General features: G+C 70.6%; 51 protein-coding genes, 2 pseudogenes and 1 riboswitch (1 of these 54 only partly in view). Of the genes and pseudogenes, 42 read left to right on the top strand and 11 right to left on the bottom strand.

Annotation, left to right across the window (positions count from 1 at the left end; translation table 11 throughout):
- Positions 1-556: the end of a CobW family GTP-binding protein gene (locus ACFVT1_RS36085; protein ID WP_389803650.1), read on the top strand. 578 nt of this gene lie to the left of the window's left edge; the window shows 556 of its 1,134 coding nt (coding positions 579-1,134); its start codon lies beyond the left edge, outside the window; the stop codon is at positions 554-556.
- 43 nt (positions 557-599) lie between these two features.
- On the opposite strand, the gene ACFVT1_RS36080 is transcribed toward ACFVT1_RS36085, so the two are convergent.
- Positions 600-3,053 (bottom strand): DNA topoisomerase (ATP-hydrolyzing) subunit A, encoded by a 2,454-nt coding sequence (locus ACFVT1_RS36080; RefSeq protein ID WP_389803647.1) that lies wholly within the window; start codon positions 3,051-3,053, stop codon positions 600-602.
- 280 nt (positions 3,054-3,333) lie between these two features.
- Here ACFVT1_RS36080 and ACFVT1_RS36075 point away from each other — a divergent pair, with 280 nt between their 5' ends.
- The 4 genes from ACFVT1_RS36075 to ACFVT1_RS36060 all read left to right on the top strand — a co-directional run bounded on the left by ACFVT1_RS36075 (position 3,334) and on the right by ACFVT1_RS36060 (position 8,531).
- Positions 3,334-4,707, top strand: coding sequence for a pitrilysin family protein (locus tag ACFVT1_RS36075; RefSeq protein WP_362203587.1), 1,374 nt, complete (start codon positions 3,334-3,336; stop codon positions 4,705-4,707).
- A gap of 26 nt (positions 4,708-4,733) precedes the next feature.
- Entirely contained in the window at positions 4,734-6,116 is a 1,383-nt protein-coding gene (locus tag ACFVT1_RS36070; protein ID WP_389803692.1) for a M16 family metallopeptidase, read from the top strand.
- 356 nt (positions 6,117-6,472) lie between these two features.
- A riboswitch (cyclic di-AMP (ydaO/yuaA leader) is annotated at positions 6,473-6,639 on the top strand.
- A 13-nt stretch (positions 6,640-6,652) separates the two neighbouring features.
- Positions 6,653-7,459: a M23 family metallopeptidase gene (locus ACFVT1_RS36065; RefSeq protein ID WP_389803644.1), complete on the top strand. Its 807-nt coding sequence runs from the start codon at positions 6,653-6,655 to the stop codon at positions 7,457-7,459.
- A gap of 355 nt (positions 7,460-7,814) precedes the next feature.
- Complete coding sequence (locus ACFVT1_RS36060) at positions 7,815-8,531, top strand: GntR family transcriptional regulator (RefSeq protein WP_389803641.1); 717 nt, start codon at positions 7,815-7,817, stop codon at positions 8,529-8,531.
- A gap of 200 nt (positions 8,532-8,731) precedes the next feature.
- Here the strand turns inward: ACFVT1_RS36060 and ACFVT1_RS36055 are convergent, their stop codons facing one another.
- Positions 8,732-9,013, bottom strand: a complete 282-nt coding sequence (locus ACFVT1_RS36055; protein WP_266749172.1) for an HPr family phosphocarrier protein — start codon at positions 9,011-9,013, stop codon at positions 8,732-8,734.
- Positions 9,014-9,186: 173 nt separating this feature from the next.
- Between ACFVT1_RS36055 and ACFVT1_RS36050 the strand changes: the two genes are divergently transcribed.
- From ACFVT1_RS36050 to ACFVT1_RS36030, 5 genes are all read left to right on the top strand, one after another.
- Positions 9,187-12,165 carry a GNAT family N-acetyltransferase gene (locus ACFVT1_RS36050; protein WP_389803638.1) on the top strand — a complete coding sequence of 993 codons (2,979 nt, stop codon included), beginning with the start codon at positions 9,187-9,189 and terminating at the stop codon, positions 12,163-12,165.
- A 140-nt stretch (positions 12,166-12,305) separates the two neighbouring features.
- Positions 12,306-12,902 (top strand): DUF5998 family protein, encoded by a 597-nt coding sequence (locus tag ACFVT1_RS36045; RefSeq protein ID WP_389803636.1) that lies wholly within the window; start codon positions 12,306-12,308, stop codon positions 12,900-12,902.
- Positions 12,902-14,089, top strand: a complete 1,188-nt coding sequence (locus ACFVT1_RS36040; RefSeq protein ID WP_389803633.1) for an alkaline phosphatase family protein — start codon at positions 12,902-12,904, stop codon at positions 14,087-14,089. Before ACFVT1_RS36045 ends, ACFVT1_RS36040 begins: the two co-directional genes overlap by 1 nt.
- A 65-nt stretch (positions 14,090-14,154) precedes the next feature.
- Complete coding sequence (locus ACFVT1_RS36035) at positions 14,155-14,805, top strand: thymidine kinase (RefSeq protein WP_389803631.1); 651 nt, start codon at positions 14,155-14,157, stop codon at positions 14,803-14,805.
- A 30-nt stretch (positions 14,806-14,835) separates the two neighbouring features.
- Positions 14,836-15,090 carry a hypothetical protein gene (locus ACFVT1_RS36030; RefSeq protein WP_389803629.1) on the top strand — a complete coding sequence of 85 codons (255 nt, stop codon included), beginning with the start codon at positions 14,836-14,838 and terminating at the stop codon, positions 15,088-15,090.
- Here the strand turns inward: ACFVT1_RS36030 and ACFVT1_RS36025 are convergent.
- Positions 15,063-15,239: pseudogene (locus tag ACFVT1_RS36025) on the bottom strand (transposase); the annotation flags it as partial. The gene ACFVT1_RS36030 and the pseudogene ACFVT1_RS36025 sit on opposite strands and share 28 nt — an antisense overlap.
- A gap of 467 nt (positions 15,240-15,706) precedes the next feature.
- Between ACFVT1_RS36025 and ACFVT1_RS36020 the strand changes: the two are divergent.
- From ACFVT1_RS36020 to ACFVT1_RS35965, 12 genes and pseudogenes are all read left to right on the top strand, one after another.
- On the top strand, positions 15,707-16,387 hold the full coding sequence (locus tag ACFVT1_RS36020; protein ID WP_389803626.1) for a cupredoxin family copper-binding protein: 681 nt from the start codon (positions 15,707-15,709) through the stop codon (positions 16,385-16,387).
- Complete coding sequence (locus ACFVT1_RS36015; protein WP_389803623.1) at positions 16,384-17,334, top strand: metallophosphoesterase family protein; 951 nt, start codon at positions 16,384-16,386, stop codon at positions 17,332-17,334. Before ACFVT1_RS36020 ends, ACFVT1_RS36015 begins: the two co-directional genes overlap by 4 nt.
- Positions 17,331-17,675, top strand: a complete 345-nt coding sequence (locus tag ACFVT1_RS36010; RefSeq protein WP_389803620.1) for a hypothetical protein — start codon at positions 17,331-17,333, stop codon at positions 17,673-17,675. Before ACFVT1_RS36015 ends, ACFVT1_RS36010 begins: the two co-directional genes overlap by 4 nt.
- A 618-nt stretch (positions 17,676-18,293) precedes the next feature.
- On the top strand, positions 18,294-19,793 hold the full coding sequence (locus ACFVT1_RS36005; protein WP_389803617.1) for a hypothetical protein: 1,500 nt from the start codon (positions 18,294-18,296) through the stop codon (positions 19,791-19,793).
- A complete protein-coding gene (locus ACFVT1_RS36000; protein WP_389803614.1) occupies positions 19,790-20,164 on the top strand; it encodes a hypothetical protein in 375 nt (124 codons plus the stop codon). The genes ACFVT1_RS36005 and ACFVT1_RS36000 overlap by 4 nt, the downstream gene beginning before the upstream one ends.
- Positions 20,152-21,762 carry a hypothetical protein gene (locus tag ACFVT1_RS35995; protein ID WP_389803611.1) on the top strand — a complete coding sequence of 537 codons (1,611 nt, stop codon included), beginning with the start codon at positions 20,152-20,154 and terminating at the stop codon, positions 21,760-21,762. Before ACFVT1_RS36000 ends, ACFVT1_RS35995 begins: the two co-directional genes overlap by 13 nt.
- A complete protein-coding gene (locus ACFVT1_RS35990) occupies positions 21,759-22,178 on the top strand; it encodes a hypothetical protein (RefSeq protein WP_389803608.1) in 420 nt (139 codons plus the stop codon). The genes ACFVT1_RS35995 and ACFVT1_RS35990 overlap by 4 nt, the downstream gene beginning before the upstream one ends.
- Positions 22,175-22,588 carry a hypothetical protein gene (locus ACFVT1_RS35985; RefSeq protein WP_389803605.1) on the top strand — a complete coding sequence of 138 codons (414 nt, stop codon included), beginning with the start codon at positions 22,175-22,177 and terminating at the stop codon, positions 22,586-22,588. Before ACFVT1_RS35990 ends, ACFVT1_RS35985 begins: the two co-directional genes overlap by 4 nt.
- Positions 22,585-23,805, top strand: coding sequence for an acyl-CoA dehydrogenase family protein (locus ACFVT1_RS35980; RefSeq protein WP_389803602.1), 1,221 nt, complete (start codon positions 22,585-22,587; stop codon positions 23,803-23,805). The genes ACFVT1_RS35985 and ACFVT1_RS35980 overlap by 4 nt, the downstream gene beginning before the upstream one ends.
- 680 nt (positions 23,806-24,485) lie before the next feature.
- Positions 24,486-25,064, top strand: coding sequence for a DUF6529 family protein (locus ACFVT1_RS35975; protein ID WP_389803599.1), 579 nt, complete (start codon positions 24,486-24,488; stop codon positions 25,062-25,064).
- A 94-nt stretch (positions 25,065-25,158) separates the two neighbouring features.
- Positions 25,159-25,416, top strand: a pseudogene (locus tag ACFVT1_RS35970) (thymidine kinase); the annotation flags it as partial.
- Between the two features lie 44 nt (positions 25,417-25,460).
- A complete protein-coding gene (locus tag ACFVT1_RS35965) occupies positions 25,461-26,345 on the top strand; it encodes a PaaX family transcriptional regulator C-terminal domain-containing protein (RefSeq protein ID WP_389803596.1) in 885 nt (294 codons plus the stop codon).
- A 42-nt stretch (positions 26,346-26,387) separates the two neighbouring features.
- Here the strand turns inward: ACFVT1_RS35965 and ACFVT1_RS35960 are convergent, their stop codons facing one another.
- Positions 26,388-27,173, bottom strand: a complete 786-nt coding sequence (locus ACFVT1_RS35960) for a VOC family protein (RefSeq protein WP_389803593.1) — start codon at positions 27,171-27,173, stop codon at positions 26,388-26,390.
- Positions 27,174-27,405: 232 nt separating this feature from the next.
- Here ACFVT1_RS35960 and ACFVT1_RS35955 point away from each other — a divergent pair, with 232 nt between their 5' ends.
- A complete protein-coding gene (locus tag ACFVT1_RS35955) occupies positions 27,406-28,242 on the top strand; it encodes a sulfurtransferase (protein ID WP_389803590.1) in 837 nt (278 codons plus the stop codon).
- Between the two features lie 169 nt (positions 28,243-28,411).
- Here ACFVT1_RS35955 and sepH read toward each other — a convergent pair whose 3' ends face one another.
- Positions 28,412-29,479 carry a septation protein SepH gene (gene sepH, locus ACFVT1_RS35950; protein ID WP_389803587.1) on the bottom strand — a complete coding sequence of 356 codons (1,068 nt, stop codon included), beginning with the start codon at positions 29,477-29,479 and terminating at the stop codon, positions 28,412-28,414.
- Positions 29,480-29,975: 496 nt separating this feature from the next.
- On the opposite strand from sepH, the gene ACFVT1_RS35945 reads away from it, so the two are divergent.
- A complete protein-coding gene (locus ACFVT1_RS35945; RefSeq protein ID WP_389803584.1) occupies positions 29,976-31,004 on the top strand; it encodes a hypothetical protein in 1,029 nt (342 codons plus the stop codon).
- A 13-nt stretch (positions 31,005-31,017) separates the two neighbouring features.
- Here the strand turns inward: ACFVT1_RS35945 and ACFVT1_RS35940 are convergent, their stop codons facing one another.
- Both ACFVT1_RS35940 and ACFVT1_RS35935 read right to left on the bottom strand, forming a co-directional pair.
- Positions 31,018-32,337, bottom strand: coding sequence for a D-arabinono-1,4-lactone oxidase (locus ACFVT1_RS35940; RefSeq protein ID WP_389803581.1), 1,320 nt, complete (start codon positions 32,335-32,337; stop codon positions 31,018-31,020).
- On the bottom strand, positions 32,297-33,541 hold the full coding sequence (locus ACFVT1_RS35935; protein WP_389803578.1) for an MFS transporter: 1,245 nt from the start codon (positions 33,539-33,541) through the stop codon (positions 32,297-32,299). The genes ACFVT1_RS35940 and ACFVT1_RS35935 overlap by 41 nt, the downstream gene beginning before the upstream one ends.
- A 153-nt stretch (positions 33,542-33,694) precedes the next feature.
- On the opposite strand from ACFVT1_RS35935, the gene ACFVT1_RS35930 reads away from it, so the two are divergent.
- On the top strand, positions 33,695-34,822 hold the full coding sequence (locus tag ACFVT1_RS35930) for a ferrochelatase (protein ID WP_389803575.1): 1,128 nt from the start codon (positions 33,695-33,697) through the stop codon (positions 34,820-34,822).
- A 54-nt stretch (positions 34,823-34,876) separates the two neighbouring features.
- On the top strand, positions 34,877-35,695 hold the full coding sequence (locus ACFVT1_RS35925) for an inositol monophosphatase family protein (protein WP_389803573.1): 819 nt from the start codon (positions 34,877-34,879) through the stop codon (positions 35,693-35,695).
- A gap of 76 nt (positions 35,696-35,771) precedes the next feature.
- Here the strand turns inward: ACFVT1_RS35925 and ACFVT1_RS35920 are convergent, their stop codons facing one another.
- A complete protein-coding gene (locus ACFVT1_RS35920) occupies positions 35,772-35,945 on the bottom strand; it encodes a hypothetical protein (protein ID WP_389803571.1) in 174 nt (57 codons plus the stop codon).
- Positions 35,946-36,321: 376 nt separating this feature from the next.
- Between ACFVT1_RS35920 and ACFVT1_RS35915 the strand changes: the two genes are divergently transcribed.
- The 4 genes from ACFVT1_RS35915 to ACFVT1_RS35900 all read left to right on the top strand — a co-directional run bounded on the left by ACFVT1_RS35915 (position 36,322) and on the right by ACFVT1_RS35900 (position 39,908).
- The gene (locus ACFVT1_RS35915; protein ID WP_389803568.1) at positions 36,322-36,975 is read left to right on the top strand and encodes a response regulator transcription factor; all 654 of its coding nucleotides are present in this window, start codon (positions 36,322-36,324) and stop codon (positions 36,973-36,975) included.
- A 6-nt stretch (positions 36,976-36,981) separates the two neighbouring features.
- Positions 36,982-38,217 (top strand): sensor histidine kinase, encoded by a 1,236-nt coding sequence (locus ACFVT1_RS35910; RefSeq protein ID WP_389803565.1) that lies wholly within the window; start codon positions 36,982-36,984, stop codon positions 38,215-38,217.
- 404 nt (positions 38,218-38,621) lie between these two features.
- Positions 38,622-38,918 (top strand): DUF4193 domain-containing protein, encoded by a 297-nt coding sequence (locus tag ACFVT1_RS35905; protein ID WP_003965732.1) that lies wholly within the window; start codon positions 38,622-38,624, stop codon positions 38,916-38,918.
- Between the two features lie 12 nt (positions 38,919-38,930).
- Entirely contained in the window at positions 38,931-39,908 is a 978-nt protein-coding gene (locus ACFVT1_RS35900; protein ID WP_389803562.1) for a hypothetical protein, read from the top strand.
- 227 nt (positions 39,909-40,135) lie between these two features.
- Here the strand turns inward: ACFVT1_RS35900 and ACFVT1_RS35895 are convergent, their stop codons facing one another.
- Positions 40,136-40,591 carry a DUF3093 domain-containing protein gene (locus tag ACFVT1_RS35895; protein ID WP_389803560.1) on the bottom strand — a complete coding sequence of 152 codons (456 nt, stop codon included), beginning with the start codon at positions 40,589-40,591 and terminating at the stop codon, positions 40,136-40,138.
- Between the two features lie 58 nt (positions 40,592-40,649).
- Between ACFVT1_RS35895 and ACFVT1_RS35890 the strand changes: the two genes are divergently transcribed.
- The 7 genes from ACFVT1_RS35890 (at position 40,650) to ACFVT1_RS35860 (ending at position 47,499) form a co-directional block, all read left to right on the top strand.
- Positions 40,650-41,234: a PaaI family thioesterase gene (locus ACFVT1_RS35890; protein WP_389803557.1), complete on the top strand. Its 585-nt coding sequence runs from the start codon at positions 40,650-40,652 to the stop codon at positions 41,232-41,234.
- Positions 41,234-41,767: a dUTP diphosphatase gene (gene dut / locus ACFVT1_RS35885; protein WP_362203692.1), complete on the top strand. Its 534-nt coding sequence runs from the start codon at positions 41,234-41,236 to the stop codon at positions 41,765-41,767. The genes ACFVT1_RS35890 and dut overlap by 1 nt, the downstream gene beginning before the upstream one ends.
- A 1-nt stretch (position 41,768) precedes the next feature.
- Complete coding sequence (locus tag ACFVT1_RS35880) at positions 41,769-42,542, top strand: DUF3710 domain-containing protein (RefSeq protein WP_389803554.1); 774 nt, start codon at positions 41,769-41,771, stop codon at positions 42,540-42,542.
- A 397-nt stretch (positions 42,543-42,939) separates the two neighbouring features.
- Positions 42,940-43,029, top strand: a complete 90-nt coding sequence (gene kdpF, locus ACFVT1_RS35875) for a K(+)-transporting ATPase subunit F (RefSeq protein WP_037777601.1) — start codon at positions 42,940-42,942, stop codon at positions 43,027-43,029.
- A gap of 7 nt (positions 43,030-43,036) precedes the next feature.
- On the top strand, positions 43,037-44,701 hold the full coding sequence (gene kdpA, locus ACFVT1_RS35870; RefSeq protein ID WP_389803551.1) for a potassium-transporting ATPase subunit KdpA: 1,665 nt from the start codon (positions 43,037-43,039) through the stop codon (positions 44,699-44,701).
- Positions 44,698-46,824 (top strand): potassium-transporting ATPase subunit KdpB, encoded by a 2,127-nt coding sequence (kdpB, locus tag ACFVT1_RS35865; protein ID WP_389803548.1) that lies wholly within the window; start codon positions 44,698-44,700, stop codon positions 46,822-46,824. Before kdpA ends, kdpB begins: the two co-directional genes overlap by 4 nt.
- A gap of 6 nt (positions 46,825-46,830) precedes the next feature.
- Complete coding sequence (locus ACFVT1_RS35860) at positions 46,831-47,499, top strand: potassium-transporting ATPase subunit C (protein WP_389803545.1); 669 nt, start codon at positions 46,831-46,833, stop codon at positions 47,497-47,499.
- Between the two features lie 68 nt (positions 47,500-47,567).
- On the opposite strand, the gene ACFVT1_RS35855 is transcribed toward ACFVT1_RS35860, so the two are convergent.
- Together ACFVT1_RS35855 and ACFVT1_RS35850 are read right to left on the bottom strand one after the other, a co-directional pair.
- A complete protein-coding gene (locus ACFVT1_RS35855; RefSeq protein WP_389803542.1) occupies positions 47,568-48,992 on the bottom strand; it encodes a M1 family metallopeptidase in 1,425 nt (474 codons plus the stop codon).
- Positions 48,993-49,013: 21 nt separating this feature from the next.
- Positions 49,014-49,940 carry a M20/M25/M40 family metallo-hydrolase gene (locus ACFVT1_RS35850; RefSeq protein ID WP_389803539.1) on the bottom strand — a complete coding sequence of 309 codons (927 nt, stop codon included), beginning with the start codon at positions 49,938-49,940 and terminating at the stop codon, positions 49,014-49,016.
- Positions 49,941-50,267: 327 nt separating this feature from the next.
- Between ACFVT1_RS35850 and ACFVT1_RS35845 the strand changes: the two genes are divergently transcribed.
- The 5 genes from ACFVT1_RS35845 to ACFVT1_RS35825 all read left to right on the top strand — a co-directional run bounded on the left by ACFVT1_RS35845 (position 50,268) and on the right by ACFVT1_RS35825 (position 55,994).
- Entirely contained in the window at positions 50,268-51,017 is a 750-nt protein-coding gene (locus tag ACFVT1_RS35845; protein WP_389803537.1) for an ABC transporter ATP-binding protein, read from the top strand.
- 256 nt (positions 51,018-51,273) lie between these two features.
- A complete protein-coding gene (locus ACFVT1_RS35840) occupies positions 51,274-53,817 on the top strand; it encodes an ATP-binding protein (protein ID WP_389803534.1) in 2,544 nt (847 codons plus the stop codon).
- Positions 53,818-53,887: 70 nt separating this feature from the next.
- Positions 53,888-54,580, top strand: a complete 693-nt coding sequence (locus tag ACFVT1_RS35835; protein ID WP_389803690.1) for a response regulator — start codon at positions 53,888-53,890, stop codon at positions 54,578-54,580.
- Between the two features lie 229 nt (positions 54,581-54,809).
- A complete protein-coding gene (locus ACFVT1_RS35830) occupies positions 54,810-55,226 on the top strand; it encodes an OB-fold nucleic acid binding domain-containing protein (protein ID WP_362212782.1) in 417 nt (138 codons plus the stop codon).
- Positions 55,227-55,229: 3 nt separating this feature from the next.
- A complete protein-coding gene (locus ACFVT1_RS35825) occupies positions 55,230-55,994 on the top strand; it encodes a DUF3159 domain-containing protein (RefSeq protein ID WP_389803530.1) in 765 nt (254 codons plus the stop codon).
- The last annotated feature ends 52 nt before the right edge of the window (positions 55,995-56,046 follow it).

The raw sequence follows: 56,046 nt of genomic DNA, 5'->3' as shown, positions 1-56,046 counted from the left end.
TGCGGCCGCCGTCATCTGCGCCACATACGGACGCATCGACCCCGAGCTGCTCTTCGACCCGGCGCTGCGGCCGGACGGCGAGGAGAAGGCCCGCCAGCTCACCTTCGAGGACCTGCTCCTGGCGGAACGGGCCGAGGAAGAGGCCGGCGCCGGGCACGAGCACCATCTGCATGCCGCGTACGAGAGCGTCTCCTTCACCTCGGACGTACCGATGAACCCCCGCCGCCTGATGGAGTTCCTCGACTCCAGGCCGCACGGCCTCTACCGGATCAAGGGGTTCGTCGACTTCGGTGTGGGCGACCGCGACAACACGTACGTCCTGCACGCGGTCGGCAGGTTTCTGAGGTTCGCCCCGCGGCCGTGGGCACGCGACGAACCGCACCTCACCCAGCTGGTGCTGATCGGCTCGGGCATCGACCCGGACCGGCTGCACAAGGAGCTGGCCGACTGCCGCGAGAGCGCCGCCCCGGTACCGGGCACGACGCAGGACGCCGCACATGAGCGAAGCATGTGGGGCGTCCTGCGATACGTACAAGGGTCCGACGACGACGCATAGCGGCAGCTCCCCCGCCGCCACGGCCGTCTGCCCGCGCCATGTCCTAGACGGGGCCGGCCACCACCGCGACCGGCTTGACCAGCGGTGTCCCCGAACCGTCACGCCGCGGGTCCGGCTCCGGCAGCTCGGTCGGCGTGCCGTTCTTCTGCGCGGCCCGAGCGGGTGTCGCGCCCGCCCAGCCGAACACCAGGACGTCCTCGCCCTTGAGGAACCGCTGACAGCGCACCCCACCGGTGGCCCGGCCCTTGCGCGGATACTGATCGAACGGGGTGAGCTTGGACGTCAGCACCGAGTCGTCCAGCGTGCCGTGCGAGCCCGCCACCGTGAACACCACCGCGTCCACCGCCGGATCCACCGCGGTGAACGAGATCACCTCGGCGTCCGCCGCGAGCTTGACGCCTGCCATGCCGCCCGCGGGCCTTCCCTGCGGCCGCACCTGCGCCGCCTGGTAGCGCAGCAGCTGCCCGTCGGACGTGATGAAGACCAGGTCCTCCTCGCCCGTGCGCAGTTCGGCCGCGCCGACGATCCGGTCACCGTCCTTGAGGGTGATGACCTCCAGCTCGTCCTTGTTGGACGGATAGTCCGGCACCACCCGCTTGACGACCCCCTGCAAGGTGCCGATCGCCAGGCCGGGTGAGGCCTCGTCGAGCGTGGAGAGGCAGATGACCTCCTCGTCGCTCTCCAGCGTGAGGAACTCCGAAACCGTCGCCCCGCCCGACAGACTGGGCGCCGCGTGAGTGTCCGGCAGCTGCGGCAGATCGATCACCGCGAGCCGCAGCAACCGCCCCGTCGACGTCACCACGCCCACATCGCCGCGGGCCGTCGCCGGCACGGCCGACACGATCACATCGTGCTTGGCACGCTTGGCGTCCTCGGCGAAGACGATCGGATCGTCATGGGCGGTACGGGCCAGCAGGCCGGTCGACGACAGCAGCACCCGGCACGGGTCGTCCGCGACCTCCAGCGGCACCGAGGCGACCTGCGAGCCGGCCGACTCCAGCAGCACGGTTCGCCGGTCGGTGCCGAACTGCTTGGCGACCGCCGCCAGTTCGGAGGAGACGAGCTTGCGCAGCTCGGTGTCGGAATCGAGGATGGCGGTCAGCTCGTCGATCTCGGCGTTGAGCCGGTCCCGCTCGCTCTCCAGCTCGATCCGGTCGAACCGGGTCAGCCGGCGCAGCGGGGTGTCCAGGATGTACTGCGTCTGGGTCTCGCTCAGCGAGAAGTGCTCGATGAGCCGCTCCTTCGCCTGCGCCGAATTGTCGCTGGACCGGATGAGCCGGATGACCTCGTCGATGTCGATCAGCGCGATGAGGAGCCCCTCGACCAGGTGCAGCCGGTTGCGGCGCTTGGTCCGGCGGAACTCACTGCGCCGGCGCACCACCTCGAAGCGGTGGTCGAGATAGACCTCCAGGAGCTCCTTGAGGCCCAGGGTGAGCGGCTGGCCGTCGACCAGCGCCACATTGTTGATGCCGAAGGACTCCTCCATCGGCGTCAGCTTGTACAGCTGCTCCAGCACGGCCTCCGGCACGAAGCCGTTCTTGATCTCGATGACCAGACGCAGCCCGTGCGCGCGGTCGGTGAGGTCCTTGACGTCCGCGATGCCCTGGAGCTTCTTCGCCGAGACCAGGTCCTTGATCTTGGCGATCACCTTCTCCGGGCCGACGCTGAAGGGCAGTTCGGTGACGACCAGGCCCTTGCGGCGCGCCGTGACGTTCTCCACGGCGACGGTGGCGCGGATCCTGAACGTGCCGCGGCCGGCCGCGTAGGCGTCCTTGATGCCCCCGAGGCCCACGATCCGGCCACCGGTCGGCAGGTCGGGACCGGGGACGAACCGCATCAGGGTCTCCAGGTCCGCGCCCGGATGCTTGATGAGATGGCGGGCGGCGGCGATGACCTCGCCCAGGTTGTGCGGCGGCATGTTGGTCGCCATGCCGACCGCGATCCCGGTCGTGCCGTTGACCAGGAGGTTCGGATAGGCGGCCGGGAGGACGACCGGCTCCTGCTCCTGGCCGTCGTAATTCGACTGGAAAGCGACGGTGTCCTCGTCGATCGACTCCGTCATCAGCGACGTCGCGTCGGCCATCCGGCATTCGGTGTACCGCATGGCGGCCGGCGGGTCGTCGTTGCCGAGCGAGCCGAAGTTCCCGTGCCCGTCGACGAGGGGGAGCCGCATGGAGAACGGCTGCGCCATCCGCACCAGCGCGTCGTAGATCGACGCGTCACCGTGCGGGTGCAGCTTGCCCATGACCTCGCCGATCACGCGGGCGCACTTCACATAGCCGCGCTCCGGGCGCAGGCCCATCTCGTTCATCTGGTACACGATGCGGCGGTGCACCGGCTTCATGCCGTCGCGGGCGTCCGGCAGGGCCCGTGAGTAGATCACCGAGTACGCGTACTCGAGGTAGGAGCCCTGCATTTCGTCGACGACGTCGATGTCGAGGATCTTCTCCTCGAAATCGTCCGGCGGCGGCGGGGTCTTCGTGCTGCGGCGGGCCATCGCTGCTGCGACTCCTTCACGGATTCTGACGGATTCTGTCCGGGCAACCTCAGGTTCTGACGCGGACCATTGTGGACCGCCGCACTGACATCGCCGACCTCGACCCGTCCCAAGAGGCGTTCCCGACCCCTGCCGAGAGGGGTCTGGCGGCCGTCCCGCGGGGGACGCGCCCCTCTTTCACGCGAACTTCCGCGGTATGGGAACTTCGCCAGGTGTCTGTGCGCTTGCTTACAGTGGCAGGTCTCGCAGGAAATCCATTATCGCGATCGAAGGGACGTACATGCCCATGGGTCACACGGCCACAGCCCAGGCCGGCTCCGGCGGCTTGACAGCGACCGAGCACCGTCTGGCCAACGGCCTGCGCGTGGTGCTCTCCGAGGACCATCTGACCCCGGTCGCCGCGGTCTGCCTCTGGTACGACGTCGGTTCGCGCCACGAGGTCAAGGGACGCACCGGTCTGGCTCACCTCTTCGAGCACCTGATGTTCCAGGGCTCCGGCCAGGTGAAGGGGAACGGACACTTCGAGCTGGTGCAGGGAGCCGGCGGTTCGCTCAACGGGACCACCAGTTTCGAGCGCACCAACTACTTCGAGACGATGCCCACGCACCAGCTGGAGCTGGCCCTCTGGCTCGAGGCCGACCGGATGGGCTCACTGCTCGCCGCGCTCGACGAGGAGTCCATGGAGAACCAGCGCGACGTCGTCAAGAACGAGCGGCGGCAGCGATACGACAACGTTCCTTACGGCACGGCGTTCGAAAAGCTGACGGCCCTGGCCTACCCCGAGGGCCACCCCTACCACCACACGCCGATCGGCTCGATGGCGGACCTGGACGCCGCGACCCTCGAGGACGCGCGCACCTTCTTCCGCACGTACTACGCGCCCAACAACGCGGTGCTCTCGGTCGTCGGCGACATCGACCCCGAGCAGACGCTCGCCTGGATCGAGAAGTACTTCGGCTCCATCCCGTCCCACGACGGCAAGCAGCCGCCGCGCGACGGCACGCTCCCCGAGACCATCGGCGAGCAGCTGCGCGAGGAAGTGCACGAGGAGGTCCCCGCGCGGGCGTTGATGGCCGCCTACCGGCTGCCGCACGACGGCACCCGCGAGTGCGACGCGGCAGACCTCGCGCTGACCGTGCTCGGTGGCGGCGAGTCGTCGCGGCTGCACAACCGCCTGGTCCGCCGTGACCGTACGGCCGTGGCGGCCGGTTTCGGGCTGCTGCGGCTGGCCGGTGCGCCCTCCCTCGGCTGGCTGGACGTCAAGACGTCCGGCGGCGTCGAGGTGCCGCAGATCGAGGCCGCGGTCGACGAGGAGCTCGCCCGGTTCGCCGCCGAGGGCCCCACGCCCGAGGAAATGGAACGTGCGCAGGCCCAGTTGGAACGCGAGTGGCTGGACCGGCTCGGTACGGTCGCGGGCCGCGCCGACGAACTCTGCCGGTTCGCCGTGCTGTTCGGCGATCCGCAGCTCGCCCTGACCGCCGTGCAGCGGGTGCTCGCCGTCACCGCGGAAGAGGTCCAGGCGGTCGCCAAGTCCCAGCTGCGCCCCGACAACCGGGCCGTGCTGGTCTACGAGCCGGTCGAGCCCGCGGAATCGGCGGACACCGACGAGACCGACGCCGACGACACCGACACGCACGAAGGAGCGGACAAGTGACCGACGCTGCCGCGACTGGAGTATCGATGCAGTTCCACCCGCAGCCCGCCCCCGGCGTGGCCCGCCCCTGGGCCTTCCCCGCGCCGGAGCGCGGTGCTCTGCCCAACGGCCTCACGGTGCTGCGCTGCCACCGTCCCGGCCAGCAGGTCGTGGCGGTGGAGATCTTCCTCGACGCCCCGCTGGACGCGGAGCCCGAGGGCCTCGACGGTGTGGCCACGATCATGTCGCGGGCGCTCTCCGAGGGCACCGACAAGCACACCGCCGAGGAGTTCGCCGCCGAGCTGGAGCGCTGCGGCGCCACCCTCGACGCGCACGCGGACCACCCCGGCATCCGGGTTTCCCTGGAGGTCCCGGCCTCCCGGCTGGCCAAGGCGCTCGCGCTGGTGGCCGAGGCGCTGCGAGCGCCCGCCTTCGCCGACAGCGAGGTCGAGCGGCTCGTGCGCAACCGGCTCGACGAGATCCCGCACGAGCAGGCCAACCCGGCCCGCCGCGCCGCCAAACAGCTCTCCAAGGAGCTCTTCCCGGCCTCGGCGCGGATGTCGCGCCCGCGTCAGGGCACCGAGGAGACGGTCGAGCGGATCGACTCGGCCGCCGTGCGCGCCTTCTTCGACGCCCATGTCAGGCCGTCCACGGCGACCGTCGTGGTCGTCGGCGACCTCACCGGCATCGACCTGGACACCCTGCTGGCCGACACCCTCGGCGACTGGTCGGGCGACACCGCCGAGCCCCGTCCCGCCCCGCCGATCACCGCGGACGACACCGGCCGGGTGGTGATCGTCGACCGGCCGGGCGCGGTGCAGACGCAACTGCTGATCGGCCGGATCGGCGCCGACCGGCACGACAGCGTGTGGCCGGCCCAGGTGCTCGGCACGTACTGCCTGGGCGGCACGCTCACCTCCCGGCTGGACCGGGTGCTGCGCGAGGAGAAGGGCTACACCTACGGCGTGCGGGCCTTCGCCCAGGTGCTGCGGTCGTCGGCCCCGGACTCCGCCGCGGGGCCGACCGGTGCCGCGATGCTGGCCATCAGCGGATCGGTGGACACGGAGTCCACGGGACCGGCGCTGAAGGACCTGTGGACGGTACTGCGGACCCTGGCGGCCGAAGGGCTGACCGATGAGGAGCGCGAGACGGCCGTGCAGAACCTCGTGGGTGTCGCACCGCTGAAGTTCGAGACGGCGGCCTCCGTCGCAGGCACCCTCGCCGACCAGGTCGAGCAGCACCTCCCGGACGACTACCAGGCGCATCTTTATGCCCGGCTCGCGGAGACCGGCACGGTCGAGGCGACCGCGGCGGTGGTCAGCGCCTTCCCGGGCGACCGGCTGGTCACGGTCCTCGTCGGTGACGCGGCGCAGATCGAGGAGCCGGTCCGGGCGCTGGGCATCGGAGAGGTGTCGGTGGTCGCCGGCTGACCGGGCCGGCCCGTTGCGCGTGGCGGTCCGCCGGTGGCGGTCCGCCCGTGCCGCCTCACCGCTCGGCCGCCTCTTCCGGCGGAGGACCGACGGGGCGGACCGAGTGTCGGCTGCGCCGCTCGGCCCCCCAGCTGGCCCACCATCCGGTGTCATGTGTCCACATACCGGGACAAGAGGAAGGCTCCTGTGAGCGAGATCTCGCTGGAGCCTTCCTTTTTGTCCGTTCTGGTGGAGGGGTTGCCTGTCTGCCCTGTGGGATGCGCTACAAAACGGCCTGTCCGTTTGGTGAATGAAAGTGACCCCGCTTAGCGTCGGCTGGGCTGTCCGTCACTCGTACGCCGCATCCGCGACGCACCGGGCAGCCATCGCCGAGTCCCCGTCAGGCGCGAGCCTGGGGAGCCGGGGACCCACGCAGTCCCTGGGGTGAATCGGATGTCTGGGCCTCGGTGAGGCCGGGGCGTCCGTAGGAGACCTTCCTGCTCCGAACCCGTCAGCTAACCCGGTAGGCGAGAAGGAAGGAAAGGACCAGCCACTTCATGGCGTTCACCCGTGCCACCGGGAAGCATCGTGCCCCGAGCCGACTGACGTGCAGGAGCGCGAAGATCGCCGGCGTCGCGGCCCTGGCCACCACCGGCGTCGTCGGCGGCATGGCCGCGCCGGCCCTCGCCGCGGACGCGTCCGTCAGCGAGACCGGCCTGAACCAGGTCATCGCCATCGACAGCGCCCTCGCCGGCCAGATCGACGCCCAGGCCGACGCGCAGCGGCGCCAGGCCGATGCCGCGGCGAAGGCGGAGGCTCAGCGCAAGGCGGAGGCCCAGAAGCGGGCCGAAGCCAAGAAGAAGGCGGAGGCGAAGGCCAAGGCCGACGCGAAGCGCGAGGCCGAAGCGCGCGCCGAGAAGGCGCGCGCCGCCCGGTCCGCCGAGCGCACCCGCCTGGGAGCCTTCCAGCTCCCGGTCGCCGGTTCGTACGTCACCACCGGCTACAAGTCCAGTGGCTCGCTCTGGTCGTCCGGCAGCCACTCGGGCATCGACTTCCACGCCGCGTCCGGCAGCTCCGTCGTCGCCGTCGGTGCCGGTACGGTCGTCGAGGCCGGCTGGGGCGGCGCGTACGGCAACAACATCGTGCTCCGGATGACGGACGGTACGTACACGCAGTACGGCCACCTCTCCTCGATCGGCGTCTCCGTCGGCCAGAGCGTCGGCGCGGGACAGCGGATCGGCCTCTCCGGTTCGACCGGCAACTCCACCGGCCCGCACCTCCACTTCGAGGCCCGGACCACGCCTTCGTACGGCTCCGACATGAACCCCGTCGCATACCTGCGCGCCCACGGCGTCAACGTCTGACCGACGCCCCCGCAGCACCCCTTCGAAGGCCCCGGCGATACGCCGGGGCCTTCGCCGTGCCCGCGGTGCCGTGCCGTGCCCGCGGTGCCGTGCCGTGCCCGCGGTGCCGTGCCGTGCCCGCGGTGCCGTGCCGTGCCCGCGGTGCCGTGCCGTGCCCGCCGGGCCCGGCCCGCCGTGCCGACCCGCAGTGCCCGGCTCCGGCGCCCTCCCGTGGTTCCTGCCCGCCGCGCCGTCCGTGGCCAAAAGATATTCATGAATTTCTGCCCGGCATCGGAAATGCGGCCGCATTGGAATAGAGTCGCGGAACAGGCGTCGGCCGGCCGCGTTCCGCGGGGATCGAGGCGGAGGTTCGGGCATGCACATTCCCGCGCATTCGGTATGCACGGCAATCCGTGACGACATCGTCTCCGGTGTCTTCGAACGCGGCAGCCGGCTCACCGAGGAGTTGCTGGCGCGCCGTTACGGGGTCTCCCGTGTGCCGGTACGGGAGGCGCTGCGCACCTTGGAGTCCGAGGGGTTCGTGGTCACCCGGCGGCATGCGGGCGCCTGTGTCGCCGAGCCCACCGAACAGGAGGCGGCCGACCTGCTGGAGGTCCGGATGCTGCTGGAGCCACTGGGTGCCGCACGTGCCGCGCACCGCCGCACCGAGGCGCATCTCAAGGTGCTGCGCGGCCTGGTCGGGCTCGGCCAGGAGCGGGTCGGGCGGGGTGAGAGGGAGGATCTTCGCTCGCTGGGCGGCTGGTTCCACGAGACGTTGGCGCAGGCCTCCGGCAGCCCCGGCCTGATCGCGCTGCTCACCCAGCTCCGGCACAAGATCGCCTGGATGTACGAGGTCGAGCAGCCGGCCCGCCCGGCGGACTGCTGGGCCGAACGCGGAGCCATCGTGGACGCGGTGGCGCGCGGCGACGCGGAACGGGCCAGGGCGATGGCCGCCCAGCACGCCGAACGGGCCGCGGCCGCGCACCGGCTGCGCCGCACCGACCGGCCGGAACGCGGACCCGCGGCATCCCGCACCGACCGGCCGGAACGCGGACCCGCCGCCTCCCGCACCGGCCCGGTGAGGGCTCCGTAACATCCCGTAAACGCCACAGGCGACCGGCATTAACCATTACGCCGTATACAAAGAGCTGCCATTCCGTGGGGCTTTCTTCAGGCTGCCCGAATTACCTTTTCGCACGGGAATGTATTTGCCCGGTCCGGACCGGGAATGCGAAAGAGCCGCGGACCCGGTCAAGGGTGTCGCGGCTCTTTGAGGGGAGGGCAGGAAACGGGTCAGACCGTCTCCGGCAGCTCGTCGAGCCCTTCGGCGACCAGCTTCGCCAGGCGGTCCAGGGCGGCCTCGGAATCGTCGGCCTCGGACGCGAGCACGATCTCCTCGCCGCCGTGCGCGCCGAGACCGAGCACCGCGAGCATGGAGGCGGCGTTCACCGGGTTGCCGTCGGCCTTGGCGATCGTCACGGGGACGCCGGAAGCCGTGGCGGCACGGACGAAGATGGAAGCGGGGCGGGCGTGCAGGCCCTCGGCCCAACCGACGTTGACGCGGCGCTCAGCCATGGTTCTGCCCTTCACGAATCAATAGTTGTCTAGACCAGTCTCTCACGCAGTGCGCGATGCTCCGGCCGACCCGCGGCAGGCGTTACAGCCCGTGCCGCACCGCCGCTCGGCCCCCTCAGACTGCCCCGGCCCCAGGGCCTACGCGACTGCTGACGGAGTCGTAGTCTTTGCCCATGCAGCCCTCGCCGGAGCAGAGTCCGCATCACGCGTACCCCGACCACTGGGAAGCAGACGTGGTCCTCCGCGACGGAGGAACCGCGCGGATCCGGCCCATCACCACGGACGACGCCCAACGGCTGGTCAGCTTCTACGAGCAGGTCTCCGACGAGTCGAAGTACTACCGCTTCTTCGCTCCGTACCCCCGTCTGTCCGACAAGGACGTGTACCGCTTCACCCATCACGACTACGTCGACCGGGTGGGGCTCGCGGTCACGGTCGGCGGCGAGTTCATCGCGACCGTCCGCTACGACCGGATCGACGAGCGGGGCAGGCCCGCCTCCGCGCCCGCCGACGAGGCCGAGGTCGCCTTCCTCGTCCAGGACGCGCACCAGGGCCGGGGCGTGGCCTCGGCGCTCCTCGAACACATCGCGGCCGTCGCCCGGGAGCGCGGCATCCGCCGCTTCGCGGCCGAGGTGCTGCCCGCCAACAACAAGATGATCAAGGTGTTCCGGGATGCCGGGTACACCCAGCAGCGCAGCTTCGAGGACGGCTCCGTCCACCTCACCCTGGACCTCGAACCCACCGCCGAGTCCCTCGCCGTCCAGCGCGGCCGGGAACAGCGGGCCGAGGCGCGCTCCGTACAACGGCTGCTCGCCCCCGGCTCCGTCGCCGTCATCGGTACCGGCCGCACACCCGGCGGGGTCGGCCGCACGGTCCTGCGCAATCTCCTCGGGGCCGGTTTCACCGGTCGTGCATACGCCGTGAACCGCGCCTTCGCCGCCGACCAGGGCACGATCGACGGGGTCCCGGCCCACCGTTCGATCGGCGAGATCGGCGAACCGGTCGACCTCGCGGTCGTCGCCGTCCCGGCCGACCGGGTTCCCGAGGCCGTCGCCGACTGCGGCGAGCACGGTGTCCAGGGGCTGGTCGTGCTCTCCGCCGGGTATGCCGAATGGGGAGCCGAGGGCAGGGAACGGCAGCGGGAGCTGGTCCGCCAGGCCCGCTCGTACGGGATGCGGATCATCGGACCGAACGCCTTCGGCGTCATCAACAACGCCGAGGCCGTCCGGCTGAACGCCTCCCTGGCCCCCGAGCCGCCCGCTCCCGGACGCATCGGCCTCTTCACCCAGTCCGGAGCGATCGGCATCGCGCTGCTCTCTGGGCTCTACCGGCGCGGCGCCGGGCTCTCCACCTTCATCTCCGCGGGCAACCGCGCCGACATCTCGGGCAACGACTTCCTGCAGTACTGGTACGAGGACCCGGACACGGACGTCGCCCTGCTGTATCTCGAATCGCTCGGCAACCCCCGCAAGTTCACCCGCCTCGCACGGCGCACCGCGGCGGTGAAGCCCGTGGTCGTGGTGAAGGGCGCCCGGCACAGCGGATCCACCCCGCCCGGCCACGCGGTACCGGTCAGCCGTATCCCGGACGCGACGGTCTCCGCGCTCATGCGGCAGGCGGGCGTGATCCGGGTCGACACGGTGACGGAAATGGTCGACGCGGGCCTGCTCCTCGCCGACCAGCCGCTCCCGGCGGGCCCGCGGGTCGCGATCCTCGGCAACTCCGAGTCGCTCGGCCTGCTCACGTACGACGCCTGCCTGGCCGAGGGGCTCCGCCCGCGCCCGCCCCTCGACCTCACCACCGCCGCGACCCCGCAGGACTTCCGGGACGCCCTGACCGAGGCCCTCGCCGACGACGGCTGCGACTCGGTGGTCGTCACGGCCATCCCGTGGGTGGGTGAGGACGGCCAGGCGGAACCGGGCGACGGAGAGGTACTGGCGACCGCCCTGCACGCGGCCGCGGCGGCCGGCCCCGCCAAGCCGGTGGCCGTCGTCCACGTGGAGATCGGCGGCCTGGCGGAGGCGCTCGCCGCGGCCACCAGCACGGTCGCGCAGCAGCGCCCCTCGACGCAGTCCTCCTCGGCCGCGCCCCCCTCGCGCGCCGGAGCCGAAGCCCGGACCGGCCCCGCCCCGGCGCACACCACTTCGGCCGCCGCCCCCGGCACGGCCACCGCCGACCCCGGCGCGGAGGGCAAGGCAGGCCCGGAAGGCAAGGCAGGCACCGACGTCCGGGAAGGCGCAGGATCCGGCCCCGGTTCCGGCCCCCGCACCCGTGCCGGCCGGATCCCCGCCTACCCCGCCGCCGAGCGGGCCGTGCGCGCCCTGGCCGAAGCGGTGAGGTACGCGCAGTGGCGACGGCAGGCGGCCGTGCCCGGCAAGGTGCCCGAATTCCTCGACGACACCATCGACGAACAGGGCGCCGCCGGCCTGATCGATGCCCTGCTCGGCCCGGACCCCGATCCGCGGGGCAGGCCGCTCGCGCACGAGGAGGCGGGCGAACTTCTGGGCCGCTACGGCATCACCGTACGGCCGACCCTGCCGGCCCCCGACCCGGAAGCCGCCGTCGCCGCGGCGGCGCGGCTCGGCTATCCCGTGGCGCTCAAGACCACCACGCCCCACCTCCGCCACCGCGCCGATCTCGGCGGTGTCCGGCTGGACCTCGCCAACGAGAGCGCGCTGCGCCGGGCGTACGGGGAACTGACCGCTCTGCTCGGCAAGCCCACCGAACTCCGACCGGTCGTCCAGGCCATGGCGCCGCGCGGTGTCGACACCGTCGTGCGGGCCACGATCGATCCGGCGGCGGGCGCCGTCCTCTCCTTCGGGCTCGCGGGCGCGCCCTCCGAACTCCTCGGCGACACCGCCCACCGTCTCGTTCCGGCCACCGACCGTGACGCCGCCGAGCTGATCCGGTCCATCCGGGCGGCCCCGGTGCTGTTCGGCTGGCGGGGCGCGGCGCCCGTGGACACCGCGGCCCTCGAAGAGCTGCTGCTGCGGGTGTCCCGGCTGGTCGACGACCATCCCGAGGTCGTCTCCATCGCCCTGGAACCGGTCGTGGTCTCCCCCCAGGGGCTGACCGTTCTCGGCGCGAGCGTCCGGCTCTCGCCGCCTCCGGCCCGTACCGACCTCGGGCCCCGCCGCCTCCCCAACTACTGACCGGCCACCGGCCGAACGCCATCGCTCCGTCCCCGGCCGCAGGACGGCCGCGAACGCGCCGGTCTCCTCACCTGCCGGGCCCCGGTCGCCCTGCCGGACGACGTCCCCGGCAGTCATCCGTCCCCCGTAGGATGGTCCTCATGGCTAAGACCGGTACGACGACCCAGGGGCTGCGCACGGCGATCGAGCGCAGTGGCTACTACCCGGCCCTCGTGGCCGAGGCGGTGGAGGCCGCCGTGGGCGGTGAGCCGGTCGCTTCGTACCTGGTGCATCAGGAGACCACCTTCGACTCCAACGAGGTGCGCCGCCACGTCACGGTCCTGGTCCTGACGGACACCCGCTTCATCGTCAGTCACACCGACGAGCAGAACGCGGACACCAGCTCTCCGACGCCGTACGCCACCACCTCCACGGAGTCGGTCAAGCTCGACCGGATCTCGTCGGTCGTGGTCAGCCGCGTCGTGGCCAATCCGGAGAAGTACGTACCGGGCACGCTGCCCCGCGAGGTCGTCCTCACCATCGGCTGGGGCGCGGTCTCCCGCATCGATCTCGAACCGGCTGCCTGCGGCGACCCCAACTGCGAGGCCGACCACGGCTACACCGGCAGCTCCACCGCCGACGACCTGAGCCTGCGGGTCAGCGAGGCCGGTGACGGCCCGGACACCGTGCGCCAGACCCTCGCCTTCGCGCAGTCCCTCTCCGAAGCCACGGCCGCGACCGCGGCGACCGGCCGCTGATGGCCCAGCCGGCCTGGCAGGACCCCGTCCCGCTCCCCGTCGAAACCGCCCCCGTTCCCGAGTACGGCAGCGGCTCGCTCGCCGATCTGCTGCCCACGCTCGCCGCGGGACAGGGAGTGCCCGGCTTCACCGCGGCGATCCCCGAACTCACCCCCGCCGACCGGAACTGCGTGTTCCTGATCGACGGCCTCGGCTGGGAGCAGATCAAGGCCCACCCGGACGAGGCACCGTTTCTGCACTCCCTGCTCCCGACCTCGCGCGGTGGCACCGGCCGTCCGATCACGGCGGGCTTCCCGGCCACCACCGCGACATCACTGGCGTCGGTCGGTACCGGACTTCCGCCGGGGGAACACGGACTTCCCGGGTACACCGCGCGCAACCCGGAGACCGGCGAGCTGATGAACCAGCTGCGCTGGCAGCCGTGGACCCCGCCGAAAGCCTGGCAGCCGTACCCCACCGTCTTCACGCTCGCCGATGCCGCGGGGGTGTGTACCGCCCAGGTCTCCGCCCCCGCCTTCGAGCAGACCCCGCTCACCAAGGTCGCGCTCAGCGGGGGCTCGTTCCTCGGCCGGCTCTCCGGCGAGGAACGGATGGACGTCGCCGCCCAACGGCTCGCCGCGGGTGACCGGTCGCTCGTCTACACGTACTACAGCGAGGTCGACGGCAAGGGCCACCGTTTCGGTGTCGACTCCGACGCCTGGCGCGGGCAGCTGATGTACGTGGACGGCCTGGCCCGACGTCTGGCCGAACAGCTCCCACCCCGTGCGGCGCTGTACATCACTGCCGATCACGGCATGATCGACATCCCCTTCGACGAGCAGTCCCGGATCGACTTCGACGAGGACTGGGAACTGGGCGCGGGCGTCGCCCTGCTCGGCGGCGAGGGCCGGGCCCGTCACGTGTACGCGGTCCCGGGGGCCGAGAACGACGTGCTGACCGTCTGGCGGGAGGTGCTCGGCGAGCAGTTCTGGGTGGCGAGCCGGGACGAGGCGATCGAGGCGGGCTGGTTCGGCCCGAAGATCGACGAACGTGTGCACGGCAGGATCGGCGATGTCGTCGCGGCGGCCCACGACGACGTGGTGATCACCGCCTCGGTCAACGAGCCGCACGAGTCCGCGATGGTGGGCATGCACGGCTCGATGACCCCCGTCGAGCAGCTCGTTCCACTCCTTGAAGTACGCTCGTAGCCGCTTTTCCCCGCTACCGCCTCCCCAGGTCCGCTTCGCCCCGCCCGAAAGGTGCTCAGCCCCTCATGCCCGAGCTTGTGTTCTTCTCCGGAACGATGGACTGCGGAAAGAGCACGCTGGCGCTGCAGATTGCGCACAACCGGTCGGCGAGGGGGCTGCAGGGTCTGAACTTCACCCGTGACGACCGTGCGGGGGAGGGGAAGCTCTCTTCACGGCTCGGGCTGGTGACCGAGGCGGTCGAGGCGGTGCCGGGCATGAATCTGTATGCCTATGTCGTCGACCGGGTGTCGCAGGGCGGCAAGGTCGACTACTTGATCGTGGACGAGGCGCAGTTCCTGGAGCCGGTGCAGATCGATCAATTGGCGCGGGTCGTGGATGACTTGGGCCTGGATGTCTTCTCCTTCGGGATCACCACGGACTTCCGCACGAAGCTCTTCCCCGGCTCGCGGCGGCTGATCGAGCTGGCGGACCGCCTTGAGACGCTGCAGGTGGAGGCGATGTGCTGGTGCGGGGCGCGTGCTACGCACAATGCCCGCACGGTGGGTGGCGAGATGGTGGTGGAAGGTGAGCAGGTCGTGGTCGGTGACGTGAGCAGCCCCGCTGCGGACGTTGGCTACGAGGTGTTGTGCCGGCGTCACCATCGTCGCCGTATGACGAGCGGTTCCGTCCGTGCCGGCGCGCTCTCGCCGGACGTTCTGCCGGTGGGCTCTGACTGAGAGTTGCCGGCCGAAAGGCCGTGGCCCACTGTGCGGTGGTCTGCAGAGCCTCCGGTCTCCGCCTGCACCCGGGGCACCTGCTTCCAGCCGCAGCTGGATGTCGTGGCCGACCTGGCCGGGGTGGTCGTCACCAGCGACGCCACGCACACCTTCGAGCGCGAGCACGCCGACTACCTTCTCGGTCGCGAAGCCCACTGCATCGTGATCGTCAAAGGCAACCGGAGGAAGCTCCGCAAGCAGCCCAGAATGGTGTCCTGTGTGGCGAGTTCGAGGAAGCTTCTGTAGCAGCAGAGGGCGGCGGCGAGGCTGAGAAGGACCAGGTAGTTGCGGGGGAGACGTTCGTAGCGCTGGTCGAGTCGGTGGTAGCCGGTCAGCCAGGACATGGTGCGCTCGATGACCCGTCTGCGGCGTCCTGCTCGTTCGCCGGACTCGACCGGCCCAGGGTCCGCTCAACCATCCAGCGTCTCGGCAGCACCACGAACCCGGTCGTCTCGTCGCTCCGCTTGACGACCTGAAGGGTGATGGGGAGTTCGGCGCGGACGAAGTCGACGAGGCGGCCGGTGCAGCAGCCGTCGGCTGCTGGACGAACCGACGCCCGGCCTGGACGCCGACGCCGAACCGCTGGTGATCGGGGCTCTGCGGCAGCTGGTCGCAAGCCGGACAGTGGTCATGACCACGCACCGCCCAGCACTGCTGGGCATGGCGACCCGCACGGTCCGGCTCACTGCGACGCCGCCCACGTCAGGGGGCCGGAACGAGGTGCCGTACCTGTCGCCGCCCGCCCGCCAGGAATTACGGGACAGCCCTGAGTACGGACACCACAGAAACTCTCCTGGCTCCGGGCCGCTACCGCCGTCACAGTGAAACTACGAAGGCTTCGCTGTGGGATTCGTTTCGCTGAATGGAATCCACTGACCCCCCACCTAAAGTAACCCACCGGGTTACGCCCTTCGAATACCCACCGAGGGGGCATGATCCGGTCGCCTATCTGCCTGAAAAGGCCAATCCCGGATCGGTCTTGGATCACACCCGCCTGTGCGGCGGGGAATGCGTAGAAGGAACGATGACCATGAATGCGAACTCCTCTGTGCTGGTCCGGCGGTCACGCATGTGCCTGGCCGCTGTCGCCGTTGCCGGAGCACTGGGACTGCTCAGTGCGTGCGGCGGATCGTCACAACCCAAACCATCGGGCGCACTGAGTCCCGGCACTGGCCAGACCCTGCCCGGAACGCCCGGTGCCTCCGGAACGGGCGGTACGGTCAGCCCCCCGCCGATCACGCCCTCGACCTCACCCACCGCCGGCCAATCGTCCGCTCCGGCGGCCGCCAACGCGGTGACGATCAAGAACTTTGCGTTCTCCCCGGCCAAACTGACGGTCAAGGCGGGCACGAAGGTGACCTGGACCAACACCGACCCCGACACTCACACCGTCACCAGCAAACAAGGATCGGGCGGGCCGCTGAAGTCGGCAGGCCTGGCCACCAACGACACCTACAGCTACACCTTCACCAAACCCGGCACCTACCCCTACTACTGCACCATCCACCCGTTCATGACCGCCACCGTGGAGGTGACCCCATGACCGGACCCGCACACGACTCCAGCGACGACGGCGAGCACGGCATGTCCCGCCGTCAGCTCATGCGGCACTCCGCCTGGTTCGGTGGCGCCGTCATCCTGACAGTCACCGGGGGAGAGGTGATCAGCCATATCCCGGGCTCGACGGACCCCACCCCGGCGGGCAGCACAGACCTGCGATTCGTGCAGATCTCCGACAGCCACATCGGCTTCCACGGCCCGGCCAACCTGAATGTCGCCGGAACGCTCACCGCAGCGATCAACCAGGTCAACTCACTCGGATTCCGCCCCGACTTCGTTATGCACAGCGGCGACCTGACACACCTTTCCACCCCCGCCCAGTTCGACCAGGTCAAGCAGATGCTGTCGCAGCTGCGCACGGACCGGATCTTCACCGTGCCGGGCGAGCACGACTCGATCGGGGACAACGGACGCGCATACCGAAAAGCTTTCGCCAAAAACACCCTCGGTGACGGCTGGTACAGCTTCGACACCCACGGTGTGCACTTCATCGCGCTGGTCAACACTCTGCACCTTGAGCAACTCGGCCACCTGGGCAGCGAGCAGATCGATTTCGTCCGCAAGGACATCGCCGGCCTGTCGTCGGACACCCCCATCGTCGTCTTCAGTCACATCCCGTTGTTCGCGATGTATCCGAAGTGGGGCTGGGGCACCGACGATGCGGTGCAGGTGCTGTCGATGCTGCGTCGTTTCTCGTCGGTCACGTGCCTCAACGGGCACGTCCACCAGCTGTTCACCAAGACCGAGGGCAACATCACCTTCCACTCGGCCGCTCCCACCTGCTACCCGTTTCCCAAGCCCGGCCAGGGCCCCGGACCCATTCCGCAGGTGCTGCCCGCCGGACGCCTCAAGGACGCACTCGGCATCCGCACCGTCAGCTACCGGCAGGGCAGCCACGCACTGGCGGTCAAGGACGAGAAACTGGCATGAGCAGCCGGAGCCTGCCCGCCCTCGTACTGCGCTTGGTGCTCGCCGCCGCGCTCGCGGCAAGCGGATACATCCACGCCCAGCTCTACATCGACGGATACCGCTCCAACCACGTCATCGGCCCGTTGTTCCTGCTGCAGGCCGGCGCCGCCTTCGCGGTTGCCGCACTTCTCCTGTTGGCGGCGCCCCTGCTGCTCCGGATCGCCGCCGCCGCAATCGCCATGGCGCGCTCGCCGGGTTCGCCGCATCCCGCACCATCGGATTGTTCGGGTTCACCGAACGCGGCCTGCAGCCCGCCCCGCAGGCGCTGCTCAGCCTCGTCGCCGAGACGCTCACCCTGCTGACTGTCGTGGCCCGGCAGGTATTCGAGCTCCGGCGACACCGTCGCACCCGGCCGCACGCACGACGAGACCAGCCGAGCGCGGCCCGACCTCCGCACCATGGCGCCGGACAGATGAACCAGACACCGACGCGCCTCCCACACGGCGGACACGACCCGGTGCGGCGGCCCACCAGCCGGCCGACAAGTGGCAGGCCGGCTGTCGAAGAGGGAGTATGGACAGGAAGCGTGCGCTTCGTGCGCTGACCGCGTGTCCGCGCGAACCGTAGAATTTTTTTGGAAAGCGCACCCGGCTGATGACGAGGCTCGAATTTCTTGCACGAGCCATGAGATGCGCAGTCTTGGGATGACGTGATTCTGTTGCCCTGAGACGCGCCCTGACGGTTCGCGACACCGGCACAACAGGCGGTCGCGAGCGGGACCGATGCGCGACCGTGCGTGTCGGTCTGGAAATTGACCGTGCGTTCCGGTCTGAACCAGAGCAGATGTCGCGGGGTTTTGTTTTCGAGCGACGGGCACGTCGTTCCCAGGGAGCCCCTCGACGGTTGAGTACCTTCTGCCGCACTTCGCCACTCCACCTGTAGGAATATCCCGAACATTCGATCGGAAACGGGGCCTGCGCATGGGATGGCTCACTTTTTATTACTTCATATCTTATGTTCCGTACGCCATGCTGGTGAAGGCACTGGCCAGCGGAGTGACTCCGCTTTCGGGGAAGCCGGTCAACGGCTTTGAGTTGCTGCCCGCAGCGGCCCTCGGGCAGCTCGTGGTGATGCCTGTGTTCGTAGCCCTGTCGGGTTGGTGGCGGCACATGCGGCGGGGTGAGATCGGGGGGCGTCGGATTCCAGCGGCCGGTCGGGAAACGCTGGCAGCCGGCTTCTTTGCTTCGCTCATTATCGGCACCACCACGATGAACTACACTTTTTCCGGCATTTCGATCCTCTTCATGCTGTTGTTGATGCGCGGGGGAGTTCTGGCTGTCTCCCCGTTGGTCGACAAGGCGCGCAAACGGCGGGTGACGACATCTTCCTGGGTGGGGTTGTGCCTCAGCCTGATCGCGGTTTCAGTGGCACTCGGTGATGTGAACAGCTACCACCTCACGCTGGCTGCCGTGCTGAGCGTCCTGATCTACCTCGTCGGCTACGTGGGCCGGTTCGAAATCATGAGCCGGGTGGCCAAGTCGGGGGTTCTCGCAACAGACCGCCGCTTCTTCGTGGAGGAGCATGTCGCCGCACCTGTTTGGCTGATTCTGCTGCTGGCGGCAGGGGCACTGGCCGGGCAAGCACAGTTGCGTGCGGGCTTCACCACATTCCTCGGTACCCCTGTCGCGTGGGCGGCGGCGGGCACAGGCGTGGCGTACGAGGTGCTGTTCGTCTTCGCTTCGCTGATCTACCTCGACCGGCGCGCGTACACCTGGGGCGTGCCGGCATGGGCGTTCGCCAGCCTGATGTCCGGTCTGGCCGCCTCCTTCTCGCTGGCGTGGATGGCCGGGCTCCGAGCTCCGGGGGCCGCACAGCTCCTCGCGCTCGTCTTCGGCGTCGGCGCGGCGGCGGCGCTGTCCTACCCGTCGGCCGTCACCTGGTGGCGGGCACGCGCCACCGGGGCGGCGTGCCGTGTGTTGTTCGTCTGCGGCGGGAACACCTCCCGTTCGCCCATGGCCGAGGTCATCGCGTGGGCCCAGGCCGCGGAGGCGGGAGTCGCGTACGCCTTCCGGTTCTCCAGCGCGGGCGTTGCGACGACGCGGCCCGGGGACCCGATGGCTCCCGAGGCCCGGTCCGCGCTCGCCGAGCTCGGACTGGACCGAGTGCCGGGCCGGGGGAATCCCCGGCTTCACCGAGCACGCCCGGTCACCCCTGAGCTCTGCCGGGACAGCTCCGTCATCTACTGCATGACCCGGGCCCATCGCCACAGGGTGATCGCCGTGGCACCCGAGGCCGAGGGCCGCACCCTGTGTCTGGATCCGCGCTGTGACATCCCCAATCCGGAAGGGCAGTCCCCGGAGGTGTACGGCCGGTGCGCCCGGCACATCCAATGGTCCGTCCGCGTCCGCCTGGGCGAACTCCTTCGCTCCGACCTCGTCGCGGCGCACCGTCGAACCGCAACACCCGGGTGCGGCAGGTGATCGCGGTGATCGGCGGCATCCCGGAGGCGTTGGTGGACGCACTGTGCGACGCGTTCGACCACGGTGATCGGCCCACGCCCGAATACGCCGCCCGGCCGCCGTCGCCGGCCGACGTCGTCGAACGCCGTGCCCGCGCCGCCGGGTCGGGAGCGCTGCCGGCCAAGGGGGACGCCGCCGCGGACACCGCTGCCGCACGGGCGCACTTCCGCGACAACCTGCGCTCCTACAGGCCGCCGACCGCCGGCTACGCGGACGTCCTGCGCCTGCGGCCGGGCATCGACTCCGACCTCCCCATCGTGTGCACCCCGGCTGCCAACCGGTTCGTCCTGCCGCAGGCCCTTCCGGAGGAGTACGTCCAATGGAGCGGCTGACGAACGGGTGCGACGCCGCCGACACGCGGCGGGCTCACATAGTCGCAGTGATCGCCCAACCCGAGGATCTCACCACGCCTCGCCTGCGCGGCCTCGCAGAGGTGGCCGACGCGCTGGAGGTGCGTGCCGACCTGGTCGGCGACCCCGATCCGCACCGGCTGCGCCGACACTTCACCGGCCCGGTGACCTACAGCCTGCGCACCCCGCGCCACGGCGGCCGCTCGGCTGCCGGCCCGGTCGAACGCCGCACCCGGCTCCTCCGCGCGGCGGACCACTATGACGTGGTCGATCTGGAGGCCGTGGACGACCTGGTCCCGGAACTGCTGGCGGGCATCCCCGCCCGGCAGCGGCGCGTCTCCTGGCACCAGCCCGAACCCGCACGCCCCGAGCGGAGCGCCGCCCGCGGGGCAGACGTGCTGGAGGCATCCGCGGAACTGCGGGAGCGGTTCGCCGCGATGGCCACCACACCTGCGCTGCTGTACCTCCTCGTGCCGCAGTCGGGAACCCAGTACGGGTCGGCCTCGCCACTGCTGCTCACCGGGCTCGGGCGCTCCGACGTGACGGCGTTCGCGTCCGGTCCGGCCGGCACCTGGACGCGGGTGCTGGCGCCGTGGCTGGGCGCGCCCCTCGCCTTCGGCCGGGCCGGTGCCCCGGGAGCTGACGGGATGCCGAGCGTGGGCCAACTCCAGAGCGACTACGGACTGCCCGCTCTGCCACCGCTCAGCGCCCTGTTCGGCATTGCCGGCCATGCCCCGGGACGCTCGCTGTCACCCCGGCTGCACAATGCGGCGTTGCGGGAGCTGCGGCTGCCCGCGCTCTACCTGCCCTTCCAGGTGGACACGTTCCCCCGCTTCTGGCACTGGGCCAACGGCTTCGGGGCGCTGGCCCGGCTGCCGCTACGCGGGCTGACCGTGACCGCTCCCCACAAGCAGAGCGCGGTCGAAGTGGCCGACGTCGTCGGCCCGCAGGCGCTGCGGTGCGGCGCGGCCAACGCTCTGTGGCTCGATGCCGGGCGCTGGCGGGCGGCCACCACCGACACCGCCGCCGCCCTGCACATCCTTGCCCGGGCCGGGGTCGATCCCCGCGGCCGCAGGGCCGCCGTCATCGGTTGCGGCAGCACCGGGCAGGCCGTCGCGCTGGCCCTGCTGCAGGCCGGAGCCCGGGTGACCCTGGTCAACCGGGGGCATGCGCGCGGCCGGGAGGCCTCCTCGCGCCTCGGGGCTCCCTACGTACCGCTCTCCCGGTTCTCCCCGGCAGGACACGCTGTGCTCGTCCACGCCACGCCCTTGGCGGAAAGGCAACCGTTTCCGGTTGCCGCCGTCGACCCGGACGCGGCGGTGCTGGAAATGGTCTACCGCGATCCGCCGACCGCGCTCATGAACGCCACCCGCGCCCGCGGACTGATCGGCATCGACGGCTGGGACGTCCTGCTCGTCGAAGTGAGCGAACAATTCCAGCTGTTGACAGGCCATCCGTTCCCCGACGCGCTGCCACTGCGCTCCCTCTGCTTCGGCCAGGTCGGGCGCGCCGACGTCCACGACCCCACCGAGCCGGAGGAACCGTCCCCGATGCAACCCACGAGCGGAGAGGCGCCATGACAAGCCGTTCGGCCTCCCCCGCCGGACCGGCCGCACCGCGGTCGCCGGACACCCCCGACGTCTCGGCGCTGCTGGGCGACTGGGTCAACACCGACCAGGGCAGTTCGCAGGGGGCCCTACGGCTGAACGTGACGGGGCACGAGAAGGGCCTGTTCGTCAGGGCTTTCGGCACCGGCAGCCCGCAGTCGCGCGACTGGGGTGAGGTGCCGGCGGTCGTGTACACCGCGCCAGGAACCCCATCGACCGCCTGGTCGTTCTCGGCGATCTACCACTTCGGCTCGCTGCGCACCGTCCTGTGCGCCTACCACAAGACGGGCATCCTGGTGGCCACCACGAGCAATATCTTCAGCGATGGCGGCGGGGGAGCCGACCACTGGGCCCGCTCGTTCTTCCACAGGGCGGAGGGGCGGACATGACGGCACGAACGGTCGATGCGGCGCCGCTGGCCGGTGGCTGGGTCAACTTCGACACCACCGCCACAGGTATCCACCGGGTCGATGCCGAGGTCGACGGCAGCCGGCTCATGCTGCGGATCACCGAGCGCGGCGCCCCGGACCCGTCACAAGAGGCGACCGTACGGACCGCAACGCCCGTCACCGGCGCCCCCCTGCCCGCCGTCCCGCTGGCCGATGACATGGACGCCCGCGAGGCCGTGGCCTTCCTCGCCGAAGGTCCGCTCGGCTCCCGCCGGGTCCTCCTCTGCGGCTACCTCAACCGCGGCCTGCTGACCATCGATGTCCATACCGTCCACACCGCCGATCCGCAGACACCGAACGTGATGTACCGCGCCCACTTCTACCGTTCGGAAGGGGCCGTCCTGCTATGACCGACGACCTGGGCCACGGTCCGGCCCGCGGTCCGGTGGCCGGGGGCGACCGGGTCGTTCTCGACGCCGTGGCGAAGCTGGCCGCGGACAACTTCGCCCCCCGCGCCGAGGAATACGACCGCAGGGCCGCCTTCCCCGCCGAGGACTTCGACGACCTGTTCTCCGGCGGGTTCCTGGCCGCCCCTGTGCCGCGGGAGCACGGCGGCCTGGGCTACGGCCCCCAGCAGCGCAACACCCTGCCCCTGTGGGAGATCACCACCACGCTGGCCAAGGCCGATCTGTCACTGGCCCGCTGCTGGGAGGGGCACGCCAACGCGCTCGTCCTCATCGACGCCCTGGCCGGCCCGGAGCAGAAGCGGCACTGGTTCACCGGCGTGGTCGAACACGGAGAGAAATGGGCCGCATGGAGCGGCGAACCCCAGGCCCCCAAGCCGGGCGAGACCGGTCGCTTCGGCACCATGCTGACACCCGTCCGCGGCGGCTGGACCCTCCGCGGCAGCAAGGCGTTCGCCACCAGCGCCACCGGAGCCCAGTGGGCGATCCTGCTCGTCGATCCGGCCGGCCCCGGCGGAGCCCGGCACAGCCGAGCGGCCCACGGAGAACTCCTGCTGCTCGCCTGCGACCTGTCCGACCCGACTGTGACTGTGGACAGTTCGTGGTGGGACCCGATCGGCATGCGTGCGACGGTCAGCCATGTGGTGCGGTTCCACGACACCTTCGTCCCGCGCGAGCATCTCATCGGCCGCCCCGGCGCCTACTTCGAAGGGCACTGGCAGACCGCTTTCATCCCGCACTACGCTGCCAGCTTCCTCGGGGGCGCTCTGGCCGCGAACGAATACGGGCTCGGGTACCTGATGCGGCAGGGCAAGGGCGGTGATCCCCATGTGCAGCAGCGGGTGGGCAGCATGGCGGTCAACATCGACACCGCCCGCCTCTGGTTGCGCCACGTCGCCGGTCTGTGGGACGAAGGCAGGGTCGAGGAGGCGCGCATCGCCGGCAGCAGGGCCTGGCATGTGATCGAGCATGCGGCGGAAGAGACAGTGCACCACGTCATCCGCGCCTGCGGTGCCCGCAGCCTGATCCGCCCGAGCCCCGTGGAGCGGATCCTGCGCGACCTGACCTTCTACGAGCTCCATGACAACGACGACCACGTCCTGGCGACCATCGGGCAGGCCGTACTCGGCGAGCAGCACGACCCGTCGTTCCACAGACCATGACTCCGAACCCCCAAGCCAAGTAGGGGAACACGTCGTCGCAGGGTATCCATCGGCGAACGTGATTCACGTCTGTCGCAGCCTTGATCACTGCACATCGCCACACGCGAGGGCCATCTCCGCTGTGGGCTTCCAGCCCGCACAACGCGCTCCGATCACCGTCGTGCACCTGCGAAGGGCCGCACTTCGGCCATGTCCGTCCGCTCGCCCTCGTCGTCCCGGCCGGCGCCGTAGGCGGTCCGAAGACCCGGGCACCCATGGCTCCACGAACACGGCCCCTCCTTCACCCGGGTCGGCATGTCGCTCTCATCGGCCGTCCGGCCCAACCGCTCTCCTTGATTCGCGTACCTGCTGGCGCGCCGACTGGACCCGGCAGCGACTCTTCGGACGTACTGGCGAGATCGGCCCGCAATGCCTGGAGAACCTGTTGAGAAACCCTCCCCTCGCGACCGCCCGGGCCGCCGTTGACGCCATGCGCGCCATGGTGCACAACGGTTGCTCCGGCGGCAGAAGGACGACGATCGCCGTGAGCCCGCAGCCCGCACCGGCGGCGGTCGCATCCGCCCGCACCGATCCTCACTCCGTCTCCGGGCCGTCGGTTCACACCACCGGCACTCCCGGCGCCGCGCTCGGCACCACGTGGTGTGCCGTCCAGCTCCAGGGCGACACAATCGGGAGCGGGGGTGGCTGATCCCGTGGACGGCATCGCTCACCCTGCCGGCCGCCAGCGGCTCCACGGCGTCCTGTGGATGCTCCTGCCCGTGGCGGTCATGGTCGGCCTCTACTGGTACGGCCGAGTACACACCCCCGTCTACGAGAACAGCCTCTTCGGGCAGCGCGGCGACGACGCCAGACTGCTCAAAGCCCAACTCGGCTCCGCGCTACTGGGCCTGGCGCTGGTTCAGCTGCTTCTCGCCCTCTGGATGTACGGCCGCCTGCCCGCACTGCGAACCGCACCGCACCGGGTCAACACGACGCACCGCCTCATCGGTCTGACCGCCTTCCTCCTCTCCCTCCCCATCGCTCAGCACTGCATCACCACCTACGGCGTCCAGCTGACCGACACCCGCCTGGCGCTGCACTCGCTCACCGGCTGCTTCCTCTACGGGGCCTTCGTCGCCAAGGTCATCGTGGTCCGCCACCGCCACTGGCCCAGCTGGGCACTCCCTCTGGCTGGAGGCACCCTCGTCACCGCGATCGCCCTGATCTGGTACGCCGCCGCCTTCTGGTATCTGAACGGCTTCCAGGCACCCGGCCTGTGAGCAGAGCGCGAGACGTCTCTCCCTGCGGCCAACGACGGGCCGGGGGCATGAAGCCAGCCCTGCCCGTTGTTCTCGTGGCAGCCGGGACCCCAGGGAACGGGCCGACCGGGTCGAGACCCTTCAGGCCGAAGCTCTCTGCTGGTGCGGCGCACGGGCCGCGCACAACGCCCGTACGGTCGGCGGCGAGACGGTCGTCGAAGGCGCCCAGGTGGTCGTGGGCGACGTCAACGAGCAGGCGGGCGAGGTCGGTTACGAGGTGTTGTGCCGGCGGCACCGCCGGCGCAGGACGACCGGCGCCGCCGCCCGTGCGGGCGCGCTCTCGCCGGACGTGCTGCCCGTCACCTCGGCCTGAACCCGTCCCTCCGGGCGTCCGGCACGGATGCTTAGGATGACGCTGTGAACACGGTGAGCGGAACAGAGGCCGAGGCGGAACCGGGCCCGTCGGGCAAGGTGCAGCCGCGGCAGCTGATCGTCACGGTCTACGGGCTGTACGCGCGCGACACCGGCGGCTGGATGTCCGTGGCCGCGCTGATCCAGCTGCTCGACGCCCTCGGCGTCGAGGGGCCGACCGTACGGTCCTCGGTCTCCCGGCTGAAGCGCGCCGGACTGCTCGAAGCCGAATCGGTGTCCGGGTCGGCCGGTTACCGGATCTCGCCCGAGACCGAGCGCATGCTGCGCGACGGCGATCCGCGGATCTTCGCGGCCCGAAGGGCCACCGTGGAAGAGGGCTGGGTGCTGGTCGTCTTCTCCGTGCCGGAGTCCGAGCGCGCCAAGCGGCACACCCTGCGCACCCAGCTGGCCCGGCTCGGCTTCGGTTCCGTGTCCGCCGGGGTGTGGATCGCGCCGGGACATGTCCACGGCGAGGTGGAGGACATGCTGGCCCGGCACGGGCTGCGCTCGTACGCCGATCTCTTCCGGGCCGACTATCTCTCCGTCGCCGGGGACGAGGGCGAGGACGGGAACGGGGACCTGCCCGCGAAGGTACGTTCCTGGTGGGACACCGTCCGGCTGCAGCAGCTGTACGTCGAGTTCCTCGCGGCGCACCGTCCGGTGGCCGCGCGGATCGCGAGCGGCGGCCGGGTGACGGACCGCGAGGCGTTCACGACGTACATCAGGGTCCTCACCGACTGGCGTCGGCTCGTCTATCTCGACCCCGGCGTCCCACGCGAACTGCTGCCCGCCGAGTGGAGCGGAACCGAGGCGTCCGAACTCTTCGACGAACTGCACTCCCGGCTGGCCGGTCCCGCCCATCGGCATGTCGAACGGGTCCGGACCGGCTGACCCCGCCACGCGGCCGGGGCCGGTCCGCCCCGGCCCGGCGGCTCAGCGGGCGGCCGACCGTACGATCGTGAACACCGCACCCTCCGGGTCCGCCACCATCGCCACCCGGCCGCCCGCCCCCTCCCGGGGCGGCTGCAGGACGTATCCGCCGATTTCCACCACGCGATGCGCTGCCTCGTCGGTGTCGTCGACCTCGAAGTACGTCATCCAGTGGGGGCCGCGGTCGCGTGGCAGGGCATGGCCGACGCCGTGCAGCGAGGCCACCGGACGACCGTGCAGATGAAGGGTCTGGTAGTCGAAGTCGGCGGAGACGACCGCCTCCGCCTCGTAGCCGAAAACCGTCTGGTAGAACTTGCAGACCGTCGAGGTCTCGCGGGTCACCAGTTCGTTCCAGACCGGTGTGCCGGGGCCCCCCGCAAGCGCCGTACCAGGGTGCGCGGCGGCCTGCCAGATCCCGAAGACCGCGCCGCTGGGGTCGGAGGCGATGGCGAGCCGGCCCGCCTCACCCGCGTCACCCGAGTCGAGCGGCCCGACCGCGACCGTGCCGCCGCAGGAGCGGATCGATTCCGCCGTGGCATCGGCGTCGTCGGTGGCCAGATAGGTCGTCCAGGCGACCTGCAGATGGCGGTCGGGCGGCAGTTGCCCGATGCCCGCGACGACCTCTCCGTCGATCAGCGCGCGGACGTACGGACCCAGCTGGTCGGGGCCCGGCACGAACTCCCAGCCGAACAGACGGGCGTAGAAGTCCTGGGTCGTGCTCAGGCCGTGCACGAGCAGACTCACCCAGCAAGGTGTTCCGGGCGTGCGCCGGGCGGCAGCCTCGGTCATCGTCACTCTCTCCTCGGACCATCGGGGTGGCCGTACGGGGGGAACGGGGCCGGTATGCCGCCGTGCGGTACAGGATGTGTGCGCCCCGTGCAGATGTTGCACCACCCGGCCCATGATGCGCCCCGGCCGCGCCGCACTTTCCGCGATCTCGACGGAGGGACACCGTTTTGGCGAGAAACGTCCTCTTCGACGTTGTTACGGGTGGGGAGGCTGCTGCGCGAGGATGGCACTCATGAAGCCCATCATCACGGCATCCGAATACGCGAGCGAGTCGGCGGGGCCACGTCCGCCGGTGCTCCTGGACGTACGTTGGCAGCTGGGCGGTCCGCACGGCCGTCCCGACTACGAGGCCGGGCACATCCCCGGGGCGGTCTTTGTCGATCTGGATGCGGAACTCGCCGGTCCGGCAGGCAGGGGCGGTCGTCATCCGCTGCCCGATCCGGAGGAATTCGGTGCGGTGATGCGCCGGGCCGGTGTCTCCCGGGACACCCCGGTGGTCGTGTATGACGGCGGCCAGGGCTGGGCGGCGGCTCGCGCCTGGTGGCTGCTGCGCTGGACGGGGCACGAGGACGTCAGGGTCCTGGACGGCGGTCTCACGGCCTGGAAGGACGCGGAGGGGGTGCTCGGGACGGAGATCCCGACCCCGGCCGAGGGCGACTTCCGGCCGGTCCCCGGCGCTCTTCCGCTGTTGGACGCGGACGGAGCGGCGGCGCTGGCCCGCTCGGGTCTGCTGCTCGACGCGCGGGCCGCGGAACGGTATCGGGGCGATGTGGAGCCGATCGACCGGGTGGGCGGCCACATTCCGGGCGCGGTGTCGGCACCGACCTCCGAGAACACGGGGGACGACGGCCGGTTCCTGCCCGCCCCGTCGCTGGCGGCACGCTTCAAGGGCCTCGGCGCGGACCGGGCGCCGGAGATCGGCGTCTACTGCGGCTCCGGTGTCTCCGGCGCCCATGAGGTACTTGCCCTGGCCGTCGCCGGGATTCCCGCGGCGCTGTACGCGGGCTCCTGGTCCGAGTGGTCCGCCGACGAGTCCCGCCCGGTCGCCAAGGGCCCCGACCCCCGGTAACGGAATCCGCGCCGCCCGTCGGGGCCGGAGCCGACCTGGCGGGATCCGGCCGCATGCGGCGGGCGCGGCACGCGCCGCCCGCACGGTACGGGTGACGCGTCGGGCGGATACGGCACAAGGGCCCGTGCGCAGCGGCGTACGGGCCCTCGTCATGCTGCGGTCGCCCGCCTCAGTCCTGCTTCTTCCGGCGCGTACCGAAGACGATCTCGTCCCAGCTCGGCACGGCTGCCCGGCGGCCCGGCCGGACGCCGTCCGCCTCGGCCTGGCGGTCCGTCGTCCCGGTCAGCCGGTCGCGATGACCGGCCACCGCCCGCGGCATCAGTACATCCGCATAGGCGGAACCGGCACCCGCGGAGGCTGCCGCGGCCGGCGGCTCGTCGGCCTCCGGCCCCTGCGCGGCGGGTTCGAGGGCGGGCGGCTCGGGCGGTGCGGGACGCTCCGGCACCACCATGTCGCCGCGGAAGCTCGGTACGGCCTCCAGCAGGCTGGTCAGCGAATCCCGCTCCCCGGCCGAGATGCCCCCGAAGTGCTCCTCGGGTTCGGGCACGGGGGCCGGGGCCGTGGGCCGCTCCATCTGGCGGTCCAGGGCGCGGTCCAGCGGCCGGTCGCGGGGCAGCCGGGCGATCCGGGGCACGAACGGGAAGCTCGGCTCTGGCGCGGCGACGTCATCGGTCTCGCCGATCAGCGAACGTGCCTCGTCGTCCACCGCCTGGACCAGCCGGCGCGGTGCGTCGTACGTCCAGCTCGCCGAGTGCGGCTCGCCCGCGACCCGGTAGACCAGCAGGACCTCCCAGGTGCCGTCGTCACGGCGCCAGGAGTCCCACTGGACGGTCTCCTTGTCGGCACCGCGCAGCAGCAGCCGTTCCTGCACGGCCTCGCCGAGCTGGGGGCCGGCGTTCTCGCCGGGACGGCGCACGGGGGTCTTCCGGGCCCGCTCGGCCATGAAGGCGCGCTCCGCGAGCACGGGGCCCTCGAAGCGGCGGACACGGTCGACCGGAATCCCGGCGAACTGAGCGACCTCCTCCGCGGAGGCACCGGCTCGTATCCGCGCCTGGATGTCGCGAGGGCGGAGGTGGCTCTCCACCTCGATCTCGATCTGGCCCAGCCGCGCGCGGTCGTTGCGCACGGCGGCTCTCAGCCGCTCGTCGATCGGAAGCGTGTACTCCGTGCTGTCCGCAGCCTTGAGCACCAGTCGTGTGCCGTCGTTGGAGACGGCCACGACACGCAGTTCGGGCATGGGGACCTCCCGGGTGGTGCCTGCCGACGTCACGTGCGTCGCTGCTTCCGCTAGTCGAGTGTGGCCTGCCCGGGTGCAGCCTGCCACAACATTGCCGTGTTGCCCGGCGTGTCGGGCGTGAGCCCTTGATCGCCGGTATGACACGGTGACCTATTGTGCAACACAAAGCGACCGATGGTCACCTCGTGTAGCCAGTCCCCGTGTGATGACGTGGCGCCGCCGGATCGAGTGCCTCCTTCGGCCCCCTCCCGAAGATCCCGGACACCCGTGTGGGAGTCCGGCCCCAGGGCTCGCCACAGTACTCCATTCGGGCCATGCGGGTGGACCGCCGCGCCACCGAACTTCTCCTGAGGTGCGGGAGTTGAGTCGCCCCGCGGGTGCGGAACGCCCTTCGCGCGTGTCCTGCTTCACAGAATCCCCTGAAGTGGAACTATTCACTTCGCTCAAATGTCCCTTCCTGTTGCATGGTGGGAGAGATGTCAATCAAGGGCTGGAAATGGTGCAGAAGCCGGAAAGTGACATAGAGCCCAAAGAAAGGCGTATAGACCTGAGCCTGCCTCAGGTGGCGGGCAGCGCCGTGGCGGCAGTCGCGGCAGCGGTGGCGGCCTCGCAGCTGGGTGTGTACGGAACGATCCTCGGCGCCGGGGTCATGAGCGTCGTCGCCACCTGCGGCGGTTCGGTCTTCCAGCACTTCTTCCGCCGCACGGGGGAGCAGATCCGCGAGGTGACGGTCCAGGCGAAGCAGCCGGGCCGTGAGGTGACCGTGCACACGCGGGAGACGGGCACCCCTCGGGGGCCGCGGCCATCGGCGGCCGGAACACCTGACGGAGCCGCGGACGCCACCACGATGATGCGCGCCGTGGACGCCGCGGCCGTACGGGGCGAGACGGACGCCACGACCGTACTGCGCAACGTGGCGGACGATCCGGACCGCACGCGGCTGCTGAGGCCGCTCGACGGGTCACCGTCGCTCGCCACGGCCCGGTCGGCCCCGGACGAGGAGTTCTCCGAGGCCACCACTCACGGCACCCGCCTCCGTGGCTGGAAGCGGTCGGCACTCGGAGCGGCCGTGGTCTTCGCCGTGACGATGGGCGGGATCACCACGTTCGAGCTCGTCTCCGGCAACGGCCTGAGCGGTGGCCCGGGGACCACCGTCGGTTCCGTCGTGCGCGGCGGCGGGGAGCGGGGCTCCGGGTCGAACGACCCGGCACCGTCGACCGGCACCGACCCCGGCCGGAAGCAGAGCCCGGGGCAGGAGAGCGGCACGACGCCCGGCACGGACTCGCAGGGCGGGCAGAGCCGGAACCCGGACCCCGGCCAGGGCGGCCGTTCCTCGGCCGACCCGGTTCCCAGCCCCACGCCGTCCGACGGCACCGGCGGCCGGACGAGCCCGTCCCCGCAGGCCACGCCCTCCCCGTCGGCGCCCGGCGACGGCGGCGCCACCGACCCGAACCCCGCGGGTGCGGGCGGCGACGCCCCGGCGCAGGGCGACCGCGCCACCACGGGCACGGACACCGGGCAGTGAACGGCCGTCGTGCTCAGTCGCCCAGCACCCGGCGCAGGTAGTCGTTGCCGAAGAGCCGGTCCGGGTCCAGCCGGTCGCGTACGGCGGTGAACTCGCCGAACCGCGGGTACGCCCCGGCGAGGTACTCGGCGTCGCGGGTGTTGACCTTGCCCCAGTGCGGGCGGCCGGCGTGGGCGGTCATGATCCGCTCGACCGCCGTGAAGTACGCCTGGTAGGGCGTGCCCCGGTACAGATGGACGGCGATGTACGCGCTCTCCCGGCCCGAGGCCGTGGAGAGCGCGATGTCGTCCGCCGGGGCGGTACGGACCTCCACCGGGAAGCCGACCCGCAGCGGCGAACGCTCGACCATCGCCTTGACCTCGCGCAGCGCCTCCACGGCGGCCTCGCGCGGCAGCGCGTACTCCATCTCCACGAATCGGACCCGGCGCGGACTGGTGAAGACCTTGTACGGGATGTCGGTGTACGTACGGGCCGACAGGGCGCGACTGGAGAGCTTGGCGATCGACGGAATGGTGGCGGGCACCGCCCGGCCGAGCGAACACGCCACCTGGAAGATCCCGTTGGAGAGGAGCTCGTCCTCGATCCAGCCGCTGACCTTCCCGAGCGGGGCGGCGGGGCCCGCGCTGCGGTTGTTGCGCTTGGTGTTGCAGTTGCCGGTGTGCGGGAACCAGTAGAACTCGAAGTGCTCGTTCTCGGCGACCAGCTCGTCGAAGCCGGCCGTGACCCGGTCGAAGGCCATCGGCTCCTCACGGGCCGTCAGCAGGAAGACCGGCTCCACCGCGAAGGTGATCGCCGTGACAACGCCCAGGGCGCCGAGCCCGATCCGGGCGACGGCGAAGATGTCGGCGTTCTCCTTCTGCGAACAGGTCAGTACCGTGCCGTCGGCGGTGACCAGTTCGAGGGCGCGGATCTGCGCGGATATGGACGCCGAGTCGCGGCCGGTGCCATGGGTGCCGGTCGAGGTGGCGCCGGCGACCGTCTGCTCCATGATGTCGCCCATGTTGGTGAGCGACAGGCCCTCCCGGGCCAGGGCGGTGTTCAGCCGCTTCAGCGGGGTGCCGGCCTCGACGGTCACCGTCATCGCCTCGCGGTCGATCTCCCGGATGCCGGTGAGCAGATCCGGGCGGATCAGCACGCCGTCGGTGGCCGCCGTCGCGGTGAAGGAGTGCCCGGTGCCGACCGGTTTGACCCGCAGGCCGTCCTCGGACGCCCGGCGCAGCACCTCGGCGAGTTCCGCCACCGAGGCGGGGGACACGGCCCGTACCGGACGGGCGCTGACATTCCCCGCCCAGTTACGCCACGCGTTCGTCGTCGTCCGTGCGGTGTCGGTCATCTTCCCCGCGCCCTTCCGTAGGAACCGGCCCGCTGAGCCGGCGGTATCCCAGGAACGCCACCGCGGCCGCGAGCGCTCCCGCCACGGCGGGCACCGCGTACCCCGCCTCGGCCCCGGACGCGTCGACCATCCAGCCGGCGGCCGAGGAGCCGAGTGCCACGCCGACGGCGAGCCCGGTGCTGGTCCAGGTCATGCCCTCGGTCAGTTTCGTGCGCGGTACGTGCTGCTCGACGAGGGCCATCGTGGAGACCATCGTCGGTGCGATGGCGAGGCCCGCGACAAAGAGCGCCACGGCCAGGAACGGGAGGCTCCCGGCCAGTTGGAGGGGGATCATACTCACGGCCATCGCGCACACACCCACCAGCCACCGGGCGGACGCCTTCCCCTTGAGGCGCAGCAGGCCGAAGACGGCTCCGGCCAGGCAGGAACCCAGCGCGTACACGGCCAGTACGAGGCTCGCCGCGGCCTTGTGGCCCTGCTCCTCGGCGAAGGCCACCGTCACCACGTCGACCGCCCCGAAGATCGCACCCGTCGCCACGAACGTCACCACGAGCACCTGGAGGCCCCGGGCGCGCAGCGCGGTACCGCCGGTGTGCTGCTCGCGCGGATGGGGCACCGGCTCGGTGGCGCGCTGCGCGGTCAGCCAGTAGACGCCGACCAGCAGGAACCCGGCCGCGAGGAGCGGCCCCGCCTCCGGGAACCAGGCGGTGGACAGACCGATCGAGATGATCGGTCCGAAGATGAAGCACACCTCGTCGACGATCGACTCCCACGAGTACGCGGTGTGCAGCTGCTGCGGCGAACCGCGGTAGATCTCCGCCCAGCGCGCCCGGATCATCGAACCCACGCTGGGCACGCAGCCCGCGCCCGCCGCGAAGACGAAGAGCGACCAGTCCGGCAGCCGCTGCTGCGCGCAGATCAGGAGGCCGGCCACCGCCGCCAGCGCGACGAGGGTGGCGGGGCGCAGGACGCGGCGCTGCCCGTGCCGGTCGACGAGCCGGGAGATCTGCGGCCCGGCCACCGCCGCTGACATCGCCAGCGTCGCGGAGAGCGCGCCGGCGAGCCCGTAGCGGCCGGTGAGCTGCGAAACCATGGTCACCACACCGATGCCCATCATGGACAGCGGCATCCGGCCGAGGAATCCGGCCGCCGAGAACCCCTTGGTGCCGGGGGCGGCGAATATCGCGCGGTAGGGACTGGACAAGGAAGTCTCCGGAACAGCGTGATCGCACGCGCCTGTAATGCATGAATATGGCCGGTACAGCTTACGGTCGGGGTGGTCGGTCCGACAGCGGGGTGGGCCGGGTAATCGACGTCGGTGGGAGCACCGCCCGAGGCGAGTGGCAGGATCGATGCCATGTCCGATCTGCGCGACCCCGCTCCCTACGACGCCCTGCTGCTGCTCTCCTTCGGCGGCCCCGAAGGCCCGGACGACGTGGTCCCGTTCCTGGCGAACGTGACCCGTGGCCGCGGCATCCCCGAGGAGCGGCTGAAGGAGGTCGGCAAGCACTACTTCCTGTTCGGCGGCGTCAGCCCGATCAACGCCCAGAACAGGGCCCTGCTGGACGCCCTGCGCAAGGACTTCGCCGAGCACGGACTCGACCTGCCGGTGTACTGGGGCAACCGCAACTGGGCGCCGTACCTCACGGACACCCTGCGCGAGATGGTCGCGGACGGACGCCGCCGCATCGCCGTACTCGCCACCAGCGCCTACGCCTCCTACTCGGGCTGCCGGCAGTACCGCGAGAACCTCGCCGAGTCGATGGCGGCCCTGGAGGCCGAGGGGCTGCCGGTGCCCCGGGTCGACAAGCTCCGGCACTACTTCAACCATCCCGGATTCGTGCGGCCCATGGTGGACGGCGTGCTCGCCTCCCTGGCCGACCTCCCCGAAGGTGTACGGGCCGGGGCGCACCTCGCCTTCACGACGCACTCCATCCCCACCTCCGCCGCCGACACCTCCGGCCCCGTGGAGGAGCACGGCGAGGGCGGCGCGTATGTCGCCGCGCACCTGGACGTCGCCCGGCTGATCGTCGACGCGGTGCGCGAGGAGACCGGCGTCGAGTACCCCTGGCAGCTCGTCTACCAGTCGCGCAGCGGCGCCCCGCACATCCCGTGGCTGGAGCCCGACATCTGCGACCACCTGGAGGCGCAGCACGGCGAAGGGGTCCCCGCCGTGGTGATGGCCCCCATCGGGTTCGTCTCGGACCACATGGAAGTGCTGTACGACCTCGATACGGAGGCCACCGCGAAGGCCGCCGAGCTCGGACTCCCGGTGCGCAGGTCCGCGACCGTGGGCGCCGACCCGCGATTCGCCGCGGCCGTGCGTGAACTGGTGCTGGAGCGCGCGGCCACCGAACAGGGGCGCGGTGCGCAGCGGTGCGCGCTGGGAGCGCTCGGCCCGAGCCATGACCTCTGCCCGGTCGGCTGCTGTCCGGCCCGTGCCCTCAAGCCCGCCGCCGCAGGCGTCGACAGTCCGTACGCCTAGCGGTTACGGGACAGCCCTCAGCCCCCGCCGTTCGCCCGGAGACCTTGGAGCGCCGTGACCGACCCGAACCTGTCCGAACTGCTCGACCTCGCCCTGGAGGCCGCCCGCCGCGCCGGTGCGCTGCTGCGCGACGGCCGCCCCGCCGACCTGGGGGTGGCCGCGACCAAGTCCAGCCCGATCGATGTCGTCACCGAGATGGACATCGCCGCCGAGAAGCTGATCACCGGCTTTCTCACCGAGCGGCGCCCCCAGGACGGTTTCCTCGGTGAGGAAGGGGCCAGCGCGGAGGGCAGCAGTGGAATCCGCTGGGTCATCGACCCGCTCGACGGCACCGTGAACTACCTGTACGGACTGCCTACGTGGGCCGTCTCCATCGCCGCCGAGCGGGACGGCGAGCGGGTCGTGGGTGTGGTGGAGGCCCCGATGCGCCGCGAGACGTACCGGGCGGTGCTCGGCGGCGGCGCGTACGCGACCGGCGGTGGGTACGGCGAGGGCACCGCGCTGCGCTGCCGGCCGGCGCCGCCGCTCGATCAGGCGCTCGTCTCGACCGGCTTCAACTACGTCGGCCGGGTCCGTGCGCACCAGGCGGACGTGGCCCAGCAGCTGATCCCGCGGCTGCGCGACATCCGGCGCAGCGGCTCCGCAGCGGTGGACCTCTGCGATGTGGCCGCGGGGCGGCTCGACGGCTACTACGAGCGCGGGCTCCACCCGTGGGACCTGGCAGCCGGCGATCTCATCGCCCGCGAGGCGGGGGCGTACACCGGCGGCCGCCCCGGACTGCCCGCCGACGGCGATCTGACGGTCGCCGCGACACCGGGTGTCTTCGAGCCGCTGCAGGCCCTGCTGGAGGAGCTCGGCGCCTGGCACGACTGAGGGGCCGTCCGGGCCCGTCCCGGCACGCGAGAGGGCCCCTGACGCCGGATGCGGCATCAGGGGCCCGTCACGTGGTTCAGACGCGCGAGGCGCCGATTTCGACGCCGTGCTCGGCGGCGAGGCGGTGCAGGTCGTCCAGCTCGCCCTGCTCGACATCCGCGAGGAAGTCGTCGCCCGTCTCGCGAGCTTTCGTGAGGTCGGACTCGGTCGTCTTGATGCGCTGCAGCAGACCTGCGGTGAAAGCGTCCATAATGCGCCCCCTCATCGTGGGTCGGTGGCACGGGGGTGTGCCCGGGTTTCCCTCCGCACGGAGGCGGTAGGGCGGGTGATCACGCACTCTCCGGGGACGGAGTGGCCAGTGGCGCGCCACATTCAAGGCGTGATCGCGGGTGTGAATGCGTCCTCCCCGGCACCGAGCTCAGAGAAACCTCAACTGGCCCGGAAATCCTGCGGCTTCCCCGCGGCCCCGGCCGGCCAGCGCCGCCTTACCGCCGGTTTATACGCGTTGCGGGCAGGATGGAGCAGCACAGACCGATGCCGATGAGCGGCCCGCATCACGGACCGTGAGCGCATCGAGACGTTCCGAAGTTTTCGACGTTCTGAAGTTTCTAGGGAAGGACAGCGCCGTGCGCGTACTCGTCGTGGAGGACGAGCAGCTGCTCGCCGATGCGGTGGCCACCGGATTGCGCCGTGAGGCCATGGCCGTCGATGTCGTGTACGACGGAGCCGCGGCCCTGGAGCGCGTCGAGGTCAACGACTACGACGTCGTGGTGCTGGACCGGGACCTCCCTCTCGTGCACGGCGACGACGTCTGCCGCCGGATCGTCGAGCTGGGCATGCCCACCCGGGTGCTCATGCTCACCGCGTCCGGGGACGTCAGCGACCGGGTGGAGGGGCTGGAGCTGGGCGCCGACGACTATCTGCCCAAGCCGTTCGCCTTCAGCGAGCTCACCGCGCGGGTCAGGGCGCTGGGCCGGCGTACGACGGTGGCACTGCCGCCCGTCCTGGAGCGCGCCGGAATCAAGCTCGACCCCAACCGCCGCGAGGTCTTCCGGGGCGAGAGCGAGATCCAGCTCGCACCGAAGGAATTCGCCGTGCTGGAGGTTCTGATGCGCAGCGAGGGCGCGGTCGTCTCGGCCGAGCAGCTGCTGGAGAAGGCCTGGGACGAGAACACCGACCCGTTCACCAATGTCGTCCGGGTGACCGTCATGACACTGCGGCGCAAACTCGGCGAGCCGCCGGTGATCGTCACCGTGCCCGGTTCCGGGTACCGGATCTGACGGCCGATGCCCACCGTCCCGGCGCCGCCGGCAGCGCCCCCGAAGCCCACCTGGGAGCCCAAACAGCAGGAGCCGCCCTACTGGCTGCGCCCCACCATCCGGATAAGGCTCACGCTGCTGTACGGCGGCATGTTCCTGATCGCGGGCATCCTGCTCCTCTCGATCATCTACATGCTGGCCGCCCAGGCCCTCCATGTCGGCAGCGAACTGCCGTTCAAGATCGTGAGCGGCCAGGTCACCAGTGACGTGTGCAACTTCAGCTTCAGCGGCAAGACCACCTCCGACGCCGCCAACGCGGCCATGAACTCCTGCGTCAACCACCAGCGCCAGCAGGCGCTGGACACCCTCCTGAACCGGTCACTGCTGGCCCTGGTCGGCCTCAGCGTCATCGCCTTCGCCTTCGGCTACGCCATGGCGGGCCGGGTGCTCTCCCCGCTGGGCCGGATCACCCGCACGGCCCGCCAGGTGGCCGGAACCGATCTGTCCCGCCGGATCGAGCTGGACGGCCCGGACGACGAGCTGAAAGAGCTCGCCGACACCTTCGACGAGATGCTCGACCGTCTGGAGCGCGCCTTCACCGCCCAGCAGCGGTTCGTCGGAAACGCGTCGCACGAGCTGCGCACCCCGCTCGCGATCAATCGCACGCTGCTGGAGGTCCATCTCTCCGATCCGCAGTCCCCGCCGGAGCTCAAACAGCTCGGCAAGACCCTGCTGGCCACCAACGAGCGCAGTGAGCAGCTGGTCGAGGGCCTGCTGCTGCTCGCCCGCAGCGACAACCAGATCATCGAGCGCAAACCCGTCGACCTCGCCGAGGTGGCCTCGCGCGCGATCGACCAGACGCGCGGCGAGGCCGAGGAGCGGGGCGTGGAGATCCGCGGCGAGCGGGCCCCCGCCGTTGTCCAGGGCAACGGCGTCCTGCTGGAGCGGATCGCGCTGAACCTCGTGCAGAACGCCGTGCGCTACAACGTCCCCGAGCAGGGCTGGGTGGAGGTCACCACCGAGCTGCAGTCCGGCCAGGCCGTGCTGGTGGTCTCGAACACGGGCCCCGTGGTGCCCGCGTACGAGATCGACAACCTCTTCGAGCCCTTCAGGCGGCTGCGTACCGAGCGAACGGGCAGCGACAAGGGGGTCGGGCTCGGCCTGTCGATCGCGCGGTCCGTGGCGCGCGCTCACGGCGGCCGTATCCTCGCGGAACCCCGCGAGGGCGGTGGCCTTGTGATGCGTGTCTCACTGCCGGCCTGACGGGCTGGACGAGGCGATCCGCCCGCGTATTACTTTGTTCGCTTTGAGCGGAATTTTCGGGACCTGGGCCCGGATCGGCCGTGTGTGATCGATCACAGAAGCGAATGCGGGCACACCCACGCTCCGTGATCAGGGTCTTCACCGGAAAACCCGCAAAAGTCGGGGTTTTCGGGGTCTGATATCACGGGAAGTACACGGGGTGGCGCCCGTGAAGCGCGACACCGGGACCGTGTACGGTCCCCATCGCCACCCAAGCCGATCGCTCGCGAGCGGTTCTTTTGGGTGTCGATTGAGTAACAGACCTTGATGTGAGGCAAAATCTCCGCCTCGGGTCGGGCACAAGTCCGGCCTCTCACGCGTTACGAGCGCTGAGACACCGCAGACACCCAGAGGGGGAGAGCGACATGGCAACGGATTACGACACCCCACGCAAGACCGATGACGACGTCGACCAGGACAGCCTTGAAGAGCTCAAGGCGCGCCGGAGCGACAAGACGGCGTCCGCCGTCGACGTCGACGAATTCGACGCGGCCGAAGGACTGGAGCTGCCTGGCGCAGACCTGTCCAACGAAGAACTGGCCGTAAGGGTCCTGCCCAAGCAAGCCGACGAGTTCACGTGCATGAGCTGCTTCCTCGTGCACCACAGGAGCCAGCTGGCACGCGAGAAGAACGGCCAGCCGATCTGCCGCGACTGCGACTAGGTCGAGCCGGCCGTGGCAGGCGACACACCGTTCCGGAAGCGACGCTTGCGGCGCAAGAGGTCGTCGGAGGCGAATCAGGGCGGTACAGGCCCGGCGGAAGGCGTAGCAGCGCCTGCCGAGCGGTCCGCCCTGCCACCCTCCCCGGGGGAGTGGGACGACGAGCGGGGCCTGTCGGCCTCGCTCGAAGCAGTCACGGCAGAAGCAGTCACGGCAATCGAAGGACACGAAGGAGTCGACACGGCCGATGGGGCCGGACAGGTCGACAGGACGGAGCCCGTGACCGGGGCAGGCCGTCTGAGTTCAGTGAAACGGGGAGCACGCAAGGGCGGGGAGAGCGCCAGGGCCGCGATCGGTCATATCGCCGACCTGATCATCGAGAACGCTCCCCGCATCCCTGTGCGCGATCTCGCGACCCTGCGCAAGCAGTTCCCGGGCCTCGGGCCCGAGGAGCTGGCCGACAAGCTCATCGCGGGCGCGAGCAGAGCCACCGCCACCGTCGGCGCCGGTATCGGCGCGGCGGCCATGATGCCCGTACCGCCCGCCATGTTCGCCGAGCTGGCGGCGGAGATCACCGGCGTGGCCTCGATCGAGATGAAGCTCGTCGCCGAGCTGCACGAGGTCTACGGGCTGCGCCCACCGGGCGGGGTCATCCAGCGTTCCAGCGCCTACATCACCTCCTGGACGGAGGAACGCGGCATCGACGTCGCCCACCCGACGACGGTCAACGCGGCGCTGGGCGGCCAGATGAAACGTGAGCTGCGCCAGCAGATCATGAAGCGCATGGTGCGCGATCTACCGAATCTCGTCCCGTTCATGGTCGGTGCCGCCGTCGGCGCGGTGATGAACCGGCGCGACACCAGAAAGCTCGCCGAACGGGTCAGGAAGGACCTGCGCAAGCGCCAGATCCCTTGGGACCGGCTTCCGCAGCTGCCGCCGCTGGAGCGTCCGGACGTCCTGCGCAAGGGCCTGCCGGGCGAGCCGGAGAGGTAGCCGGCGTTCCCCGGGGCCGCCCGACGGACCTCGGCGCGTCCTGCGTCCGGGCCCGCACCGCGCCGTGTGCCCAAGGGCTGTCCCGTAATCCCCGGTGGATCGGCGTGCGGCGTCAGATGCGGTGCATCGCAAGGCGGAGGGACGCCCTCAAACTGGATGTATTCGGGTGTTCCGACAACGCGGCAAGATGCCGTAGCTGTCGGTGCACGCCCGCCACGGCACAGCCCTTAGGCCCGCACCGCACTGAGTGCCGCGACCAGGGCCTGCGGCTCGCGGGTCGACAGATAGACGTACGGCGTCGGGTCCTGCGGGTCGGTGACCTCCACCCGGACCGCCGTCGGGATGTAGCTGCGCAGCAGCATGAACGCGCGGGTGTCCGCCTTGTACGAGCGCCAGGCGCGCGCCTCCTCCGCGTCCAGCACCTCGGCCGCGCCGAGCGCCGTCACCGGAATCCGTGCGTCACCGGCCACCAGGGCGCCCGCGACCACGCGGATCCTGGCGGAACCGTACGAGCTCACCGCGACGGCGGACAGGGCCGTACCGCCCACCAGGCCGGCCAGTAGCGGCAGGGTGCCGAGCGGCAGCAGCATCAGGGCGCAGGCGATGCCGACCAGGAAGGCGATGAGCCACCACGAGCGGGGCGCGGTCAGTCGTTCTTCGAAGGGCGGGGCGGAAGGCTGCATGAAGCCAAGCTTGGCACGGCGCGACCCACGGGTGGCCGCGCGGGTAAGGTCTGCGCCTGTGAGTGGAACATCTGCGGCTCTGAAGCCCCCGGTCGGCGCGGTGAAACCGGTCCGGCACCCCGAAGCCCCGGCACCCGGCGAACTCCTCGGCGCGCACTACGAACACTGTTTCGGCTGCGGCGAGGGGCAACAGCACGGACTGCACCTCCAGGCACGGGCCGGCGAGGGCGTCAGCGTCACGGCCGAGTTCACCGTGAAGGCAGCCCACCAGGGCGCCCCGGGACTGGCGCACGGGGGCATTCTGGCCACCGCGCTGGACGAGACGCTCGGCTCGCTGAACTGGCTGCTGCGGGTGATCGCGGTGACCGGGCGGCTGGAGACCGATTTCGTGCGGCCGGTGCCGGTGGACACGGTGCTGCACCTCGACGCCGAGATCACCGCGATGCACGGCCGGAAGATCTACTCCCGGGCGACCGGCCGGATCGGCGGGCCGGACGGACCCGTGGCGGTCCGTGCCGAGGCCCTTTTCGTCGAGGTCGAGGTCGGCCACTTCATCGAGAACGGCCGCCCGGCCGAGATCCAGGCCGCGATGGCCGACCCGGACCAGGTCAAGCGCGCCCGCGCGTTCGAGGTGAACCCCTGATGCGCCGTCCCGTGGACGTACTGATCCGCCGTGTCGACCCCGAGGTGCCGATTCCGGCCTATGGGCACCCCGGCGACGCCGGGGCCGACCTGGTGACCACCGAGGCCGCCGAACTGGCTCCGGGCGAGCGGGCGGTGCTGCCCACCGGGGTGTCGATCGCGCTGCCCGACGGGTACGCCGCGTTCGTGCACCCGCGGTCCGGTCTCGCCGCACGCTGCGGAGTCGCCCTCGTGAATGCCCCGGGGACGGTTGATGCCGGGTACCGTGGAGAGATCAAGGTGATCGTCATCAATCTCGACCCGCGCGAGCCCGTGCGGTTCGAGCGGTTCGACCGGATTGCCCAACTGGTCGTACAGCAGGTCGAGAAGGTGCGCTTCCACGAAGTGGCGGAGCTTCCCGGCTCGGCCCGCGGCGAGGGAGGGTTCGGATCGACCGGAGGCCATGCTTCCGGTGATGTCGATGGCGTCAGGGGCGGGATCACCCAGGGCGGGAACAGCTACGCTTCGGTCGTACCCGACCGGGAAGGACAGTGACGTGTTCGGACGTCGCAAGAAGAGTGGTTCCGCCGAGGACGTGGCGGACGAAGCGCGCGAGGCCGAGCAGGTCGTCGACGAGCTCGATGACGCCGATGGGGCCGCCAGCGGCTCGCGTCGGGTGAATCTTCCGCCGGCGCCGCGGCCGGACGGACCGTGGGACATCACCGAGGTCTCCCAGCCCGGCGAGGGCCGGGTCGACCTGGGCGGCATCTTCGTGCCCGGTGTCGAGGGGATGGAGCTGCGCGTCGAGGTGGCCGGTGACGCGATCGTCGCCGCGACCGTGGTGCTGCGCGACAGCGCCATCCAGCTGCAGGCCTTCGCCGCCCCCAAGAAGGAGGGCATCTGGGGCGAGGTCCGCGACGAGATCGCCGGGGGCATCACCCAGCAGGGCGGGATCATCGACGAGGTCGAGGGCCCGCTGGGCTGGGAGCTCCGTGCCCAGGTCCCCGTACAGCTCCCGGACGGGACGAACGGCGTGCAGCTGGTGCGCTTCGTCGGCGTCGACGGGCCGCGCTGGTTCCTGCGCGGAGTGATCTCCGGCCAGGGCGCCGTGCAGCCGGAGGCGGCGGGGCTGCTGGAGACGGTCTTCCGGGACACCGTGGTCGTCCGCGGCGAGGGCCCGATGGCGCCGCGCGACCCGATCGTCCTCAAGCTCCCCAACGACGCCCAGATGGTGCCCGAGGGCGTCCAGCAGGAGAGCCAGGAGGGCTCGAAGTTCTCCGGCGGCATGGGCCAGCTCCAGCGCGGCCCCGAGATCACCGAGGTGCGCTGAACCGCTGATCCGACGCACGCTGAACCGACGTGCGCCGAGCTGATACGGGCATGCGCCCGGCACAGCCGAAGGCCGGTGGGCCGTATCCCCTTCCCAGGGGGTCCGGCCCACCGGCCTTTTCGCATGCGTCCCAAGGGCCCGGGACGAGCTCCCGGTGTGCACGGCAGGGGCGCGTAAGGGGCGCGTATGGGGCACGTATGTGCGCCGTCAAGGGCCTGCCCCCGCCCGTAAGGAAGCCATCAACGCAGGCCGGAACGGCCGAAACGCGAGGTTTGCTCAAGCGGTCAGAGATTCCGTACCTCATCTAGGAGCACACGATGGCCGATGTGGCCTTCGTCGTCACCACGATCGCGGTGTTCGCGTTGGTGGCTCTCATCGCCAAGGGGGTGGCCAAGCTGTGACCGCCGAAAATGTCGTCGGCCTCGTCGTGGCCGTTGCCCTGCTGGGCTATCTCGTCCTCGCCCTTCTGTACCCGGAGAGGTTCTGAGCCCGATATGAGCCCCGTCCTCGCTGGTGTGCTCCAGGTCCTCGCGCTCGTTGCGGCGCTGGGGCTGGCGTACCGACCGCTCGGCGACTACATGGCCGGCGTCTACTCCTCGAAGAAGCACCTGCGCGTCGAGAAGTGGATGTACAAGGCCATCGGCGCCGATCCGAACACGCAGATGCGCTGGCCCGCGTATCTGCGTGGTGTGCTCGCCTTCTCCGCGGTGAGTGTTCTCTTCCTCTACCTGCTGCAGCGGCTCCAGGGCAGTCTGCCCGGATCGCTCGGCTTCTCCTCGATCGACCCCGACCAGGCGTTCAACACGGCGGCGTCGTTCGTCGCGAACACCAACTGGCAGTCGTACTACGGCGAGCAGGCCATGGGCCACGTCGTGCAGACCGGCGGCCTCGCGGTGCAGAACTTCGTCTCGGCCGCCGTCGGCATCGCCGTCGCGGTGGCGCTGGTGCGGGGATTCGCCCGCTCCCGCACGGGTGAGCTGGGCAACTTCTGGTCCGACCTGGTGCGCGGCACCGTACGGATCCTGCTGCCCATCGCCGTGGCCGGCGCGCTGGTGCTGGTCGCCTGCGGCGCCATCCAGAACTTCTCCGGCATTCACGAGGTCGGCCAGTTCACCGGCGGTTCGCAGCAGTGGAACGGCGGTGCCGTGGCCTCCCAGGAGGTCATCAAGGAGCTGGGTACGAACGGCGGCGGCTACTTCAACGCCAACTCGTCCCACCCGTTCGAGAACCCCAACGGGCTGTCCAACCTGTTCGAGATCTTCCTGATCCTGGTCATACCGTTCGCACTGACGCGGACGTTCGGCCGGATGGTCGGCTCGCTCAGGCAGGGCTACGCGATCCTGGCGACGATGGGCGTCATCTGGCTCGGCTTCACCTCCCTGATGATGTGGACCGAGTTCGCCCACCACGGGCCCGCCTTCGACATCGCGGGCGGGGCGATGGAGGGCAAGGAGACCCGGTTCGGGATCGCCGGCTCGTCGATCTTCGCCGTGGCCACCACGCTGACCTCGACCGGTGCGGTGAACTCCTTCCACTCCTCGTACACGGGATTCGGCGGCGGGATCACGATGCTGGGCATGCAGCTCGGCGAGATCGCGCCCGGCGGTGTCGGCTCCGGCCTCTACGGCATGCTGATCATGGCGATCATCGCGGTGTTCATCGCGGGTCTCATGGTCGGCCGTACGCCCGAGTACCTCGGCAAGAAGATCGGCACCCGCGAGATCAAGCTCGCCGCCTGCTACATCCTGATCACCCCGGCGCTGGTGCTCTGCTTCACCGCCGCGGCGATGGCGCTGCCCACCCCGCCCCACTCGATGACCAACACCGGTGCGCACGGATTCTCCGAGGTGCTGTACGCGTACACCTCGGGCGCGAACAACAACGGTTCGGCGTTCGCCGGGCTGAACGCGGACACGCAGTGGTTCAACACGACGATCGGTCTCGCGATGCTGCTGGGCCGGTTCCTGCCGATGGTGTTCGTGCTGGCGCTGGCCGGTTCGCTCGCCGAGCAGAAGCCCGTGCCGGCGACCGTGGGAACCCTGGGCACGCACAAGCCGCTCTTCAGCGGACTGCTGGCCGGCACCGTCCTGATCATCACCGGGCTGACCTACTTCCCGGCCCTGGCGCTGGGGCCGCTGGCCGAGGGGCTGGCGTCATGACCACTCGTACGAAGCAAGAGGACTCGATGTCCACTCTCACCCCCACCCGGGCACCGCACCAGGACGCGCCCACGGGTCACCAGAGCGAAGGACGCGTCGGCGGGGGCCTGTTCGACCCCAAGCAGCTGCTCAAGTCCTTCCCCGACGCGATACGCAAGCTCGACCCCCGGGTGATGGTCAAGTCCCCGGTGATGTTCGTGGTGCTGATCGGTTCGGTGTTCACCACCGTGCTGGCGTGCCTGGACCCCGGCGACTGGTTCGGCTGGGCGATCGCGGTCTGGCTGTGGCTGACCACGATCTTCGCCAACCTGGCGGAGGCGGTCGCCGAGGGGCGCGGCAAGGCGCAGGCCGACACCCTGCGCAGGGCCAAGACCGACACCGTCGCCCGGCGGATGACCGGCGGGAACGAGGAGCGGGTGCCGGGCACCGAGCTCCGCGTCGGCGACCTGGTGGTCTGCGAGGCCGGAGACATCATTCCCGGCGACGGAGACGTCGTCGAGGGTGTGGCGAGCGTGGACGAGTCCGCGATCACGGGTGAGTCGGCGCCGGTCATCCGGGAGTCCGGTGGCGACCGCAGTGCCGTCACCGGCGGTACGAAGGTGCTCTCCGACCGCATCGTCATCAAGATCACGACCAGGCCCGGCGAGACGTTCATCGACCGGATGATCGCCCTGGTCGAGGGCGCCGCCCGGCAGAAGACGCCCAACGAGATCGCGCTGAACATCCTGCTCGCGTCCCTCACCGTCGTCTTCCTGCTCGCCGTCGTCACCCTCCAGCCCTTCGCGATCTACGCGGGCCAGAAGCAGTCGATGATCGTGCTGACCGCCCTGCTGGTCTGCCTGATCCCGACGACCATCGGCGCCCTGCTCTCCGCGATCGGCATCGCCGGTATGGACCGGCTGGTGCAGCGCAACGTGCTCGCCATGTCGGGGCGGGCCGTCGAGGCCGCCGGAGACGTCTCGACCCTGTTGCTCGACAAGACCGGCACCATCACGCTCGGCAACCGGCAGGCCGCCGAGTTCGTCCCCGTCCGGGGCACGACCGAGGCCGAACTGGCGGACGCGGCCCAGCTGTCCTCACTGGCCGACGAGACGCCCGAGGGCCGCTCGATCGTCGTGCTCGCCAAGGAGAAGTACGGGCTGCGCGAACGCCACCAGGGCGAGCTGCGGCAGGCCGAGTGGGTCGCGTTCACCGCCCAGACGCGCATGTCCGGCGTGGACGTCGACGGACGCAAGGTCCGCAAGGGCGCGACCGGGTCGGTCGTCGCCTGGGTCAAGGAGCGCGGCGGCAGTGTCTCCCCGGACGCGCAGGCGCTCACCGACCGGATCTCCGAGGCCGGCGGCACACCGCTGCTGGTTGCCCGGGAGGACGAGCACGGCGCCCGCGTCCTGGGGGTCATCCACCTCAAGGACGTCGTCAAGGAGGGCATGCGGGAGCGGTTCGACGAGCTGCGCCGCATGGGCATCAAGACGGTCATGATCACGGGCGACAACCCGCTGACCGCGAAGGCCATCGCCGAGGAGGCGGGGGTCGACGACTTCCTCGCCGAGGCCACCCCCGAGGACAAGATGGCCCTCATCAAGCGGGAGCAGGCGGGCGGCAAGCTCGTCGCGATGACGGGTGACGGCACCAACGACGCGCCCGCGCTGGCCCAGGCGGATGTCGGCGTGGCCATGAACACCGGAACCTCGGCCGCCAAGGAGGCCGGGAACATGGTGGACCTGGACTCCAACCCGACCAAGCTGATCGAGATCGTCGAGATCGGCAAGCAGCTGCTCATCACCCGTGGCGCGCTGACCACCTTCTCGATCGCCAACGACGTCGCGAAATACTTCGCGATCATCCCGGCGATGTTCGCGGTGGTCTACCCCGGTCTGGACAAGCTCAACATCATGCAGCTGTCCTCGCCCCAGTCCGCGATCCTGTCCGCCGTCGTCTTCAACGCGCTGATCATCGTCGCGCTGGTCCCGCTCGCCCTGAAGGGCGTGCGCTACCGGCCCAGCAGCGCCGACTCGATGCTCCGGCGCAACCTCGGGATCTACGGACTCGGCGGTCTGGTCGCCCCGTTCATCGGCATCAAGATCATCGACCTGATCATCTCCCACATCCCCGGAATCGGCTGACCTGCCATGAACAACTCCGTAGCAAACACCGCCCGGTTGCTCTGGGCCGGGCTGCGCGCCCTGCTCGTCCTCACCGTCGTCTGCGGCGTGCTCTACCCGCTCGCCGTCACCGGTGTCGCCCAGGGCGTCTTCCCCGACAAGGCCAATGGCTCCGAGATCACCGCGAACGGCAAGGTCGTCGGCTCCGAACTCATCGGCCAGCGCTACGACCTGCCGCTGAAGAAGGGACAGCAGACCGCGGCCCCGGACCTCAAGTGGTTCCAGCCGCGCCCGTCCAACGGCCTCGGCACCAACAGCGTCAACACCCGGTACAAGCTGATCCTCTCCGGCGCGACCAACCGCTCCGGCGACAACAAGGAACTCATCGACTGGGTCACCGCTGCCAAGGCCGCGGTGGTCAAGGACAACTCCGTGCCCGGCCACCCCGTCAGCCCCGCCGATGTGCCGGCCGACGCCGTCACCTCCTCGGGCTCCGGCCTCGACCCCGCCATCTCCCCGGCGTACGCACGGCTCCAGGTGCGCCGTGTCGCCGAACGCAACCATCTCGGCGTCGCCCAGGTGGAGAGGCTCGTCGAGCATCACACGGACGGCCGGATCCTCGGCTTCGTGGGAGAGCCGCGGGTCAACGTCCTCCAGCTCAACATCGCCCTCAAGCAGTTGGTGAACGAGGGCTGAGCGGCTTTCGGGAAGCTCGGGGGAGCCCGACGACACCTCGGTGCCGTCGGGCTCCCCGGCGTTCCGGTCTAGGACGTGCCCAGGCTGCCCGGGTAGAGGTACTTCGCCGGCGGGACGACCGTGCCGTCCACCCAGGCCCCGAAGAAGCCCGTGAGGTCCTTGCCCGAGACCTTCGCGGCCAGCGCCTCGAACTGCCGGAACGAGGCGTTGCCGTACGCGTGGTCGTGGGTCCAGGTCTTGAGCGTTCCGAAGAACGCGTCGTCACCGACCGTGCGCCGCAGGGCGTGCAGCATCAGGGAACCCTTGAAGTACAGCGCGCTGTCCAGCTCCTTTCCCTGGCCGGGGTCGTAGAGCCTGGTCGACCAGAACGACGGATCGTCCTTGTTCTCCTCGACCTCGGGGAGGTAGTAGTCCTTGTCGAGGTCGGTGCCCTTGTGCTCCTCCCACAGCTGCCCGGCGTACTGGGCGACACACTCCGCGATGCAGCCGTCCCGCCAGTCCTTGAACGACACGCTGTCGCCGAACCACTGGTGGGTGTTCTCGTGGACCAGCGAGCTGTCGAAGAACATCGTGCTGAACGTGGGGCGGCTCTGCGTCTCCATGGCGACGGGGCCGTCGGTGGGATCCTTCGTGGCACCGACGACGATGGCGCCCGCCGAGGAGAAGGGGTACGGGCCGAACTTCGCGGTCAGGAAGTCCAGGATCTCCGTCTGCTCGGCCTCCGCGTCGAGGTCGATGACGGCGTCCGGGCTGTACGCCGTGATGACCGGCGTTCCGGCGGACGTCTTCCCCCGGTGGACGGTGAACCTGTCGATGGCGACGGTGCTGAGGTATGTCGCCATCGGTCGGTCCTCGGACCAGCGGAAGGTCTTCTTGCCGTCCTTGGCGGTGGCCGGGCCGGGCAGGCCGTTGCCGACGACCGTCCAGCCCTCGGGCACCGTCGCGGTGAGGTCGAAGGTGGCCTTGTCGGACGGGTGGTCGTTGGCGGGATACCAGGAGGTCGCGGCGTGCGGTTCGCCCGTCACGTACGCGCCGCCGCTCTTCAGCGTGTGCCAGCCCTCGGCGTCGGGCTTGCCGGCGTACGTCACCCGGACCGCGAACGTCGTGCCCTTCGCGATCGGGCGGGCCGGGGTGATGACCAGCTTGTGGGCGCCGGACCGGGAGAACGCCTTCGCCGGGGTGCCGTTCACCGAGACCGATGCCACGGTGAAGCCCTTGAGGTCCAGACTGAAGCGGTCCAGGCCGGTCAGGGCGCGGGCGGTGACGGTGGTGTCGCCGTCCAGGCGGTCGGTGCGCGCCGGGTCGTAGGCGATGCGGACGTCGTAGTGCGACACGTCGTAGCCGGAGTTGCCGTCGTCGGGGAAGTACGGGTCACCGACGCCCGGACCGCCGATGGCGGCCGAGGCGGGGACGGTGGCCAGCAGGGAGCCGCTCACGACCGCGGCCACGAGGGCGGCGGCGGTCCTGCGGCGTCGATTCAGCAGTCTGCGCATGTCTCGTTCCTGGGATGGGGGTCAACGCCGGGGAGCGGCGGCGGCAAGTTTCCACAGCACGCCGATGAGGGCGTCGGTGCTGGTGGTCTCCGTCTTCGGGTCCACGTTGGCGAGGTCGTCGCACGCCTCGTGGATGCAGTCCGAGATGCCGGTGCTGAAACCGGACGACGGAATGCCGGCGTTTCCGAACGACTCGTGGTCCGAACCGCCGACACCGATGTCGAACGTGGGGATGTCCCGCTCGGCGAACCACGCCTCGAACGCCTGCTGGGCCTCGGTCTCACCGTGCTCGTTGTCGTGGACGACGAGCCACTGCTGGGTGTTCTTGCTGCCCGCCTGGTCGAAGTTGAGATAGACGTCGATCTTGCGGCGCTCGGCGGCGGAGAGTTTCCCGACGTAGTCCGCCGAGCCGATCAGCCCCAGCTCCTCCGCGCCCCACCACGCGAACCGGAGGTGCCGCTCGGGCTTGAGACCGGACTCGGCCACCTGGAGGGCGGCGGCCAGGACCGCGGCCGAGCCCGAGCCGTTGTCGTTGATTCCCGGGCCCTCCTTGACGCTGTCGAGGTGGGCGCCGGTCAGGAGCACGTGGTCCGGGTCGCCGCCCGGCCAGTCGGCGATCAGGTTGCTGCCGGTGGCGCCGTCGTACGTGAAGGGGACCAGTTTCGTGCGGAAACCCGCCCGGTCCAGGGCGCTCTTCACATACGCGACCGAGTCCGCGTACCCCTTCGTGCCGTGCGCGCGGTTGCCGCCGTTGCGGTCGGCGATGCGTTGCAGCGCGCGCAGGTGGGGCATCACCTGCTGCTCGGAGACGGTGGGGGCCTGTGCTTTCCCGGCCGTGGTGGTGGCCTGTGCTTCCCCGGCGGCGGTGGCGGCCGGTACCGCGGACAGGACCAGGGATATTCCGAGGGCTCCGGCGGCCAGCCCGGGAAGACTCCTTCGTAACGTCATACGCTCCCTTTCAAGGACGGGGCTCTCGCCCCGGTGGACCTTGGCCAGACTGGTCAGTCGGTGTCAGGAAGTTGTCGGGAAGCGGTCGTCCTCCGATGAGGGAGCCGCCGGGCCGCCGGCCCCCGGGTCCGACGAGCCGTCAAGCCCGTGCCGGATGCCCGCGTTCGGCTCTCGCGGAGCTCCTGCGGCGGCCCCGGCGCAGCGCCGGGACCGCCCGGACTCCTGATCAACGCCCTCCGGCCATTGCCCAGCCCCGGGTCACATGCACATACTGGCGGCCGACGGGACCGAGCACGCACGGGGGAGAGACATGTACGGGGGAGAAGCATGACCGACAACACGGGCCGGACGAGCACCGGCGGGCAGGGCGGTGCCGCAGTCGCCGAGGACCCGGCCCGCGGACCCATGCTCCGGGTCGAGGACCTGCATCGCTCGTACGGTTCCGGCGCCGGGGCCGTGCACGCGCTGCGCGGGGTGTCGTTCGAGGTGCCGCGCGGCGAGCTGGTCGCGCTCAAGGGCCGCTCGGGCTCCGGCAAGACCACGCTCCTCAACCTGGTCGGCGGCCTCGACAGCCCCGACGGCGGCCGGATCACCGTCGACGGTACGGACCTCGCCGACCTCGGCGAGAACGAGCTCCTGGAACTGCGCCGGGACCGGATCGGCTTCATCTTCCAGTCGTTCGGCCTGATCCCGATCCTGACCGCCGCGGAGAACGTCGGCGTACCCATGCGGCTGCGCAAGGCGGACCCCCGCGAGCGCGAGGACCGGGTGGCGCTGCTGCTCTCCATGGTCGGCCTCGCCGACCATGCCGCTCAGCGCCCCGGGGAACTCTCCGGCGGCCAGCAGCAGCGCGTCGCGATCGCCCGCGCGCTGGCCAACCGCCCCGCGCTGCTGATCGCGGACGAGCCGACTGGGCAGCTCGACGCGGAGACCGGGCTCGCGGTGATGGAGCTGCTGCGGGCGGTGGTACGGAGCGAGGGTGTCACCGCGCTGGTGGCGACGCACGACGCGCAGCTGCTGGGGCTGGCGGACCGGGTGCTGGAGCTGAGCGACGGGCACATCGTCGAGCACGAGTAGCGGGCGGGGCGGCACGGGACGGGGGAGGAGGCCGGGCCCGCCCGGGTGGGCTCCGATCCCGCCGGATCGGGCCACCGAGCCCGCCCCGGGCGCCGGAATCCCGCACGGCCGACCCGCTGAGCGGCGGCCCGCGCGTCAGAATCCTGTCAATTCGGTCCCTCACCCCACCCCGCGTCCCATATGCCGGGAATCCTCGGGGTAGCTTCGAACCGGCTGCCGCATCGGCCGCAGCCGGTTCAGAGAAGACAATGGGGCCATGGCACGCGGCAAGCTTCGGATCTACCTGGGTGCGGCACCCGGCGTCGGCAAGACGTACGCGATGCTCTCCGAGGCCCATCGGCGCGTGGAGCGGGGCACCGACTGCGTCGTCGCCTTCGTGGAGCACCACGACCGCCCGCGCACCGAGGTGATGTTGCACGGCCTGGAGCAGATCCGGCGGCGCGAGATCGAGTACCGCTCGGCCGTCTTCACCGAGATGGACGTGGACGCGGTACTGGAGCGCGCCCCGGCCGTCGCCCTGGTGGACGAACTGGCGCACACCAATGTGCCGGGCTCCCGCAACGCCAAACGGTGGCAGGACGTCGAAGAGCTCCTCCAGGCCGGCATAGACGTGATCTCCACCGTCAACATCCAGCACCTGGAATCACTCGGCGACGTTGTCGAGGCGATAACCGGCGTACGCCAGCGCGAGACGGTCCCCGACGAGGTCGTCCGCAGGGCCGACCAGCTCGAACTCGTCGACATGTCGCCCCAGGCACTGCGCCGCCGGATGGCCCACGGCAACATCTACAAGCCGGACCGGATCGACGCGTCGCTGTCCAACTACTTCCGTCCGGGCAACCTGACCGCCCTGCGCGAGCTGGCCCTTCTCTGGGTCGCCGACCGGGTCGACGAATACCTTCAGCAGTACCGCGGCGAGCACAACATCCGCACCACCTGGCAGGCCCGCGAACGCATCGTCGTCGGACTCACCGGCGGCCCCGAGGGCCGTACGCTCATCCGCCGCGCGTCCCGCATGGCGGCCAAGGGCTCCGGCAGCGAGATCCTCGCCGTCTACATCGCCCGCAGCGACGGACTGACCTCCGCCTCGCCCAAGGAACTCGCCGTCCAGCGCACCCTCGTGGAGGACCTCGGAGGCACGTTCCACCACGTCATCGGCGACGACATACCGTCGGCGCTCCTCGAATTCGCCCGTGGGGTGAACGCCACGCAGATCGTCCTCGGCTCCAGCCGCCGCAAGGCCTGGCAGTACATCTACGGTCCGGGCGTGGGCGCCACGGTCGCCCGGGAGTCCGGCCCCGATCTCGACGTCCACATCGTCACCCACGAAGAGGTCGCCAAGGGCCGCGGGCTGCCCATCGCCCGCGGCGCCCGGCTGGGCCGGGTCCGGATCATCTGGGGCTGGCTGGTCGGGGTCGGTGGCCCGGCCCTTCTCACCCTGCTCCTGACCGGCCTGGACAACGGCCCCGGGCTCGCCAACGACGTTCTGCTCTTCCTCTTCATGACCGTCGCCGCGGCCCTGCTCGGCGGTCTGCTGCCCGCCCTCGCCTCGGCCGCCGTCGGCTCGCTGCTGCTGAACTACTGGTTCACCCCGCCCACGCACACGCTGACCGTCCAGGACCCGGAGAACTTCGTCGCCATCGTGATCTTCTTCGCGGTGGCCGTCTCGGTCGCCTCGGTCGTCGATCTGGCGGCCCGCCGTACGCACCAGGCGGCCCGGCTGCGGGCCGAGTCGGAGATCCTCTCCTTCCTGGCGGGCAGCGTGCTGCGCGGCGAGACCACCCTGGACGCGCTTCTGGACCGGGTCCGCGAGACCTTCGGCATGGAGTCCGTCGCCCTGCTGGAACGGCAGAGCGATGTCGACCCGTGGACCTGCGCCGGGAGCGTCGGGCCGGCCCCGGTGGCCCGGCCGGAGGACGCCGACGTGGACATGCCGGTCGGCGACCACATGGCGCTCGCGCTCTCCGGCCGGGTGCTGCCCGCGGAGGACCGCCGGGTGCTCGGCGCGTTCGCCGCCCAGGCCGCCGTCGTACTGGACCGGCAACGCCTGGTCGGCCAGGCGGAGGAGGCCCGGCGGCTCGCCGAGGGGAACCGGATCAGGACGGCGCTGCTCGCCGCGGTCAGCCACGATCTGCGTACCCCGCTCGCCGCCATCAAGGCCGCCGTGAGCTCCCTCCGCTCCGACGACGTCGCCTGGTCCGAGGAGGACGAGGCCGAACTCCTGGAGGGCATCGAGAACGGCGCCGACCGCCTCGACCACCTCGTGGGCAACCTCCTGGACATGTCCAGGCTGCAGACCGGTACCGTCACTCCGCTGATCCGCGAGATCGACCTCGACGAGGTGGTCCCGATGGCACTCGGCGGCGTCCCCGAGGGCAGTGTGGACCTGGACATCCCCGAGACCCTGCCGATGGTCGACGTCGACCCCGGTCTGCTGGAGCGGGCCGTCGCCAACATCGTCGAGAACGCGGTCAAGTACAGCCCCTACGGCGAACGCGTCATCGTGTCCGCCAGCGCGCTCGGCTCACGCGTCGAGCTGCGGGTGGCCGACCGCGGCCCCGGCGTCCCCGAAGACGCCAAGGAGCGCATCTTCGAGCCCTTCCAGCGCTACGGCGACGCTCCGCGCGGTGCGGGCGTCGGACTGGGCCTCGCCGTCGCCCGCGGCTTCGTGGAATCCATGGGCGGCACGCTGGACGCCGAGGACACCCCCGGCGGCGGCCTCACCATGGTGCTGACGCTCAAGGCGGCATCGGGATACGTTCCGGTCAGCCCCGACCTGCCCGCGCGGGTCACCTCATGACCTCGCAGGTCATCTCATGATCTCCGCAACGTTCCGGGAGATCGCCGTACAGCAGAAAGGCAGGGCCCCCATGACCAGGGTGCTTGTGGTCGACGACGAGCCGCAGATCGTACGCGCCCTCGTGATCAATCTGAAGGCACGCAAGTACGAGGTGGACGCCGCGCCCGACGGCGCGACCGCCCTTCAGCTCGCCGCCGCCCGCCACCCCGATGTGGTCGTCCTCGACCTCGGACTGCCCGACATGGACGGCGTCGAGGTGATCAAGGGGCTGCGCGGCTGGACCCGGGTGCCGATCCTGGTGCTCTCCGCCCGCCACACCTCCGACGAGAAGGTCGAGGCGCTGGACGCCGGCGCCGACGACTACGTCACCAAGCCGTTCGGCATGGACGAGCTGCTGGCCCGGCTGCGTGCCTCGGTCCGCCGCGCCGAACCCGTCGGCCAGCACGGCTCCGACGACATCGTGACCGTCGAGACCGAGGGGTTCACCGTCGACCTGGCGGCGAAGAAGGTCCACCGCGAGGGCCGCGACGTACGGCTCACCCCCACCGAGTGGCACCTTCTGGAGGTGCTGGTCCGCAACAGCGGCCGCCTCGTCAGCCAGAAGCAGCTGCTCCAGGAGGTCTGGGGGCCCTCGTACGGCACCGAGACCAACTACCTGCGGGTCTACATGGCGCAGCTGAGGCGCAAGCTGGAGGCCGACCCCTCGCACCCGCGGCACTTCGTCACCGAGCCGGGGATGGGCTACCGCTTCGAGCGCGGCTGAACGGGCCGCGCCCGGCAACGCGCACGCCCTGACGTCGCGGACGGCCCGGCTCCGCACCCCCCCCGCGTCGCAGGGCGGCCGGGCTTCGCCTCCCCCGCGTCGCAGGGCGGCCCGGCTCCGCGGCCTTCCGCGTCGCAGGACTTCCCCGCTCCGCAACCCTGGTGGGCAACCCGGTCGAGTGAGACCCGGGACACCCGCTCGGAGCACAGGAGACCGGTACCCTTCGGTTATGAGTGCTGTTCCTCGATTCGAGAAGCCCGGCAAGGCGGCGAAACCGTCCGGCCGCTTCCGGCGGATGCTCGACCGGCTGTCCAGTTCCCAGGAGGACCTGGAGTCCGAGGAGCTTCAGGAGGACGCGCAGGCGTCGGGGTGCACGCGGATCTCCGAATGCACCGATCGGCAGATCGTGAAGGTGACTGGTACGTTGCGGACCGTCACCCTGCGGCCGCGCGCCGGAGTGCCCGCCCTGGAGGCCGAGCTCTTCGACGGCACCGCGCCGCTGGACGTGGTCTGGCTGGGCCGGCGCTCCATCGTGGGCATAGAACCGGGACGCAAGCTCATCGCCTCGGGCCGGATCGCCATGAGCCATGGACGCCGGGTGCTGTTCAACCCCAAATACGAACTCCGACCGCTCGGCAAGGAGTAGCCGGTGACGTCTCTTGACAAGCCGACGTCCGACACGGACCGCATCACCCGCACCGACCAGCAGGAGGCTGACGCGAAGGCGGTCACCGAGGCAGCGCTCTTCGAGGCGTTCGGCGGTGTCCGGGGGATGGTGGAGACAGTCCTTCCCGGGCTGCTCTTCGTCACGATCTTCACGATCAACAAGGATCTGCACCTCTCGGCCATCGCGGCCCTGGTGGTTTCCCTGGTCCTCGTCGCCGTACGGCTGATCCGCAGAGACACCGTCAAGCACGCCTTCAGCGGTGTCTTCGGTGTGGCCTTCGGTGTGGTCTTCGCGATGATGACCGGCAATGCCAAGGACTTCTATCTGCCGGGCATGCTCTACACGCTCGGCCTGGCCCTCGCCTACCTGATCACCACCCTCGCCGGGGTGCCGCTGATCGGCCTGATCCTGGGCCCGGTGTTCAAGGAGAACCTCTCCTGGCGCACCAGGAACCCCGGCCGCAAGAAGGCGTACGCCAAGTCCAGTTACGCCTGGGGTCTGATCCTGCTCGCCAAGTGCGCGATCCTCTTCCCGCTGTACTGGTGGGCCGACACCACGCAGTTCGGCTGGGTCCTGGTCGCGCTGAAGATTCCCCCGTTCCTGCTCGCGGTCTATCTGACCTGGGTGTTCCTCGCCAAGGCGCCGCCGCCCATCGACGTCTTCGCCGAGATGGAGGCGCAGGAGCAGGCCGAGAAGGTCCGCAAGGCGGAAGCGGCTGCCGCCGCGACGCGCCACGAGGACTACTGAACCGTCCTGGACAGGCAGAAGGGGCCCGGAACCGTGTGGAACGGTTCCGGGC

It is taken from the genome of Streptomyces sp. NPDC057963 (assembly GCF_042887155.1).
Lineage (GTDB): Bacteria > Actinomycetota > Actinomycetes > Streptomycetales > Streptomycetaceae > Streptomyces.
This window is presented reverse-complemented; position numbering and strand designations above follow the sequence as displayed.

Bases quoted from the DNA above. Each gene is read 5' to 3' on its own strand.
- ACFVT1_RS35845 (WP_389803537.1), top strand. From the start codon at position 50,268: ATGACCGACAACACGGGCCGGACGAGCACCGGCGGGCAGGGCGGTGCC.
- ACFVT1_RS36060 (WP_389803641.1), top strand. From the start codon at position 7,815: ATGCACATTCCCGCGCATTCGGTATGCACGGCAATCCGTGACGACATC.
- ACFVT1_RS35905 (WP_003965732.1), top strand. From the start codon at position 38,622: ATGGCAACGGATTACGACACCCCACGCAAGACCGATGACGACGTCGAC.
- ACFVT1_RS35830 (WP_362212782.1), top strand. From the start codon at position 54,810: ATGAGTGCTGTTCCTCGATTCGAGAAGCCCGGCAAGGCGGCGAAACCG.
- ACFVT1_RS35940 (WP_389803581.1), bottom strand. From the start codon at position 32,337: ATGACCGACACCGCACGGACGACGACGAACGCGTGGCGTAACTGGGCG.
- ACFVT1_RS35985 (WP_389803605.1), top strand. From the start codon at position 22,175: ATGACGGCACGAACGGTCGATGCGGCGCCGCTGGCCGGTGGCTGGGTC.
- ACFVT1_RS36035 (WP_389803631.1), top strand. From the start codon at position 14,155: ATGCCCGAGCTTGTGTTCTTCTCCGGAACGATGGACTGCGGAAAGAGC.
- ACFVT1_RS35840 (WP_389803534.1), top strand. From the start codon at position 51,274: ATGGCACGCGGCAAGCTTCGGATCTACCTGGGTGCGGCACCCGGCGTC.
- ACFVT1_RS35955 (WP_389803590.1), top strand. From the start codon at position 27,406: ATGAAGCCCATCATCACGGCATCCGAATACGCGAGCGAGTCGGCGGGG.
- ACFVT1_RS35990 (WP_389803608.1), top strand. From the start codon at position 21,759: ATGACAAGCCGTTCGGCCTCCCCCGCCGGACCGGCCGCACCGCGGTCG.
- ACFVT1_RS35860 (WP_389803545.1), top strand. From the start codon at position 46,831: ATGAACAACTCCGTAGCAAACACCGCCCGGTTGCTCTGGGCCGGGCTG.
- ACFVT1_RS35855 (WP_389803542.1), bottom strand. From the start codon at position 48,992: ATGCGCAGACTGCTGAATCGACGCCGCAGGACCGCCGCCGCCCTCGTG.
- kdpB (WP_389803548.1), top strand. From the start codon at position 44,698: ATGACCACTCGTACGAAGCAAGAGGACTCGATGTCCACTCTCACCCCC.
- kdpA (WP_389803551.1), top strand. From the start codon at position 43,037: ATGAGCCCCGTCCTCGCTGGTGTGCTCCAGGTCCTCGCGCTCGTTGCG.
- ACFVT1_RS36070 (WP_389803692.1), top strand. From the start codon at position 4,734: ATGCAGTTCCACCCGCAGCCCGCCCCCGGCGTGGCCCGCCCCTGGGCC.
- ACFVT1_RS35910 (WP_389803565.1), top strand. From the start codon at position 36,982: ATGCCCACCGTCCCGGCGCCGCCGGCAGCGCCCCCGAAGCCCACCTGG.
- ACFVT1_RS35945 (WP_389803584.1), top strand. From the start codon at position 29,976: ATGGTGCAGAAGCCGGAAAGTGACATAGAGCCCAAAGAAAGGCGTATA.
- ACFVT1_RS35960 (WP_389803593.1), bottom strand. From the start codon at position 27,173: ATGACCGAGGCTGCCGCCCGGCGCACGCCCGGAACACCTTGCTGGGTG.
- dut (WP_362203692.1), top strand. From the start codon at position 41,234: ATGCGCCGTCCCGTGGACGTACTGATCCGCCGTGTCGACCCCGAGGTG.
- ACFVT1_RS36055 (WP_266749172.1), bottom strand. From the start codon at position 9,013: ATGGCTGAGCGCCGCGTCAACGTCGGTTGGGCCGAGGGCCTGCACGCC.
- ACFVT1_RS36040 (WP_389803633.1), top strand. From the start codon at position 12,902: ATGGCCCAGCCGGCCTGGCAGGACCCCGTCCCGCTCCCCGTCGAAACC.
- ACFVT1_RS35835 (WP_389803690.1), top strand. From the start codon at position 53,888: ATGACCAGGGTGCTTGTGGTCGACGACGAGCCGCAGATCGTACGCGCC.
- ACFVT1_RS36075 (WP_362203587.1), top strand. From the start codon at position 3,334: ATGCCCATGGGTCACACGGCCACAGCCCAGGCCGGCTCCGGCGGCTTG.
- ACFVT1_RS35995 (WP_389803611.1), top strand. From the start codon at position 20,152: ATGGAGCGGCTGACGAACGGGTGCGACGCCGCCGACACGCGGCGGGCT.
- ACFVT1_RS35850 (WP_389803539.1), bottom strand. From the start codon at position 49,940: ATGACGTTACGAAGGAGTCTTCCCGGGCTGGCCGCCGGAGCCCTCGGA.
- ACFVT1_RS36020 (WP_389803626.1), top strand. From the start codon at position 15,707: ATGGAATCCACTGACCCCCCACCTAAAGTAACCCACCGGGTTACGCCC.
- ACFVT1_RS35920 (WP_389803571.1), bottom strand. From the start codon at position 35,945: ATGGACGCTTTCACCGCAGGTCTGCTGCAGCGCATCAAGACGACCGAG.
- ACFVT1_RS36080 (WP_389803647.1), bottom strand. From the start codon at position 3,053: ATGGCCCGCCGCAGCACGAAGACCCCGCCGCCGCCGGACGATTTCGAG.
- ACFVT1_RS35895 (WP_389803560.1), bottom strand. From the start codon at position 40,591: ATGCAGCCTTCCGCCCCGCCCTTCGAAGAACGACTGACCGCGCCCCGC.
- ACFVT1_RS35980 (WP_389803602.1), top strand. From the start codon at position 22,585: ATGACCGACGACCTGGGCCACGGTCCGGCCCGCGGTCCGGTGGCCGGG.
- ACFVT1_RS36010 (WP_389803620.1), top strand. From the start codon at position 17,331: ATGAGCAGCCGGAGCCTGCCCGCCCTCGTACTGCGCTTGGTGCTCGCC.
- ACFVT1_RS35930 (WP_389803575.1), top strand. From the start codon at position 33,695: ATGTCCGATCTGCGCGACCCCGCTCCCTACGACGCCCTGCTGCTGCTC.
- ACFVT1_RS36015 (WP_389803623.1), top strand. From the start codon at position 16,384: ATGACCGGACCCGCACACGACTCCAGCGACGACGGCGAGCACGGCATG.
- sepH (WP_389803587.1), bottom strand. From the start codon at position 29,479: ATGCCCGAACTGCGTGTCGTGGCCGTCTCCAACGACGGCACACGACTG.
- ACFVT1_RS36005 (WP_389803617.1), top strand. From the start codon at position 18,294: ATGGGATGGCTCACTTTTTATTACTTCATATCTTATGTTCCGTACGCC.
- ACFVT1_RS36050 (WP_389803638.1), top strand. From the start codon at position 9,187: ATGCAGCCCTCGCCGGAGCAGAGTCCGCATCACGCGTACCCCGACCAC.
- ACFVT1_RS36045 (WP_389803636.1), top strand. From the start codon at position 12,306: ATGGCTAAGACCGGTACGACGACCCAGGGGCTGCGCACGGCGATCGAG.
- ACFVT1_RS36065 (WP_389803644.1), top strand. From the start codon at position 6,653: ATGGCGTTCACCCGTGCCACCGGGAAGCATCGTGCCCCGAGCCGACTG.